At 40.0% G+C, this 57,671-nt stretch carries 52 protein-coding genes and 1 pseudogene (1 of these 53 running past the window's edge); 13 read left to right on the top strand and 40 right to left on the bottom strand.

Annotated elements, in window-relative coordinates; translation table 11 throughout:
- Nucleotides 1-145 precede the first annotated feature (145 nt).
- The 19 genes and pseudogenes from CVD27_RS12015 to CVD27_RS12110 all read right to left on the bottom strand — a co-directional run bounded on the left by CVD27_RS12015 (nt 146) and on the right by CVD27_RS12110 (nt 19,446).
- Complete coding sequence (locus CVD27_RS12015; protein WP_101648151.1) at nt 146-901, bottom strand: M50 family metallopeptidase; 756 nt, start codon at nt 899-901, stop codon at nt 146-148.
- 224 nt (nt 902-1,125) lie between these two features.
- Nucleotides 1,126-1,572, bottom strand: a complete 447-nt coding sequence (rpiB, locus tag CVD27_RS12020) for a ribose 5-phosphate isomerase B (RefSeq protein ID WP_101648152.1) — start codon at nt 1,570-1,572, stop codon at nt 1,126-1,128.
- The gene (locus CVD27_RS12025; protein WP_257984344.1) at nt 1,550-1,735 is read right to left on the bottom strand and encodes a GapA-binding peptide SR1P; all 186 of its coding nucleotides are present in this window, start codon (nt 1,733-1,735) and stop codon (nt 1,550-1,552) included. The genes rpiB and CVD27_RS12025 overlap by 23 nt, the downstream gene beginning before the upstream one ends.
- Before the next feature lie 72 nt (nt 1,736-1,807).
- Nucleotides 1,808-2,764: a 6-phosphofructokinase gene (gene pfkA / locus CVD27_RS12030; protein ID WP_101648153.1), complete on the bottom strand. Its 957-nt coding sequence runs from the start codon at nt 2,762-2,764 to the stop codon at nt 1,808-1,810.
- A 63-nt stretch (nt 2,765-2,827) separates the two neighbouring features.
- Nucleotides 2,828-4,159, bottom strand: a complete 1,332-nt coding sequence (locus CVD27_RS12035; protein ID WP_101648154.1) for an MFS transporter — start codon at nt 4,157-4,159, stop codon at nt 2,828-2,830.
- A gap of 298 nt (nt 4,160-4,457) precedes the next feature.
- Complete coding sequence (locus CVD27_RS12040) at nt 4,458-5,168, bottom strand: FadR/GntR family transcriptional regulator (protein ID WP_101648155.1); 711 nt, start codon at nt 5,166-5,168, stop codon at nt 4,458-4,460.
- A 72-nt stretch (nt 5,169-5,240) separates the two neighbouring features.
- The gene (locus CVD27_RS12045; protein WP_101648156.1) at nt 5,241-5,999 is read right to left on the bottom strand and encodes an SDR family NAD(P)-dependent oxidoreductase; all 759 of its coding nucleotides are present in this window, start codon (nt 5,997-5,999) and stop codon (nt 5,241-5,243) included.
- 24 nt (nt 6,000-6,023) lie between these two features.
- A complete protein-coding gene (locus CVD27_RS12050) occupies nt 6,024-6,977 on the bottom strand; it encodes a transketolase family protein (protein WP_101648157.1) in 954 nt (317 codons plus the stop codon).
- Nucleotides 6,977-7,825, bottom strand: a pseudogene (locus CVD27_RS12055) (transketolase); the annotation flags it as partial. The gene CVD27_RS12050 and the pseudogene CVD27_RS12055, both read right to left, overlap by 1 nt.
- A 241-nt stretch (nt 7,826-8,066) precedes the next feature.
- Entirely contained in the window at nt 8,067-9,398 is a 1,332-nt protein-coding gene (locus tag CVD27_RS12060; RefSeq protein WP_101648159.1) for an MFS transporter, read from the bottom strand.
- A gap of 105 nt (nt 9,399-9,503) precedes the next feature.
- Nucleotides 9,504-10,529, bottom strand: coding sequence for a zinc-dependent alcohol dehydrogenase (locus CVD27_RS12065; RefSeq protein ID WP_101648160.1), 1,026 nt, complete (start codon nt 10,527-10,529; stop codon nt 9,504-9,506).
- A 204-nt stretch (nt 10,530-10,733) separates the two neighbouring features.
- Entirely contained in the window at nt 10,734-11,423 is a 690-nt protein-coding gene (locus CVD27_RS12070; RefSeq protein ID WP_180960245.1) for a FadR/GntR family transcriptional regulator, read from the bottom strand.
- 745 nt (nt 11,424-12,168) lie between these two features.
- Entirely contained in the window at nt 12,169-12,840 is a 672-nt protein-coding gene (locus CVD27_RS12080; RefSeq protein ID WP_180960246.1) for a PspA/IM30 family protein, read from the bottom strand.
- Between the two features lies 1 nt (nt 12,841).
- Nucleotides 12,842-13,246: a hypothetical protein gene (locus tag CVD27_RS12085; protein ID WP_101648164.1), complete on the bottom strand. Its 405-nt coding sequence runs from the start codon at nt 13,244-13,246 to the stop codon at nt 12,842-12,844.
- Nucleotides 13,247-13,429: 183 nt separating this feature from the next.
- Nucleotides 13,430-14,194, bottom strand: a complete 765-nt coding sequence (locus CVD27_RS12090; RefSeq protein ID WP_101648165.1) for a sulfite exporter TauE/SafE family protein — start codon at nt 14,192-14,194, stop codon at nt 13,430-13,432.
- Nucleotides 14,195-14,341: 147 nt separating this feature from the next.
- A complete protein-coding gene (locus CVD27_RS12095; RefSeq protein WP_101648166.1) occupies nt 14,342-14,767 on the bottom strand; it encodes a CBS domain-containing protein in 426 nt (141 codons plus the stop codon).
- Nucleotides 14,768-14,962: 195 nt separating this feature from the next.
- The gene (locus tag CVD27_RS12100; RefSeq protein WP_101648167.1) at nt 14,963-15,925 is read right to left on the bottom strand and encodes a bile acid:sodium symporter family protein; all 963 of its coding nucleotides are present in this window, start codon (nt 15,923-15,925) and stop codon (nt 14,963-14,965) included.
- Between the two features lie 157 nt (nt 15,926-16,082).
- Nucleotides 16,083-18,071, bottom strand: coding sequence for a glycoside hydrolase family 127 protein (locus CVD27_RS12105; protein WP_101648168.1), 1,989 nt, complete (start codon nt 18,069-18,071; stop codon nt 16,083-16,085).
- Nucleotides 18,072-18,093: 22 nt separating this feature from the next.
- A complete protein-coding gene (locus CVD27_RS12110; protein ID WP_101648169.1) occupies nt 18,094-19,446 on the bottom strand; it encodes an MFS transporter in 1,353 nt (450 codons plus the stop codon).
- A gap of 284 nt (nt 19,447-19,730) precedes the next feature.
- On the opposite strand from CVD27_RS12110, the gene CVD27_RS12115 reads away from it, so the two are divergent.
- Nucleotides 19,731-20,681 (top strand): helix-turn-helix transcriptional regulator, encoded by a 951-nt coding sequence (locus CVD27_RS12115; RefSeq protein ID WP_180960247.1) that lies wholly within the window; start codon nt 19,731-19,733, stop codon nt 20,679-20,681.
- Nucleotides 20,682-20,769: 88 nt separating this feature from the next.
- Nucleotides 20,770-21,873: a 5-methyltetrahydropteroyltriglutamate--homocysteine S-methyltransferase gene (locus CVD27_RS12120; protein ID WP_101648171.1), complete on the top strand. Its 1,104-nt coding sequence runs from the start codon at nt 20,770-20,772 to the stop codon at nt 21,871-21,873.
- A 70-nt stretch (nt 21,874-21,943) separates the two neighbouring features.
- Here the strand turns inward: CVD27_RS12120 and CVD27_RS12125 are convergent, their stop codons facing one another.
- From CVD27_RS12125 to CVD27_RS12150, 6 genes are all read right to left on the bottom strand, one after another.
- Nucleotides 21,944-22,720 carry a TIM barrel protein gene (locus tag CVD27_RS12125; RefSeq protein WP_180960248.1) on the bottom strand — a complete coding sequence of 259 codons (777 nt, stop codon included), beginning with the start codon at nt 22,718-22,720 and terminating at the stop codon, nt 21,944-21,946.
- Nucleotides 22,721-23,075: 355 nt separating this feature from the next.
- Nucleotides 23,076-24,308 (bottom strand): endo-1,4-beta-xylanase, encoded by a 1,233-nt coding sequence (locus CVD27_RS12130; RefSeq protein ID WP_101648173.1) that lies wholly within the window; start codon nt 24,306-24,308, stop codon nt 23,076-23,078.
- A 200-nt stretch (nt 24,309-24,508) separates the two neighbouring features.
- Nucleotides 24,509-24,922, bottom strand: a complete 414-nt coding sequence (locus CVD27_RS12135) for a DUF1259 domain-containing protein (protein WP_101648174.1) — start codon at nt 24,920-24,922, stop codon at nt 24,509-24,511.
- 188 nt (nt 24,923-25,110) lie between these two features.
- Nucleotides 25,111-26,079 carry a LacI family DNA-binding transcriptional regulator gene (locus CVD27_RS12140; RefSeq protein ID WP_101648175.1) on the bottom strand — a complete coding sequence of 323 codons (969 nt, stop codon included), beginning with the start codon at nt 26,077-26,079 and terminating at the stop codon, nt 25,111-25,113.
- 97 nt (nt 26,080-26,176) lie between these two features.
- On the bottom strand, nt 26,177-29,491 hold the full coding sequence (locus CVD27_RS12145; protein WP_101648176.1) for a GH36-type glycosyl hydrolase domain-containing protein: 3,315 nt from the start codon (nt 29,489-29,491) through the stop codon (nt 26,177-26,179).
- 17 nt (nt 29,492-29,508) lie between these two features.
- Nucleotides 29,509-31,668 carry a glycoside hydrolase family 3 N-terminal domain-containing protein gene (locus CVD27_RS12150; RefSeq protein WP_101648177.1) on the bottom strand — a complete coding sequence of 720 codons (2,160 nt, stop codon included), beginning with the start codon at nt 31,666-31,668 and terminating at the stop codon, nt 29,509-29,511.
- Nucleotides 31,669-32,167: 499 nt separating this feature from the next.
- On the opposite strand from CVD27_RS12150, the gene CVD27_RS12155 reads away from it, so the two are divergent.
- The 3 genes from CVD27_RS12155 to CVD27_RS12165 all read left to right on the top strand — a co-directional run bounded on the left by CVD27_RS12155 (nt 32,168) and on the right by CVD27_RS12165 (nt 35,246).
- Complete coding sequence (locus CVD27_RS12155; RefSeq protein ID WP_101648178.1) at nt 32,168-33,430, top strand: sugar ABC transporter substrate-binding protein; 1,263 nt, start codon at nt 32,168-32,170, stop codon at nt 33,428-33,430.
- Nucleotides 33,431-33,532: 102 nt separating this feature from the next.
- Nucleotides 33,533-34,411, top strand: coding sequence for a carbohydrate ABC transporter permease (locus CVD27_RS12160; RefSeq protein ID WP_101648233.1), 879 nt, complete (start codon nt 33,533-33,535; stop codon nt 34,409-34,411).
- Between the two features lie 10 nt (nt 34,412-34,421).
- Complete coding sequence (locus tag CVD27_RS12165) at nt 34,422-35,246, top strand: carbohydrate ABC transporter permease (RefSeq protein ID WP_101648179.1); 825 nt, start codon at nt 34,422-34,424, stop codon at nt 35,244-35,246.
- A 136-nt stretch (nt 35,247-35,382) separates the two neighbouring features.
- On the opposite strand, the gene hprK is transcribed toward CVD27_RS12165, so the two are convergent.
- A complete protein-coding gene (gene hprK / locus CVD27_RS12170) occupies nt 35,383-36,309 on the bottom strand; it encodes an HPr(Ser) kinase/phosphatase (RefSeq protein WP_101648180.1) in 927 nt (308 codons plus the stop codon).
- A 205-nt stretch (nt 36,310-36,514) separates the two neighbouring features.
- Between hprK and CVD27_RS12175 the strand changes: the two genes are divergently transcribed.
- Nucleotides 36,515-37,633, top strand: coding sequence for an oxygenase MpaB family protein (locus CVD27_RS12175; RefSeq protein ID WP_101648181.1), 1,119 nt, complete (start codon nt 36,515-36,517; stop codon nt 37,631-37,633).
- Nucleotides 37,634-37,674: 41 nt separating this feature from the next.
- Here CVD27_RS12175 and CVD27_RS12180 read toward each other — a convergent pair whose 3' ends face one another.
- Nucleotides 37,675-38,019 (bottom strand): DUF2294 domain-containing protein, encoded by a 345-nt coding sequence (locus CVD27_RS12180; RefSeq protein ID WP_101648182.1) that lies wholly within the window; start codon nt 38,017-38,019, stop codon nt 37,675-37,677.
- Nucleotides 38,020-38,362: 343 nt separating this feature from the next.
- Here CVD27_RS12180 and CVD27_RS12185 point away from each other — a divergent pair, with 343 nt between their 5' ends.
- Nucleotides 38,363-38,974, top strand: coding sequence for a trimeric intracellular cation channel family protein (locus CVD27_RS12185; protein ID WP_101648183.1), 612 nt, complete (start codon nt 38,363-38,365; stop codon nt 38,972-38,974).
- Here CVD27_RS12185 and CVD27_RS28725 read toward each other — a convergent pair.
- Nucleotides 38,955-39,149, bottom strand: a complete 195-nt coding sequence (locus CVD27_RS28725; protein ID WP_257984345.1) for a hypothetical protein — start codon at nt 39,147-39,149, stop codon at nt 38,955-38,957. The two genes, CVD27_RS12185 and CVD27_RS28725, sit on opposite strands and share 20 nt — an antisense overlap.
- A 218-nt stretch (nt 39,150-39,367) precedes the next feature.
- Here CVD27_RS28725 and CVD27_RS12195 point away from each other — a divergent pair, with 218 nt between their 5' ends.
- Nucleotides 39,368-40,909 carry a vanadium-dependent haloperoxidase gene (locus CVD27_RS12195; RefSeq protein ID WP_101648184.1) on the top strand — a complete coding sequence of 514 codons (1,542 nt, stop codon included), beginning with the start codon at nt 39,368-39,370 and terminating at the stop codon, nt 40,907-40,909.
- A 117-nt stretch (nt 40,910-41,026) separates the two neighbouring features.
- Here CVD27_RS12195 and bglA read toward each other — a convergent pair whose 3' ends face one another.
- The gene (bglA, locus tag CVD27_RS12200) at nt 41,027-42,466 is read right to left on the bottom strand and encodes a 6-phospho-beta-glucosidase BglA (RefSeq protein ID WP_101648185.1); all 1,440 of its coding nucleotides are present in this window, start codon (nt 42,464-42,466) and stop codon (nt 41,027-41,029) included.
- A 174-nt stretch (nt 42,467-42,640) separates the two neighbouring features.
- Here bglA and CVD27_RS12205 point away from each other — a divergent pair, with 174 nt between their 5' ends.
- The 4 genes from CVD27_RS12205 (at nt 42,641) to CVD27_RS12220 (ending at nt 46,917) form a co-directional block, all read left to right on the top strand.
- On the top strand, nt 42,641-43,351 hold the full coding sequence (locus CVD27_RS12205; protein ID WP_101648186.1) for a GntR family transcriptional regulator: 711 nt from the start codon (nt 42,641-42,643) through the stop codon (nt 43,349-43,351).
- Nucleotides 43,352-43,746: 395 nt separating this feature from the next.
- The gene (locus CVD27_RS12210) at nt 43,747-44,412 is read left to right on the top strand and encodes a hypothetical protein (RefSeq protein WP_101648187.1); all 666 of its coding nucleotides are present in this window, start codon (nt 43,747-43,749) and stop codon (nt 44,410-44,412) included.
- Nucleotides 44,413-44,462: 50 nt separating this feature from the next.
- On the top strand, nt 44,463-45,986 hold the full coding sequence (locus CVD27_RS12215; RefSeq protein ID WP_101648188.1) for a glycine betaine uptake BCCT transporter: 1,524 nt from the start codon (nt 44,463-44,465) through the stop codon (nt 45,984-45,986).
- A gap of 247 nt (nt 45,987-46,233) precedes the next feature.
- The gene (locus tag CVD27_RS12220; protein WP_101648189.1) at nt 46,234-46,917 is read left to right on the top strand and encodes a 5' nucleotidase, NT5C type; all 684 of its coding nucleotides are present in this window, start codon (nt 46,234-46,236) and stop codon (nt 46,915-46,917) included.
- Nucleotides 46,918-46,984: 67 nt separating this feature from the next.
- On the opposite strand, the gene CVD27_RS29075 is transcribed toward CVD27_RS12220, so the two are convergent.
- The 4 genes from CVD27_RS29075 to CVD27_RS12240 form a co-directional block, all read right to left on the bottom strand.
- Nucleotides 46,985-47,524 carry a CBO0543 family protein gene (locus CVD27_RS29075; RefSeq protein ID WP_101648190.1) on the bottom strand — a complete coding sequence of 180 codons (540 nt, stop codon included), beginning with the start codon at nt 47,522-47,524 and terminating at the stop codon, nt 46,985-46,987.
- Nucleotides 47,525-47,657: 133 nt separating this feature from the next.
- Nucleotides 47,658-48,194, bottom strand: a complete 537-nt coding sequence (locus CVD27_RS12230; RefSeq protein WP_101648191.1) for a ferric reductase-like transmembrane domain-containing protein — start codon at nt 48,192-48,194, stop codon at nt 47,658-47,660.
- A gap of 1 nt (nt 48,195) precedes the next feature.
- On the bottom strand, nt 48,196-49,074 hold the full coding sequence (locus tag CVD27_RS12235; RefSeq protein ID WP_101648192.1) for an FAD:protein FMN transferase: 879 nt from the start codon (nt 49,072-49,074) through the stop codon (nt 48,196-48,198).
- A 57-nt stretch (nt 49,075-49,131) separates the two neighbouring features.
- Nucleotides 49,132-49,452 (bottom strand): hypothetical protein, encoded by a 321-nt coding sequence (locus CVD27_RS12240; RefSeq protein WP_101648193.1) that lies wholly within the window; start codon nt 49,450-49,452, stop codon nt 49,132-49,134.
- 220 nt (nt 49,453-49,672) lie between these two features.
- On the opposite strand from CVD27_RS12240, the gene CVD27_RS12245 reads away from it, so the two are divergent.
- A complete protein-coding gene (locus CVD27_RS12245; RefSeq protein WP_101648194.1) occupies nt 49,673-50,485 on the top strand; it encodes an alpha/beta fold hydrolase in 813 nt (270 codons plus the stop codon).
- A 45-nt stretch (nt 50,486-50,530) separates the two neighbouring features.
- On the opposite strand, the gene CVD27_RS12250 is transcribed toward CVD27_RS12245, so the two are convergent.
- The 7 genes from CVD27_RS12250 to CVD27_RS12280 form a co-directional block, all read right to left on the bottom strand.
- Nucleotides 50,531-51,175: a YesL family protein gene (locus CVD27_RS12250; RefSeq protein ID WP_101648195.1), complete on the bottom strand. Its 645-nt coding sequence runs from the start codon at nt 51,173-51,175 to the stop codon at nt 50,531-50,533.
- Nucleotides 51,176-51,190: 15 nt separating this feature from the next.
- On the bottom strand, nt 51,191-52,612 hold the full coding sequence (locus CVD27_RS12255) for a glycoside hydrolase family 32 protein (RefSeq protein WP_101648196.1): 1,422 nt from the start codon (nt 52,610-52,612) through the stop codon (nt 51,191-51,193).
- Entirely contained in the window at nt 52,605-53,594 is a 990-nt protein-coding gene (locus CVD27_RS12260) for a carbohydrate kinase family protein (protein ID WP_101648197.1), read from the bottom strand. The genes CVD27_RS12255 and CVD27_RS12260 overlap by 8 nt, the downstream gene beginning before the upstream one ends.
- Nucleotides 53,591-54,436, bottom strand: a complete 846-nt coding sequence (locus CVD27_RS12265; protein ID WP_101648198.1) for a carbohydrate ABC transporter permease — start codon at nt 54,434-54,436, stop codon at nt 53,591-53,593. Before CVD27_RS12265 ends, CVD27_RS12260 begins: the two co-directional genes overlap by 4 nt.
- Nucleotides 54,437-54,451: 15 nt before the next feature.
- Entirely contained in the window at nt 54,452-55,375 is a 924-nt protein-coding gene (locus tag CVD27_RS12270) for a carbohydrate ABC transporter permease (RefSeq protein WP_257984346.1), read from the bottom strand.
- Nucleotides 55,376-55,435: 60 nt separating this feature from the next.
- Nucleotides 55,436-56,707 carry an ABC transporter substrate-binding protein gene (locus tag CVD27_RS12275; protein ID WP_101648199.1) on the bottom strand — a complete coding sequence of 424 codons (1,272 nt, stop codon included), beginning with the start codon at nt 56,705-56,707 and terminating at the stop codon, nt 55,436-55,438.
- Between the two features lie 153 nt (nt 56,708-56,860).
- On the bottom strand, nt 56,861-57,671 hold the 3' portion of the coding sequence (locus tag CVD27_RS12280) for a response regulator transcription factor (RefSeq protein ID WP_101648200.1). Its footprint extends 326 nt past the window's final position; the window shows 811 of its 1,137 coding nt (coding positions 327-1,137); its start codon lies off the right edge, out of view; the stop codon is at nt 56,861-56,863.

Here is a 57,671-nt window from a genome sequence, read left to right on the forward strand (position 1 = left end):
TTACTCGGTCGTCTATCGCCTCGATTGACTACCTTGGTTCCCTCATCCTGATGGTATCTAAATTTAACAAAAAATAAAGCTGTTTTCTTTAAGAAAACAGCTTGTTCGATGCGAGATCATGACTTTGCCTATAACCATTTACTGCTTAAAACTTCCCACTGACCGTGGACCAGATTTGATTTTTCACATCCAGAAGTTGGTTTGTTAAATCCATATCTAAACTAAATGGAAGACTAATAAAATTCAGGGCAAAAAAGTAGCCTGCTAGTACTGTCTGACCAAACAAGATCAGACCCAAAACAGCTGCTGGAATCAATTTTGTTTGAACCAGGGCCGCTTTCCTTTTCGGATTACTTCTCTTCATAAAAGATTGCCGGCACACCTGAATTGCTCCAATAATTGATTGCACAAATAGAACCGATGCTAGGAAAATACTAAAATGAATGAGAACCGTTTCAAAGTTAACATTCACTGGTGAAACGACATTGTTGTAGCGGAAATAAATAGGCGCGGACAATACTACTACCACCGAAATCCCCCAGATCACGCCAAACGAATTGCGGATCCACAACAATAAGGCAAGCACAGCAAGTCCTAAATAAAGATAAATAACGTATTCATAGTATCCTCTAGTCACTAAATAGAACAAACCCATTGTAGCCATCGAAGCAGCCGAATAGCCGGCATATGCAATCAGGGCTTTTTTAAATGGGGACGTTTGGCTCCCCGTTGTCTGGCCTGAGCCATCTCGATAAAGATGGATTTTACCGCCCTCCAAGCAAGCACTAACCATCAAATTTACCAGATTATGAAAATGGGCAAAAAACACACTCAAAAAAGGAAGAAAACTCCCTGCCAATGCCACACCCAAATAAATAAAAATCAACGTAGACGTACTCAAAATAAAAACCCTCCTCCCTATGCTTCTTATAAAAAGAATATTAATAGAGAAAAGTGAAATCTTGGTGAAAGGACAGTGGAATCATGGGGACGGTTCTTGTGATTCCAAATTAGAGCTATAAAGGAACAAATAGCAGAACCCCTTCACACAATAAGTGAAAGGGGTTCTGCATTAAGTATGATCGAAAAACATTTGAGGAAGCAAGAGAACCGTCCCCTTGCTTCCTACGAATTTATTTCCTCATATTCTTTTATTTTATTGATGCGGTTGGCGTGCCTGCCACCTTCAAAGGGGGTTGTTAACCATATTTTTGCAATATCGCGAGCTAAGCCTGGGCCGATGATACGCTCCCCCATCGCTAATATATTGGAATTATTATGTTCTCTTGTTGCCTTTGCACTAAACGTATCGTGCGCCAGTGCGCAGCGTATTCCCTTTACTTTGTTTGCCGAAATACTCATTCCAATCCCCGTGCCACAAATTAAGATACCCCGTTCGACTTCACCACTTGCTACCTTTTCTGCTACAGGAATAGCATAATCTGGATAATCAACAGAGGTGCTACAATCACACCCTAAATCTATGTACTCCATTTTCATCTCTTCTAGCAGTGAGATGATCTCATTACGAATATTTATACCACCATGATCAGATGCAATGGCTACCTTCATCTATTTTACCTCCCAATGACTCTTCTTTCTTCTCTTGGAAACAATCCTGACACATTCCATACCACGTTTTAACGCCTTCTGTACTATCAACAATATCAATTACTTTATCACACACCTGACAGATAATCGTACCTTGTTTTTCCTCTAGCTTCGCACCCATCATTCGCTACCCCCGTAACTTTTGTTAAATTAAAATCCTTTTTGATACACATAACAATAAAGGGATATCATTTTACTAGCATAAAAGCTTTTCTAGTAAACTATAGTTATCTTGCTTATCAGCTATCTCAGAATTTACTTTTCCAAGTTGTTTATAAATAATTTTATTGTCCTTAATTCCAACAGCTAGACCCGACTCTCCATTCATCAGCAGTTCGACTGCCTTAACGCCCATCTTACATGCTAATACCCGATCAAATGCTGATGCATTTCCCCCTCTTTGTATAAATCCTAATGAGGTGGTTCTTACATTAATGTTTAACTTCTTTTCAATGTACTGCTGCAAGTCCTGTAAATCATACATTCTTTCTGTAACAATGACGAGGTTATCATTTTTTCCACTATTTATTCTTTGACTCAATTTTGAACAGATAGAATATAAATCTAATGGTTTTTCTGGAGTAGATACGATTTCTCCTCCACCTGCTAAAACAGAATATAAAGCTAAATCGCCGCAATATCTTCCCATTACTTCGACAATCGTTGTTTTATCATGAGAATAATCAGTATCTTTAATTTTACCAATACACTCCAATACCGTATTTAAAGTGGTATCAAATCCAATGGAATAATCTGTATAAGCTAAATCATTATCAATGGTTCCAGGTATTCCGACCACTTTCATCCCTAATTCATGTAATTTTTCGGCTCCTTTTAAAGATCCTTCCCCACCGATGACAATCAAGCAATCTATCTCCAAATTTTTTAATACATTTAAAGCCTTCTCTCGTCCTATTTCCTCCATGAATTCTAAGGATCTTGACGTTTTTAATATCGTCCCGCCTCTATCCGCAATATCTTCTACCTCTTGGGAAGTTAGTTTATGAATCTTTCCATCAATTAAACCCTGGAATCCATATTGTATCCCCATGATTTCCACTTGGTAGTGATTTGCTGCTTTTACTACTGCTCTTATAGCAGCATTCATTCCTGGGGCATCTCCACCACTAGTTAGGACTCCTAGTTTTTTCATGACCAATACACCTCATATGAATTCGGATTATTTAATGTTTAAACTCTGTAGTGATAGATTTTCTTAACTAGTTTTTTTCAATATATTTTCGTCACTCTTGCTTTGAACCTTTCCTGACTGTTTTACCAAGGAAACAACGATACAAGAACTTATGATCATGCTGACACCTAAGAAAATCATACTAGTATGAAAGGATCCTGTTGTATCCTTAATATAGCCCACAATGTAAGGGCCAAAGAATCCACCAAGATTTCCTATACTGTTGATGAGAGCTATAGCTCCTGCTGCTGCTGCTCCAGTTAAGAAGGAAGGCGGGATCGCCCAAAATGGAGCATAAGCCCCGAATGCTCCACATAGAGCAATGGTTAGAAATACAAATGATAAGATCACACTTGAATTAGATATATAGCTGCTAATAATCATGGCAGCAGCACTTACTGTTAAACATACCGCAACATGCCAACGTCTTTCATTTTTCTTGTCGGAAGAATTCCCAACTAGAATCATCGTGACCATGGCACAAACATACATAAGGCCTAAAATCCAGCCGATACTTTGATTGCTTAGTGCTGTTGCCTCAGACAAGCCTTTTGAGATGGATGGTAAAAACATGTTAATTCCGTAATAGCCAACCATCCAGCAAAAATATCCTGCAGATAAGATTAGAACATCACGGTCTTTTAAAGCCTGTAAGAACGTATAGTGTTTGATCTGCTGTTTTTCAAGTCTCTCTTTTGTTGTCACGTCAATTAACCATTTCTTCTCATCTTTGTTCAACCATTTTATATCTTCAATTCGATCATCAAGATAGAAAAAACATATAATCCCTAAGATAAGTGCCGGAATCGCTTCCAAAATAAACAGCCATTGCCAGCCAGCCAAACTTAACCAGTTAATACTCAACAAATAAGTAGAAAGTGGTGAACCTAATGCATTCGCACCGGGAATCGCCACCATGAATCCTGCAATCGCTTTTGCATGATGTTTCGTTTGATAAAAACTACTTAAATAAGCAACCATACATGGATAAAAACTAGCTTCAGCAACTCCCAAGAGAAAGCGTGCCATATAAAACTCCATCGGTGTTTTGACGAAAGCTACTAATATAGCAAGGATGGCCCATGTAACCATGATTCTACTAATCCATTTTCTTGCGCCTACCTTTGCCATCATTGCACTAGCTGGTACTTCTAAAAGGAAATAACCAAGGAAAAAGATCCCTGCTCCAAATCCAAATATAGCATTTGAAAAACCTAAATCTTTGTTCATTTGCAAAGCAGCAAATCCAATATTCACCCTATCAAGTATGGATATGGTAAAACAAAGAAACAGAAATGGAATTAATCTTAACGTAACTTTTTTAGTCGTTGAACTCTCAAGTGCAAACTGATCCAAAATAATTCCCCCTCATGTTGTTATCCCTTCCTTATTCCAAGCTTTATCTCAATTAAGGTTACAGGGAATTAAATTATCCTTGAAAAGTAGTTTCTCTAAGATGATAGAAGATTACTAAATTGAATTCATCGTAAACCTATACATCAAACGCTTTCAATAAAACTTTAAATATCCTTCGTTAACACCAATAGATAGGATGTTCATTTTGTCTACTTGTATACTAAGTTACCTTTTTGCATTAAGTATATCTTTGCATGTAAGGGTTGTCAATACGATTTGGAGTGAAACTTAATAAGGTTTAATCTTTCCAATAGCGATCATACAAGTTTTTCATATGTTTCTTCATAACTTCCACTGCCTCTTTTTCGTTGTGCTCCTCAATCGCTTTAATAAGTAATTGATGTTCCTTAAAATTAATGTCCCGATAATCCGGTCGAGTGACCGTTCGATCTCGAATGAATTTCCACATTTCTTGTTGTTTCATGGCATTACTGATAGCCGCCATAATGTTAATAAATAAGTCATTATGAGAGGCCTTTGCAATACTAAAATGTAATTTGTGGTCTGTTTCTGGTACATAAACTCCAGCCATTGTTTCTTTCTCCATCTCTTTGAGAGTCAAACGAAGTTCCTCTATGTCTTCATCCGTTGCTCTTTGGGCTGCAAATTTTATAATAAGAGGCTCAATAGTCATCCTTACTTCAACAATATCCTCTGGGGATATTGATTTAAAGAAAATGGCCGATTCAGAATGATCAAGTGTAATCTGATTACTTCTCACATAAACACCTTCACCTTGACGGGAATAGACGAACCCATTTAATTCCAATGCACTTAAGGCCTGTCGAATAGGAACACGGCTTACACCGAACAGTTCGCACAACTCTCTTTCGGCAGGCAGTTTATCGCCTTTTTTAAAGGAACCCAATTCGATTTCAGAAAGGATTTGATGATAAATTTGCATATATAATTTCTTACTGGCCACTGGATTAAAATTAATCACAACCACCCCTCTCCGTAAAGTGTTCATTGAAATTACACAGGCATTCCTGACTGGAATGCCTGTGCAGTAAGGATAAAATTAATCCATATGTGAACCACCATTAATATCAATTTCTTCCCCTGTAATGTAGGATGCTTCTTCTGAAACTAAGAAAGCAATCGTTGCCGCAATCTCTTCCGTCTCACCTGGTCTTCCCATTGGAATTCCATCGATCACTTTCTTTGCCTCATCTTCAGGAAGGGACTTCCAAATGTCTGTATTAACAAGACCTGGTGCCACACAGTTCACTGTGATTCCATTAAGGGCAACTTCACGAGCAAGATTCTTAGAGAATCCTAATACGGCAGCCTTTGATGCGGAATAGTGCGGCCCGCCAAATACCCCGCCGCCTCGTTTAGCGGAAACAGAGGAAAGACTAACGATTCGGCCATACTTTTGCTCTTTCATCGTTTTTAGTACGGCTTGGGTGCATAGGAACAGGCCAAACATGTTTACATTAAATACTCGGTTGATGTCCTCATAGGTCATATCTTCAACGGTTACCTTTTGTGAAATTCCAGCATTATTCACAAGGATATCAATTCTGCCAAAGGTTTCGAGAACCTTTTCTACCATGGCCTCATTCGATTCTTTACTGGTGACATTTAGTTCTACTCCTAAAGCCTTTCCGCCGGCTTCCTCAATCGCATGGACGGTATCCTGAATTCCTTCCATATTAAGGTCAGCGACAACCACTGCTGCTCCTTGTTTTGCAAGGGTTAATGCAATTGTGCGTCCAATCCCCTTTTTTGACCCACTGCCTGTAACGATTGCTACTCTATTCTTTAATTCAAACATGTTTCTTCTCTCCTCGATGATTTATTAGTTTTGGACTAAATTTTTTGCTGTAGTGACAATATTTTCAATCGTAATTCCATTAAGCTCTAACAATTTTTCATATGGGGCCGACTGTCCGAATTGATCTTGAACCCCAATTCTTCTCACAATCCCCTTGCCTTCCTCGGCCACTACTTCACATACGGCACTTCCGAGACCATTTAAAATATTATGGTCCTCAACAGTAATGATTTTGCCAATATTTAGGCAGTCAACGACAGCTTCCCGATCTAGCGGCTTTATTGTATGCATGTCTAACAGTTTTACAGATATTCCTTCTTCTTCTAATCGCTTTGCAGCTTCTAAGGCGAGATAGACGGTGTCACCATTTGCAATAATCGCGATATCTTTGCCGTCCTTGATCTGCTTCGCTTTCCCAATCGTAAATTCTTCATTTTCATCATATAACATCGGTACTGTATCTCTCGTAAAACGAAGGTAAACCGGTCCATACATTTCAGCCGCTTGTTCTACTAATTTTCTAGTAGAATAATAGTCAGCACCCATAATAACTGTCATATTAGGAATCGTTCTTAGTACGCCCATATCTTCAATACTTTGATGACTTGCCCCATCATTTGCTGGAGTAAGTCCGCCATGAGAACAAGCAATTTTTACATTTAGGTTCGGATAACAAATTTCTTGTCTGATCTGCTCCGCCATTCTTAATGAACCAAATACGGCGTAAGTGCTTACAAAAGGGATCTTACCAGTTGTCGCAAGTCCTGCCGCTAATCCTGCCCCATTTTGTTCAGCGATACCAACATTCACATGCTGATTTGGAAATTGTTTTGCAAATTCGGTGGTCTTACATGATTTACCGATATCAATATCCACCACATAAATATTTTTATTTTTTTCCCCTAAACGGACAATTTCATCACCGAATGCTTCTCTAGTAGCTTTTTTAAGTAAAATATCTTTTTCCATTAAGCTCATTATTTTAACCCTCCTACTACTTCTTCAATTGCATTCAGAAACTCGACATCATTTGGAGCGACCCCATGCCAGCCAACGGAATATTCCATAAAAGATACTCCCTTACCCTTTACCGTGTTCAGTACGATACATTTTGGCTTTCCATTTTTAGCTTCGCGAATCTCATCTAGTGTTTCAACAATCTCTTCCATCGAATGGCCATTGATTCTTTTCGTTTCGAAACCAAACGCCTCAAATTTCTTTTCTAAATCTTGGTTTGGCATAATCTCTTCGGTTGTACCATCAATTTGCAATCCATTATCATCAACGAATACAACTAAATTATCTAACTGATATTTAACAGCACTTTGTGCCGCTTCCCAAATCTGGCCTTCTTGACACTCGCCGTCTCCTAACATAGCGAAAACGCGGTATTTCTTTGAATCCCTTTTGCCTCCAAGTGCCATACCTACTGCACAAGAAAGTCCCTGTCCTAACGAGCCTGTAGAAATATCAATACCTGGGCACTTTTTCATATCTGGATGCCCTTGGAATGGAGAACCATACTTTCTTAAGGTGTAAATGGTGTCATATGGTACATATCCTCGTAAAGCTAATGCAGAATATTGGATCGGACAAACATGTCCTTTTGATAAAACGAACCGGTCACGATCTTCCCATTGGGGATTATTCGGATCAATGTTCATTTCTCTAAAATAAAGGGCCGTTACCACATCAGCTGCAGATAAGGAGCCTCCTGGATGCCCAGATTGCGCTTCGTGTATCATCGTGAGAGCTGTTTTCCTCATCTCAATCGCTTTTTGCTTTAATTCTTCAATACCAACAACTTTCATAGCAGTCACCTCATTTAATTTTGATAACCTTTTATATGGCTTGGTTGTGTTCTTGTCTACTTGTCTACTAAGTTAACTTATGAACTCAGTATAGCACCGTTTTCATATTTGTCAATAAAGTTTTTATATAAAATGGACCAATTGAAAAATGGATAAAACTCACCTGTCCTGATCTGGAAAGACAAAAAAACCCTCGGTCAACAAAGATTGTTATCCGAAGGTTGGAGACGGCTAAAGATATAGATTAATAAACTTTTTAACTAGTCTTTTCCAATTTTTTTTCGACATTCGACTTTAAAATCTTGCCTGACTGTTTTACTAAGAAAACAACAATACAAGAGCCCAGTATCAAACTTGCACCTAAGAAAACCATACTAGCATTAAATGATCCTGTTACATCTTTAATATAGCCAACAATGTAAGGTCCAAAGAAACCACCAAGATTCCCTATACTGTTAATAAGTGCAATGGCCCCTGCAGCTGCTGCTTCAGTTAAGAAGGATGGAGGAATGGACCAGAATGGAGAGTATGCACCAAATGCTCCACAAAGGGCGATGGTTAAAAAGACAAATGATAAAACAATACTGGTATTGGCCACCAAGCTGCTAATGATCATCGCAACCGCACTGGTTGTTAAACATGCCGCAACATGCCAGCGCCGCTCGTTCTTTTTGTCGGAATGGTTACCAACTAGATACATCGTAACCATGGCACAAACATACATGAATCCTAACACCCACCCCATTGATTGGGTACTAATGGAAGTTGCTTCTGTTAAACCTTTTGAAATGGTTGGTAAAAACATGACAATTCCGTAGTAGCCGATCATCCAGCAAAAATATCCAACCGATAAGATTAAAACATCACGATCCTTTAAAGCCTGCAAGAATGTATAGTGCTTTACTTCCTGTTTTTGAAGCTTCTCTTTTGTTGTGATGTCAATGAGCCATTTTTTTTCGTCTTTATTTAACCATTTTACATCTTCAATTTTATCATCAAGATAGAAATAGCAAATGATACCTAAAATCACGGCCGGAATCGCTTCCATAATAAACAACCATTGCCATCCCTCCAGTCCAAACCAGTTAACTCCCAGTAAGTAAGTGGAAAGTGGTGAACCTAATGCATTCGCACCTGGAATAGCAATCATAAATCCAGCAATCGCCTTTGCATGATGCTTCGTCTGATAAAAACCGCTTAAATAAAAGACCATACATGGATAAAAACTAGCTTCAGCAACACCTAAAAGAAATCGCGCTGTATAAAATTGCATCGGAGTTTTTACAAAAGCCATTAAAATAGCAATGATGGCCCATGTAACCATGATTCTACTAATCCATTTTCTTGGTCCAATTTTCGTCATGATGGCACTGCCCGGTACCTCTAAAAGGAAATAACCCAAGAAAAAGATCCCTGCTCCAAATCCAAAAACGGCATTAGAAAAACCTAAATCTTGGTTCATTTGTAGTGCGGCGAATCCAATATTCACCCGATCTAGTATCGATATGGTAAAACATAAAAATAAAAACGGAATTAATCTTAACGTCACCTTTTTAGTAGTTGTACGTTCCAATTGAAGTAGATCCAAAATAATTCCTCCTTTAATTCTCCCTTAGAATACTTGCAAACCCTTACATTATTCTCTATAAAAGATGGATGCACATAGCTTTAAAGCTGCAAAGATATGGAACATTTAATATTTCAATAAAACCTTTATAACATTCTCTAATTTTTGATCAACTATATTCATAGCATCCTTGATAGCTTCAATTGGTATCACCTTTGATATAAGCAAAGAGGTATCAAAAAAGTTTGCTGCGATTGCCTCTGCTGCAATCTCAAAATCCTCTCTCACATACATGTTAGACCCCATTAATTCGATCTCTTTATTTTGAAGGTACGAAATGTCGATTTCTGGTTTCTTGCCAAAAAGAGCTACTTCAGATACTTTTCCGCCTCTTTTGACGATCCTGAAGGAATCATTCAGTACGGATGGAATACCCACAGCAATAAATACGGTGTCTACCCCTTCACCATCTGTCTCTTCCAATATTCGTCCAACTGCATCCTCATCATTCGTATTAATTGGGGAAGTGGCACCCAGTCTTTTGGCAATCTCTAGATTATAATCTAATGCATCTGTTATGAAAATCTCGGTTGCGCCTGCGTTTTTTGCAGCTATCATTAAACCCAAACCTATAGGGCCTGCTCCGAGAATAGCTACTTTATCCTTCTGCCCTACACCAGCCTTTCTCACAGCATGAACGCCCACTGCAAGGGGTTCGATTAGGGCACCCTGTTCATACGATACATGATCTGGTAACTTTACAATGGTGTTTTCCGGAACAACAATATATTCACCAAAAGAACCGATCCATTCTTGTGTACCTAGCACCCTTTTTTCTATACAAATATGATAATTGCCAGCTTTACACGTTTTACATTCACCACATCCATAATGAGGCTCCACAGTAACTCGATCCCCCACTGAGGTACCCAAGACGTCTGAACCTGTTTCTACAACCACCCCTGCAAGCTCATGTCCAGATATAACGGGTGGGATTCGAAAAGGATGTGTTCCATGATAAGCATGAATTTCGGATCCGCATATTCCAGTTACGACCACTTGAATTTTAACCTCGTTCGCATGCTTTATGACCGGTGAACCAACCTCATGTAAAACAATCGAAAATGGTTTATCAATGACTGCTGCTCTCATATTCTCCCCCTTTGTTTTAAATACTTTCTCCCTTTTCCAATTTGTCTTCTTGTTCACTTGTCTACTAAGATGTTATGTAATTAATATACTTTTCTTGATTTTGTTTGTCAATAAGTCTTAAAAAAAATAAAAAAATTCCCCATCACTATTTTGGATGGGGAATTTAGCGTATTCGTACGATACTGTTTTGAAAGGTTGAGTCAACTAATCCTTCCAATACCGATCATATAAATTTTGCATATGATTGGTCATAATTTTCACTGCTTCTTTTTCGTTACGATCCTCGATTGCCTTAATAAGTAATTGGTGTTCTCTGAAATTAACGTCCCGGTAGTCTGGTCGTGTTACCGTCCGATCCCGAATAAATTTCCACATTTCCTGCTGTTTCATCGCATTGATAATATCAGCCATGATGTTGATAAATAAATCATTATGAGAGGCCTTGGCAATCCCACAATGTAATTTCTCGTCTGTTTCTGGTACATATACTCTAGACCTAGTTTCCTCTTCCATCTGGTTTATGGTTGAGCGAAGCTCCTTTATGTCTTCATCAGTTGCTCTTTGGACGGCAAATTTAACAATTAGCGGCTCGATGTTCATTCTTGCCTCAACAATATCTTCAGGTGATATGGATTTAAAAAAGGATTGGTCAGTTGCAAGCTGAGTGCTTTTCACATAAACACCTTCACCTTGACGGGAATATATTATGCCATTTAATTCTAAAGCGCTCAGGGCCTGCCGAATTGGAGCACGACTTACACCAAACATTTCGCATAGTTCCCTTTCAGCTGGCAGTTTATCACCTATTTTAAATGTACCTGCTTGGATTTCTGAAAGAATTTGATTATAAATTTGCATATATAATTTTTTGCTGGATACTGGATTAAAATTCATAATAATCACCTCTTTTTACATTATGTCTGTTGTATCCTAAGTAAGTAATTAGACATGTATAATTATAATGATATTTATTCAAAAGAGCAATGAACTAAATAGTTAACCAAACCATAATGTACCAATTTCTAATTAATGTTAACAAAGTATTCAAACATTTAAAGGAAATTATAGGGGTTATGAATGGTGTGGGGTGATTGGCTACCCTCGGGGCTTTTTTTCCTCTTGGTCGGTCGTCTATAATGGTCATTGGCTACCTTTGGCTCTCCTTTTGCTCTCCTTTGGCTCCTGTTCGGTCGTATATGGCGGTCATTGGCTACCTTCATCGCTCCTTTGGCTCCTGCTCGGTCGTCTATGGCGGTCATTGGCTACCTTCATCGCTCCTTTGGCTCCTGCTCGGTCGTCTATGGCGTCCATTGACTACCTTGGGCTCTCCTTTTGCTCCTGTTCAGTCGTCTATGGCGTCCATTGACTACCCTGAGGGTCCTTTTTGCTTCTGCTCGGTCGTCTATAATGGTCATTGGCTACCTTTGGCTCTCCTTTTGCTCCTGCTCGATCGTCTATAGCGGTCATCGGCTACTCTACCAAGCGTAAAAAATCAGCCTGTCTTCATTGCTAAAACAGCCCGACCAATACGAGATAATTGCCAAATTATCTTGATTACCCCTTACTGCTTAAAACCACCACTAACTGCCAGATAGAAAGAGAAGCACCACCCTAGACGGTGGTGCTTCTCTCCCTTGAATTATAAAACGGCTACTTTTTCGTTCTTTAACTTTTCAATTTCCTTGTTTAACTCTTCATCACTCATAAACGAATCGTATGCCGCATCAAACTTTGCTAATGGAGCCGCAAACTGGTTACCTGCTTGAGCTTCTGCTTCCATCATTAAAATCTTCTCTTCCGCTCGGGCTACCCCTCTAGCAATATCATCCGTATGGAAAGAAACTGTTACTTTTTGAATTTGTTTCATGGACTGAGCTACATTCGCACGTGACGCTAACAAGATTTTCTTTTGCTGCATTTGGTTATACGTATCTTTCAATTGGTCCAATTTTCCAACAAGGATTTGAGTTTGTCCCTTAATCGACTCTAATTGATCCACATAAAGTTGTAACTGGTTTTCTTTGCTTAGCTTTTCTTGTACAGCCAGTTTTGCCATGGCCTCGTCGCCTTGCTCAAGTGCTAGTTTCGCCTGACGCATACGCTTGTCCACCAATGCTTTGGTTTCTTTAATCAGTGCCTCTTGTTTTTTCTCTACAAAAATTTGTCGAGCTAAGGCTTGCTGCCCTTTTGTAATTTCCTGTTCCATTTCTCGAGAATACTCATTTAGCATGGCAATCGGATCTTCCATTCCGTCTAATAATCCGTTAATTTCCGCCATTGTAATGGTCTTTAATCGTTTAAAAATACCCATGTTATTCATTCTCCTTTTTAGTTAAAATATTTTTTTCCCATTGATCCAAAATGCTAGCATTTTGGTTGGTTACTGGTATATGCGAACCTACAAGAGAGGTGTCAATAAACTGTTGCATAGAAGAAGCTTTTGACTTCTTTTTAAGCCATCTTACTAGAAGCACTAGAACAGCTAGTCCAATAATAAGGAAAGCCCATGGGAATCCTCCTCCGTGGGGAGCGCCATTCATCATCTGCTGGTGGCCAAACCCGCCTTGCATCCCCATTCCACCAGGACCATGTCCGCCATGTGGACCTCTCGCAAAAGCGCTGCTTCCTCCTAGTAAAAAGTGGAGTACGTTAATCACCAAAACGGTAGAAGCGATGAGCACACCCCAGAAAATACCCTTTCTGACCTTTGTATTCATCTCTTTGTTTCCTCCTTTCGTTATCTGATGTAATGAATAGTAAAGGGGAATGGTGAAAAGTTGGTGAAAACAGACCGTTATTTTTTAAAAAAAGGAGGGATTTACAAAATTAAATTTGAATTCTATTGAAATTAACTTCGAAAATAAAAAAAGCCAGCATAAAATATGCTGACTTTCTCTTGATTATATTAACTTGATTCCACTCACAAAAATTAAGACAGCCACAACAGCCCTAAGTGGTCTTGTCGGAACCTTCGCAGAAATCGTACTTCCGATCAATACTCCTGGAATGGAGCCCATTAGTAGATTCCCTACAAGCGTATAGTTCACATTGCCAAAACCAACATGAAGTAATCCTGCTACCGTAACAAGTAGAAACGCATGCGTAATATCCGTACCAACCATCTCGGATGTCTTCATTTTATAAAGATAGATCATCGCGACAGCGAATAATGAACCGGAACCTAATGAAGTGAGTCCGACAATAAATCCAAAGAAGACACCAATTAAAACCGTTAAAAGCTTCTTCTCGCTCAGAGGCTTGGTCTGCCAGCGATTAGGGCGAAGCTTTTTTTCCATAAAGGTTTTGAAGATAATAGCAACGGAAACAAAGATGAGCACATAACCAAGGGCGTGTCTGATAATTTGTTCTTGATTATGGTAGGATGCTTCAAAGTAATGAAGACCTCCGATAGCAATGGCCGCACTTGGGATACTCCCCATCGCTAAATACTTAACCATCTGGAGATTCACTGTTTTTTGTTTCCAGTGTCCAAACACACCGAACAATTTGGTAATCGAGTTATAGACAAGGTCTGTACCCACGGCTATCGAAGGATTCACCCCTATTAAAATTAATACAGGTGTCAGAAGCGCAGCTCCGCCCACTCCAGTCAACCCTACCAAAAAACCGACCAATAAGCCCATCAATGCAATTCCTATACTCATCTTTGCACACGCCCTATCCTAATTCCAAGTATTTATATAGGATTATAAATAATTATATGCAACTTGTAAATAACAAAGTTTTTAATAGATTCAGAGAATTCCTGCCAAAAGGAAAATCCGGCCCCATTTAGAGCCGGATTACTAAAGTTATTTATTAGGTTCGGATGGAACCGAGATTTCCTTAAGTGCTTCTCCAGCCTCATCACTCGACTGATTATTAACAGCTAAATCACCCAGAGAGACCATTCCAACCAATTTTTCATTTTCCACGATCGGAAGGCGGCGAATTTGTTCATGGGACATGATTTTTGCAGCTTCCTCAATGGACATGTCCTTAGTCCCTTTCACTACCATATTTGTGGCTAATTCAGAAACAGTAGAATCATCCGAAAGACCATTGGCTAATCCCTTTATGACCAGATCGCGGTCAGTAATAATTCCCACTAATTTTTCATTTTCACAAATCGGAATCGCACCTACATCCAGTTCTTTCATTTTCATGGCTGCTTCCTTACAAGTACTTTCAGGAGTACAGCAATCCACATCCGTTGTCATTACATCAGCAACATTCATTTTTATGCCTCCTTTATGACTTCTTATTCGTTTCATACCCGCCCTATTTTATTGTTAAACATGGCTATTCTTTTTTACGGTTTATTTCTTTGGCTTATATTTTCGTTGCTCTTTCATTCATTCAGTCCGAATTCCACAAAAATCCTGATCTATTCTACAAAATAAAAAACCCCCCAGCTGTGGGAGGTTTCTAGATTAGGCTATATGCTTGCTGCTATTTGCGTTTTCATTCTTATCCTTCATCCGGCTGAATAGATTCGCGAGAACCGAGCCAGATAAGTTATGCCACACACTGAAAATGGCGCTTGGTACCGCCGCTAATGGCGAGAAATGAGCGGTAGCAATTGCCACTCCCAAACCAGAGTTTTGCATACCCACTTCCATTGCTACTGCCTTTTGTTTCGCAAGGTCCATTCCGCATAAACGGGCAAAGAAGAATCCAATCAAGAATCCTAACAGATTGTGAAGGATGACCACTCCAAAAATAAGTAGACCCGTTTCGGCAATCTTTGCTGCACTGCCTGCAACGACAGCAGATACAATTAATACAATCGCAATAACGGAAACAAGCGGCAAGGCCTTGGCACCAGCTTGGGCCTGTTTTCCAAAGAATTTTTTAATAATAAAACCTAACGCTAACGGAACAATAACCACTTGTACTATCGATAAGAATAACGATGCCACACTCACATCCACCCATTTACTAGCAAATAGAAGAATCAGTAATGGCGTTACAACTGGTGCTAGAATCGTAGAAACAGAGGCAATCGCTACAGCCAGTGCCACATTTCCTCTTGCTAGAAACACCATCACGTTAGAAGCGGTTCCGCTTGGGCAGCAGCCTACTAAAATAACCCCAACAGCGACTTCCTTCGGTAAATCTAATCCAACGGCCAATAAAAAGGCTAACAGCGGCATGATGACAAAGTGCCCAATGACTCCAAGCGCTACTTCTTTCGGCCTTCTAAGTACCTCTTTAAAATCCGATAATTCTAGTGTCAGGCCCATACCAAACATAACTATGCCTAATAGAGGAACAATATAGCCTCCTAACCACACAAAGTGACTTGGAAATTGGAACGCAATAACCGCAAAAACTAGTACCCATAATGTAAATGTCTTCCCGGCAAAGCTGCTGATTTTCTCGATGACCTGCATAACAGGACCCCCCCCCTGTAATTTTTTCGCTTTTCTAAATAATTAGTCTTTCACTATATTAGAATAAATTTTCAAAAAAATCAATATTTTCTTTAGGATAATATTTTCCACAAAAAAAGCCCTGAACAGGATCCATCCTGCCAAAGGCTTCACTAAACTACTCCTTTGCTACCCAAACCTGCATTTCTCCAGAAGCTCGGTTTGCCCAGCAATAATAAGGTATGAAAGTCACTTTCTTTTCTTCATATTCTTCGTCTAGATCTGTTGCATATAACTGATTTTCCCATTCCTCTTGGACCACCCTCTTTTTGGCCGTTACTTCAATCACACCCACTCCGCCAAAAAGGTTCTCCTCAAACCGATAGCTAAATGGCTCAGTTTTAGGAATCCGAATAAGATGCAGGTTATCTCCATTATCGACCTCTTCTAAACAATAAATTAATGGGCCGCGCTGGATCGCAATTTTATTTACATTTGCTTTTACATAGGGGTTCGCTGACCACACCTGAATATTCATATCAAGGGATACGAGCAATTCCTCATTGCCTTGCCATTCTCGGTCAATTATGACATAACCATTGTGCGGCTGTTCCTTTATTTCTTCTCCATTTAGATAGAGCTTATAGGTTTTGGACCAACTTGGGATTCGAACCGCCAATCCAAAGGCAGCAGGCGCATCTGGTTGGATAAGAAACTTGATATCTCCGTCCCATGGATAATTTGTTTCTTGCTGCAATTCAATTTTTGTACCATTGACCACCACGCTAGATTGATTAGTTAAATACAGGTTCGTATAAATCACGTCATCCTTAATGGAATAGATATATTTATTGAGCGAAGTCAACATACGCGCTAGGTTTGGCGGGCAGCAGGCACACCCAAACCATTCTGGGCGTGTTACCTTCACATGACTCTTTCCAGGGTCGTTGACACTATTTTTCGGATTCACCTCTAATGGATTCACATAGAAAAAATGCTTACCATCTAAGGCCATCCCGCTTATTACAGTATTATAGAGCGCCCTTTCTAATGTATCGGCATAAGTACCATCGGCTTCATTTTTCAGCATATTATAAGCAAAGAAGATCAAGCCAATCGATGCACAGGTTTCACAGTACATCGTATCATTGGGTAAATCGTAATCAGAGGTAAAGGCTTCCCCATCAACCGTTGAGCCAATCCCGCCCGTAATATACATTCTTTTTTGAACAATGCTCTTCCAAAGTTTGCGGCAGGCGTCTAACATTTCCTGATCATGACTTAAATACGCTACATCTGCCATTGCAGCACAAAGATAGACGAGTCGTACGGCATGTCCCTCTGCACTCTCCTGTTCCAAGATCGGCTTATGTGCCTGGTAATAGCTTAGCGGCCGATGGGTCATTCCCTCAATCACGTGTCTTTTACCGGTATCTTCTTTTCTTTGCCGCTCAAAAAAGGTCGTGTCTGTTCCGCGTTCATACAAGAAAAATCTACTTAACTCTAGGTATCTGCTTTCACCTGTAAGCTGATAAAGCTTGGCTAACGCTAGTTCAATTTCTTCGTGACCATCATAGCCTTTGATTTTTCCTGGCTCATCTCCAAAGCTCGCTTCAATACAATCCGCTAATTTACAGGCAATCTTTAAAGCCTTTTCATTTTTAGTTGTTTCATAGTAAGCCACTGCTGCTTCAATATAATGGCCGGCGCAGTATAATTCATGACTTTCCGCTAGCTTTTTGAATCTTCGCTCCGGCTCTTCAATTGAAAAATAGGTATTTAAATAGCCGTCTTTTTCTTGGGCAAGTTCCAATAAGTCGATCACTTCGTCTGCGAGATACTTTAGGGACTCATCATAAGTATGATGCAAGGAATACGCTACTGCTTCTAACCATTTATACACATCACTATCCTGAAAGACCCATCCATAGTGATTACCTTCTTTTAAACCGGCAGCAATTTTAAAATTTTCAATAGCATGGCTTTTTTCAGATGGAATCGTTTCGTCATTTCGCTCTTTCTCAATTGTGATATTAGCCCGATCATTTAGGACATCCCATTGATAGGGAATCATTTCCTTTCTAACAATCTCTAAATAACGAGACCAAAATGGATCATTAATTTTCACCTCATGCAGATGAAGAGGTGCACTATTTTTTACAGTCATCACAAACATCCTTTCAATCTATTTAACTAGCCTTTTTAGCTGTTAAGTCGTTGCGGATTTGAAGTTCATTTTTTTCATATTTTCGATAGAAAAGCATTGGGATAATCCCAAGCGCAAAAATAATGGTTGGCAGCCAGATAAACGAAAACTGAATTCCAAAAAGGGAAGCATGTGTTTGCGCGGCGTTCGGAACATAGCCAAAGGCAGCCATCACTTGAGTTGGAATAAAACCGCCAATCCCTGCTCCTGCTTTAATACAAAAGGCACTGCCGATGGCCGTTAAAAATCCGCTGGCGCGAATTCCCGTCTTCCATTCCCCATAATCCACCGTATCTGACAGCATCGCAAATGGCATCGAGCAAGCAATTCCAGAGCCAATGCAGCCAATTATCCAGCCAATGATAATAACGCTGAGTGCTGTTCCTGCAAAGGACATGATGACCTGCCCTATCGCTGCGAGGACAAAACCAATAATCATCGTCGAACGCTTCGAGGAAAACTTCACAATAAACGGAATCGCCGCCATCCCGATGACTTGGATAATCGAAATCCCATTAATCAGCGGAACTAAATTCTTGTTACCGATATTATATTGAAAATAATAAACAAGGGTAGAAGTTCGAACAGTTAGCGCAATCCAGAATAATAAATTGGCAGATACGATAATAAACCAAGGCCAGTTCCCTTTAATCGCTTTAACACTCGTTTTCACTGGAATTGCTTTAATTTTTTCGGTATTGATTTCTTTTAAGTCGACAAAGGCAATAAGAAACATAATGACCGCAATGATGGCAAATAAACCGACAGTCAGTGTGAATCCCTTTTGATCGTTACCGCCTCCAAAAAAAGCAACTAACGGAAGCGTAAATGTAACAGCAGCAAAGTTACCAACGTTTCCGCCAACCATTCGGAAGGAATTCAAAATGACGCGTTCGTTCGGATCCCTTGTTAAGTTTGGCAAGATTGAGGTAATCGGTATCGCAATCCCCGTATAGCAAATCCCCGCTAAAATATAAGTGGCCGTCGCATAAACTACTTTCCAAGTTCCATCAAGATGTGGCGTGGTGAAGGTTAATACTGTGAATAATGCAAACGGAATACACATCCAAAGGAAATAAGGGCGGCTTTGACCGTGTTTAGATTTGGTCCGGTCAATAATAAATCCCCAAATCGGTGCATCGACTGCATCTATTAATCTTGTTAGAAGTAATAAGGTCCCCGCTACCCCTACTGATAGACCGAAAACATCTGTATAAAAGTACAATAAATACCCGCCGATAATGCAGTATAAAAGGTTACCGCCGGTATCGGTTAATGCATAGCTGATCCGTCTATGAAACGGAACTTTGTCTGATAATAGATTAGTGTTAGCCATGTCTGTAGCCTCCAAAGTATTAATGTTTTTTTATAATGGCCATTATTTTAAAAAAGTAAGGTACCTTTATCTTTTCTCTATTGTAAGCGCTTAGTCACCGTGGAGAGAACTGATAAAAATACACTTTTGGTGTTCTTTTCCGACATATTAAAAGAATAAATAAACCGTTTTATTTACATTTTATATGTTATAATGACAGCTGATAACGTTTTCCTCTCTATTTTAGTGGCTAAAACCGATTTTTGGTATATGAAAATAATTCCTGCTTGGATAGGTGATAAATGATGGATTTAATATGGAAAATAAATATTGAAAGGCCGCTAGCCTATTTTAAATCCGGCCAATTTGTAAGTGCCGAGGATTGGAAGCATAAGGAAATGCTGTTGAGTAAAGATTTTGAGTTAATCATTGGATTACAACAATCAATTTATATACAAGTGGGAAACTTGCAATACGAAATACAGCCTGGTGATGTATTACTCATCCCTCCTGGTGTACGTTATTTTGGTTATTATCCATCTCAAAAGGGAGCAAGTTTCTTCTGGCTTCATTTTTTCCCAAGGGTAGAAGCGGTGACCTACTCAAAAGAAAAATTAATCAACCATTTAATGGCCTCTGAAATTAACACTCATAAGGCAGCAATTAATAATTCCATATTTCTGCCTGATTTCTTTCGTGTCACGTTTACAGATAAACCTTTTATATTGATGAAGCAAATTTTAGACATCGCGAATGCCTCCTACTACAGTACTTTTGCCGTGGATTATTTAGTGACGGAACTATTAATAGAATTGACGGAACAGTACCAAAAACAACTGCTGCAAAGCACTACCAACCCTTCGGAGAATTCGCAGAAGTTTGCCCAGATTGTCGAATGGATTCGTGTCAATATTTACGAGGACTTATGTGTTAAGGAGGTAGCCGATACCTTCTCATTTAATCCTGATCATTTAACCCGTCTTTTCAAAAAAAATATCGGGATGAGTACCATTAAATACATCAATACATTAAAGCTAAAGAAAGCAAAAGAGCTATTATGTACTACGAATAAATCGATTAAAGAAATTTCCTATGAGTTAAATTTTAAAGATGAAAAATATTTTATGAAGCTATTTAAAAACTATGAAGGGATTACGCCAAGTCAATTCCGTGATGCCTATACCCATACCTACATTAATACGATTTCGGTCGACCCAGATATCCCGATTCCATCACATTTATCTCATTCTTCCTAAATTGGAAAGATTAGTAGATATTTCATCTATGCATTTTTCGAAAATTTTATATATAATTAAAATTATATTTTTTAAAGGAGCAAACAAAATGACAAAAACACTTACAAAAGCACCTTTTAAAGCCGATCATGTCGGAAGCTTCCTTCGTCCGGAGCGATTGAAACAAGCACGTCTTCAAAAAGAAAACGGAGAAATTACAGCGGAACAGCTTCGTGCGATTGAAGACGAAGAAATCATTAGATTAGTAGAAAAACAAAAAGAGGTCGGCCTTTCCGCTGTAACGGATGGAGAATTGCGCCGTGCCTGGTGGCATTTTGACTTCCTAGCAGGACTTGAGGGCGTTGAGCTTTTCGAAGCAGAATCAGGGATTCAATTTAACGGTGTTCAAACGAGAGCTCACGGTATTAAGGTAACAGGAAAAGTAGACTTCGGTCAGCACCCATTCATTGAAGACTATAAATTCTTGGACAGCATCAAAGGGGATCACGTAGCAAAATTCACGATTCCTAGTCCAAATATGCTCTTTTTTAGAGGAGTAATCGAAGAATCTGTTTATCCAGATAAAGAGGTATTCTTTGATGATTTAATTAAAGCCTACCAAAAAGCGATTCAGGCATTTTACGATGCAGGCTGCCGCTATTTGCAATTAGATGATACGTCTTGGGCAGTCTTCTTCTCGGAGAAAGGCCACCAGCAAATTGCCGATAAAGGGTATACGCCAGAAGAGTTAATTAAAATCTTCACTCGTGCCATCAATGAATCGATTGCTAACAAACCAGAAGATATGGTCATCACGATGCACATCTGCCGTGGAAACTTCAAATCTACTTATACAGCAAGCGGCGGTTATGATAATGCATCACAATATATCTTTGGAGAGTTAAAGCTAGATGGCTTATTCTTAGAATTTGATGATGAGCGCTCTGGCGGCTTTGCACCGCTTCAACACGTCAATCGCAAGGATTTACAAATTGTCCTTGGACTCATCACTTCTAAATTCGGTGATTTAGAAGATCCAGAACAAATCAAAGCACGCATCGCAGAAGCAGCGAAATATGTGGACTTAGACCAGCTCTGCCTAAGCCCGCAGTGCGGATTCTCCTCTACCGAAGAAGGAAACCTGCTAACAGAAGAACAACAATGGGATAAAGTTAAACACGTCATCTCCATTGCGAATGAAGTTTGGAAATAAAAACGTAAACGTGGGGACGGTTCTTGTGCTTCCGGATGGATTCCGAAGCATGAGAACCGTCCCCTTGCTTCTATAATAATTGCTCTAAATAAAGATGACTATGATACATTTCGGCCGCATCCGTAATATCTTGAAGAGCTATTTCATAGATATAAGGCCTGCTCATTAAAAATGGCAGAAGGGGTTTCCAATGAATCCTGCCCGCTCCAAGTTGTAATCCATCATGTTTTTGACCTTCGCTATCCACCACGTGGAAATATTGAATATATGGATCTAATTTTTCTAATTGATCTAACAACAATTTGTTATTACCTTTGAAAGAGATAAAAGCGTGGCTCAAATCATATGCCAATAGCAAATTTAATGGCTTAACGATTTCCTCGAGCCAATTCGGATTTTCAGCAGTAAAAAGGCCATGAATCGAATTTTCCCATAGAAAAACGTCTTTACCATAAGACAAAATTTGATTTATCTCTTTCACCATTTTGTCCTTATTTTCTTTATTGATTGTAGAGGTGGGGGTCAGCAAATAGTGGGGGTGAATCACACATCTTATAGAGTGTGATAAACAAATGTCTGCAAGAATCCTTGTAGATAAATGATAGAAAAGATAATCCTCTTTCTGTTCGTGGATAATATCTAAATATCTTCCCTTGTATTTAGAAGGGTGATGTAAAAATACTTCACACCCATAGCTTGAAAGCAATGAGATCGTATTTTCTAATTGTTTTCTTTTGTCTCCAAACAGATCATCTTCATTTAAATGAAGTTCAATAATTTCAGGTTTATATCTTAATCGGTCATACAATTGTTCCGGATCGTACGAACATTTTAAACCTAACTTCAACAAATCCAATCACCACTTTCAAATAACTATAATAATAAGAGATGAATAGTTACTTCCATTATAACAAAATTGCAAATTTGATTATCTTAACTTATTGTAAATTCGCTAAAACAGATTTGTTTCGTTTTTGTAAAATTTGGGTGAAGTTTATTAGATTTCGTTGAAAGTCTATATCCCGACTATAGGATATTGGTATCTAAGTGAAATGAAAAAGAAACTATCATTATGTAAGAACTTAGGTTAAAGACCTAGGATAGTGTGAGGTCAGCATGGTTCGAGACAACTCGGTGAAACGTGGGGACGGTTCTTGTGCTTCCGGATGGATTCCGAAGCATGAGAACCGTCCCCTTGCTTCTTAGATTACTAACTGCACTATTTCCGCCTCTTTATCTAAATGGAAGCTTATTTTTTTATCTCCACAAACAAGTTCATAGTCACCGAGGAATCCTTCAAAGGAGATCTTTCCGTTGTCATCTGTCTTGCCTGTCACATTTGTATACCAGTCACCTTTGATTAGTTTCTTTAATACTTCATAAGATGGTTTGGGGCTATTATCCTTTCTAATAAATCCAGCAGGAGCACCGAGCCATGCCCCATCATCACTGAAGGACCAAGTTGTTATTGCTTCTACCTGAGGATGTTTAAACAGAATAGAATACATTTCTTCTACTTCTTTGGCCTGACGTTCTTCGAATTCTGGTGTAGATGGCCATTCCGGTATTTGATAATCATTCAGGTCTTCAATTTCAACTGGCATAAGGTGTCCAGATGTCAATGTGTTTTCTGTAAAGTGAATAGGAAGGCCATAGTGCGAGAAACGGTCTAATACTTCTTCTAATTTCTCACGCCCCCAATATCCCTGATGCTGATGTGACTGAATACCAATCGCATCAATTGGAATACCCGCATTTAAACACCCATCAATTAAGATTTCATAGTTAATAGATGTATTAAAGTCATTTAATAATAGGGTCGCACCAGGATTGAATTCTCGTGTTTTAGCAAACATTTCTTTAATAATTCCAACGCGGCCAAGGTCTTTAGAAATTCTGGTAATCCCATTGTCATACTTGTCAAAGATAGGCATGATCACAACTTCATTGATGACATCCCACGTATCGATTAGACCTTTAAAATCTGTTACGTCACGTTCAATTCTAGCAAACTGGGCTCTCAGGATTTCTTCATTGCTCATATCAAGAAGCCATGGAGCAGTTATGGTATGCCAGCAAAGAGGATGTCCTTTCACGGCTACGTTTCTTTCTTTTAGCCACTGGGCAGCCGCCTTTAATTCCTTTGTCCGTGGTTTCCCTTTTTCAGGCTCGAACATTCCCCAATAGAAAGGCAGTGTGGCAGCGTTAAATACCTCTAGGAACTTATCCAGTTTTTCTTCCTGAAAAGCAAGTCTTTCAGCTGGTACATTTTTGTTTGCTACGTCAATTACATCAAAAATGCCGCAGCCAAATAAGAACTTATGGTTTGTCTGTTTAATTGCTATTTCCTTACCTGTAACAGGATCTCCTAATGCATCTACCAGTTTGATTGTCTTGCCCGCCATACGGTGTGCCAATTCATTTTTCTGTCCCATGATATTCCCCCCATTTTCAAGATCATTTCACATATAGAAAACGCTTTCCTAATTTATATTTTATCAAACTTACTTTATCCGAACAACAAACTATGTATATTTTTTCAACTATTTAATTTCCTATCAAGTGGAGAGTAAAGAGAGAAGCCAGGCATAATATTCCCCTGTCTGGCTGTTAGCAAATCTCGTTTTCTATTTATTCAGTTCGTTTCATGTATAGGAAGGCTAGTTAATGTGGTAAATGCGGCTGCCACTCTTCTTGCAAAGGTTAGTGGTGGTTCAATCGATTGAATATGGATATACATTAGATTGGGCTGTGTAAAAATCCAGTGATTATGCAAGGCGCTTACAATAAGTCCTTGTTCCACAACTGATCTCATGAAATGGGGAATTTCCTGTTCAAGTAAGGTGATCTCTCCAAGATTTAATGCATTACCGTTCACATCCAACGACTCAAAAGAAATTCCTACTGGTAAAACCGAATCGCTGGGACGCCCTTGAATAAGTACATTAAAACTGCGCTTTAAGCTAACAGAGCAGCCATTTTGCTTTATCTCAGCTTTTCCATTTAAAATTCGGGCAAATTGTTCTCCCAGTTGCTTTATGTTATTCATGCATGACCCTCCATTTCACATTCTTAAATAACATCAACCATTTAAATTATTTTCATTACTGTACAAGCATACAAAAGAAGATTAGGGAATATCCTAATCTTCTTTTATATGTTTAGTCGTTAGTAAAAATGAGTCACCACACAATAAAAATACCCTCCTATTCTTCTTAACAGGAGGGTAAATTACTCTTATTGAACTTTTTTCACAGAATCTCCTTCAATCAGTGACACATAGATTCTTTCATTTTCAACAGATTCATCGGCCAGTAATTTTAGCAGATGTTCAGCTGCCACGGCTCCCCATTTCTGTTCAGAGTAATCGATACTTGCCAGCCTAGGCCGTATATATTGAGACACCTCAATATTATCAAACCCGAAAATATGAATATGTTCACCCACACGAAGATTTGTTTTGTCCAAATAGTTATACATGCCAATCGCCATTTCATCATTTAGGCAAAAGACAGCAGCAGGTTCGGTATATTCGTTCACTATTTGTTCAGCGGCATGTTCACCTGCCGGTTTATTAAAATTGCCGCCAATTTCGGTATATTGAATATGTCCATATCGTTTAACAGCCTGTCTTGCAGCGTGAAGGCGTTGATTCGCGTCATAAGAGCAATCGGGTCCTGTCACAACATAAAGCTTTTGATGCCCCTTTTCTACTAGGTAATCAATGGCTAACGTAGCTCCCGCTTTATTATCGAGGAGTACTTGATTAATATTAGGATGATCCAATTCCCGGTCCATCACCACTAATTTATGTCCCCGATTGGCATAGTTAATCAATTCCTCACTAGAAAAAGTGACATCTAAAATAATAGCCCCGTCAATCATACGTTCCGGAAGAAACCGATGGGATTCTCTGCCACTGCAAACGATAAGTTCATAACCTTTCATGCTTAAAGCTTCCTGCATCCCTTGTAACAGTTGTCCGTAAAAAGCTCCTCCATAATTGGTCAAAAAAACACCAATGATTTTGGTTTCCTGCTTCTTTAATGAACGAGCCGCTGCATTGGGAATATAATTTAATTCATTGGCAATAGCTAATATTTTGGATGCTGTTTCTTCCGTCACCTTCGGGTTGCCATTTAAGGCATAGGAAACAGTGGAAATCGAAACGCCAGCCTTTTTAGCAATATCTTTTATACTAACCACAACGTTCTCTCCCATCAAACCTTCATACAATCATTATACATCGTCCAGTTCTATAATAAAAAGGCCGCGGTCAACTTCTGACCGCTGGCCGTCTTCATTACATATAAATTTCAATGGTATTTTCAGTTTCTGCTAACAGATTTTCAAGCTCTTCACCCGTAATTCTTACTCCCGTCTGACGGTATCGGTTAGCAACTGTTTCAACTGAAGCCTCCTGACCATTTACAACCACACGTTTCACAGCCATACCTTCTACATGATACACAAATTTCACCGGCTGATTTTTTACATTGAATCGGAATTCAAGCCCATTAAGGTCTGGCGGGAGGACTGGGTCAATAATTAAATCGTTTCCTTCCGAACGGATACCAAGACCGTTTGAAATCAACTGGTTCATGTAAATTCCAGGACCACTTGAGTAAATGCGCCAGCCTCCTTTTACCTGTACAGCGCCTTGACGAAGCTGTTCAAACTGCTCCTGGGCATCATAGCGGGTATTGAACTTCCCATCAGAGCTGCTGAAGTAGGCGTTGCTTTGTCTGCGCTCTGCATTCGGCACGACTTCCTGAATACCGATTGGATTAATAACCTCTAATCCCTTCCAGACTTCCTCTATCTTACCCAGCTTAGCCATCGCTTCAACAAAACGGATATGTGCATGAACATATTGAAGTCCGACTTCCCGGCCGAAATTCGATGCCTGTTCAGCCCGTTTAAAGTGGGTGCTGACCCCGCCCGCATAGTTGGCAGGACGGTCCATTAAGCGGACACCATCTGGATGATAGAGCTTTTCTTTAATAATTTGATAATGTGATTCCGCACTCTCCGGTGTTAAAAGTTCAGAGATAATCCCGCGATTCATTGGAAGAAGACGATAATGAACACCTGTCTTCTCATCAGACGGGTGAAGCATCAATTCGGCTTCACCTGGCTTTTCCATATAAACAAAGCCAGGAAGGACGTCCGTTTGCAGCATATATTTATTAAAATCGGCTTCAATTCCTTTTGCTAAACCTTGAAGCGCCTCTGCTTCCGTTTTATCCACTTCCGCCAATTGATGAGAAAGCTGGTTCAAAACCTGATAGGTCAAGGCAACGGTCCAGCCGCTCACCATATATTTCTTTAAATTCGCATTGGCCGGCTGCAGGGTATCGTCCCAATCGCCATCCCCATATGAGGATAAATAGGTATCATGAATGAAATGACTAGTAATATAAGAAATTTCCTTTTTAGCATGTTCATAAATGGTGAATGGTTCTTCGGTAAACTCAAAGCTTCCCTTTTGCGTATAAGGGACCTTTTCATTTAAAATCGCAAAATCCTTTGTAATTGCCAGATAATCACTTAATACTTTTAATGGCCAGACAATGATGTCGCCATGGCTGTCCTCTTGCTGGATCCGGTAATATTGATCGAACATAAACCATTGAGGCCAGTTTCCGTCATCTTCATATTGATGGGAATATACGGTCTTAATGATTTCACGAACAGATTCATATTTTTGTGTGGCAAAGAAATATTCAGTCGGCCCCTGGCAGACATCACGCGTACCCCAGGCTGCGCCGCCGTATTGCTCCAGTCCATGAGGAACAGAGTAATGCACGAGCATATTATGGGTATACCACCAGGCTAAGTCATTGAATTTCTCCATTTTTTCATTCAGACTTAATTTGAACCCATTCATTACGGAACGGAAAAATTCACGGTACTTCTCAATTTCTTCTTCCATTACAATCGTGGGAAATGGCAGTTTTTCACCGTGGAGAAGACCCTGAATGGTCATCGTCCATTCGGAAGTTTTGCCTAGTTCAACAACAAGCAAAGAAGCTTCTGCGAAACGTTGTTCGTCTTTAATGGCCGCCTCTGCACCCGTCACTTGCATGCGATACTGAAGATGAGGGTAAACTTTAGCACTATCAGAATGATCTTCGGCAAAAACAGAAATAACCGGGCCTGCTGCTTCAAATTTGAATCCTGTCACATATTCGTTATTATTCATCGAAACCTGATTCGTTATCAGGTAACGATAACACTGGCCGCTTGTTGAACGCACCGTTAATTGCAATTCAGGTGTATCTACTGTCGTCAAGTTGGTAATGACGAACATTTCATCAGCCGTTTTATAATACCAGCGGGCATAGTTAAAGCCAAGCTCAAACAACGACGGCATAGTCAAAAGGTGAAAAACACCGTCGATTTCTACATAAATCCGCTGACCGGATGTTTTCATTACGTTCAAGGCGTTTCTTGCATTGGTCAACATTTTATTATTAGAAGTATTTCCGACAACGACCTGGGAGTTAAAAATCCCGTACATATAAGAGGTAGTAGTTAACACATCTTCCCGCATTTGTGCATTTTGTCCGGTCATGAGAATGTGACCATGCGGACGCTCTACCACCAGTTCTTTTTCTTTTAAAACTACATGTTCATGGGTATCAGTGAAGAATGATAACAATGTTTCACCTTCCCGTTCCTCCTGGTGGCGATTCGGGAATAAACCATCGATTTCTTCTGCCTTCATCGAAATCGTTTGTAACGGGCTGCCGAAAGATAACGCCATCTCAACCGGTTCAACACTCACAGCAGTCAGTTGATCCTGTGATTCCACCTGCTCCCATGCATCCATTACCTCTGTTTGAAACTCTAAATCGGTAATCGCTTCAGTATGATTTTCTTTAAAAAGGCTATAGAAAACAAACCGGGCTTCTCCTGCTAATTGGATCCTCTCTGACTGAAGGGCAGTATAAGCAAATTCGTATTGATACACTTCATTCGCAAGCTGCTCCTTTGATAAAATCTCAGGCTCATTGGTTTCTTTATAGGAAAGACCGAAAAATTGAAAGCCGTCCGTAGAATAACCGGCTGCTTTTGTTAAAACACCCTGCTGCATATACGGGAACATTCCGCCCTGCGGCTGGTTTTGCCTTGAGCAGACGACGTAGCCTTTTTGAGCATCATCAAAAACCTTATGGTCGATATACTGAGATAAAAAGGCTTCATTGGTACGAACGGCCCCTTTTTCGGCGATTCCTAAATCTTGTCCGTAAATAACATCCACTTCAACGTCCTGGCCTTTTACCGTCACATCCCAGAACCAGATTCCTTGTTCCGTTAAGCAAAAGACAACCTTATACTCGATCCCTTGTACATTCCCCTCTGAAATGACACTTGTTCCGTTATAGCTGACCTTGCTGTTTGAACGGACCCCTAGCATTGGGAAAGCTTTAATCTTTCCTCCTTCATGGATGCGCAAATAAAGATTATTTAATGAACCATCAATCGGATTGGCCATCCATTGATTAAGCATGATATTTTTATGTGTCGCATCAAAAAGATCCCCGGTATTTAAAAAGGTAAATTGATATTCCCCTGATTTAATTTGAAATTTCGAATCTGTCATAGTTGTCATTATTTTCTCCTCACTTACTATTTCAATAATTTGAAAGAAAAAGTGGTTACATTTTGACTGTCAGGACCAATATAAGCTTCAAAGCTTCCCTGGTCACTTGTGAATTGTAGATCTGAATGATAGTACCTTAATTGTTCTTCCCTGATCGTAAAGGTGATTTCCTTTGATTCCCCTGGCTGCAAGGTAATTTTTTCATAATCCTTTAACTCTTTAACAGGGCGGACCACTTCTCCGGAAAGGTCCCGGATGTATAGTTGAACAACCTCTTCCCCGGCAACTTCTCCGGTATTCGTAACAACTCCTGTTAAGGTTAAAGAATGGTCAGAGGTTAATGTATCTGATGATAATTTAAAATCTGTACAGGTAAAGGTTGTGTAGCTTAGGCCAAAACCAAATGGAAGCAACGGTTCATTTGGAATATCCAAATACTGAGATAAATAGCGCTCCTTCACATCCGGATTCAATTTTGGCCGTCCAGTGTTATAGCCATTATAATAAACAGGTACCTGCCCAACCGAATAAGGGAAAGACATCGTCAATTTTCCTGAAGGATTGGCGTCACCAAACAGAATATCGGCAACAGCCGCACCGCCTTCCGTACCCGGATACCAGGCTTCCAGCACCGCATCGGTCTGGTCGATGACTCCGTGTAAATCTAATGGGCGTCCGTTAAACAAGACGGCTACCATTGGTTTGCCCAGCTGTTTCAGTCTGGATACGAGAACAAGCTGACTTTCCGGTAAGCGGATATCGGCACGGCATCCTGCCTCCCCGCTCATTTCTGAATCTTCCCCTAATGCTAAAACAATCACATCTGCATCCAGGGCTGATTTCACAGCTGCCTCCAGCTGTTCCTCTGTCACCGTTTCGATATCACAGCCCTTTGCAATCGTGAGAGCTCTTGTTTTTGGTAAAAGCCCCTCGGCAAGTTGGATGGCCTCTTCCTTAGAACCCCTCCATGACCATGGGCCTAAAATATCCCCGCTTTCTCCAAACGGACCAATCAAAGCAATTTTCTGCTCCCTTTTTAACGGAAGGACATTTTCATTTTTTAATAGTACAACTGACTTCGTTGCCAGCTCTCTTGAAATCTGGCGATGTTCCTTACTCATAATTACTTCTTGTTCAAGGTTTACGTCTGCTCCGCGATAAGGATTTTCAAAAAGCCCTAATTTTTGTTTAAGCTGTAAGATACGGAGGACCGCTTCATCAATCACCGCTTCGTCCACTTCATTCGTTTCGACGAGCTGCTTTAAATTCTTCACATAGCAGGCAGTCATCATTTCAATATCAACACCGGCATGGATCGCTTTGACAGCCGCCTCTTTTTCATCCTCCGCCACACCGTGCGGGATCAACTCTTTTACAGCGCCCCAGTCAGAAATCACGACGCCGTCGAAGTTCCATTCCCCTCTTAGTAAATCGCGCATTAACCATTTATTCCCACTTGGCGGTATGCCGTCAACGGTATTAAACGACGTCATAACCATTTCACAGCCTTCATCTAATGCCGCTTTATAGGCCGGTAAATAAGATTCGCGTAATTGCCGCTCTGACATATTAACAGTATTATAATCTCGTCCGCCTTCCGGTGCGCCATATGCCGCAAAGTGTTTGACACAAGCTGCCACCCGGCTGGCGTCTTCTTCTAAATTATCACCCTGAAAACCTCTTACAAACGCCCGAGCAAATTCACTATTTAAATATGGATCTTCACCGGTAGACTCCATGACCCTGCCCCAGCGCGGGTCGCGAACTAAATCTACCATTGGTGCAAAGGTTACATGTACACCGGACACGGCTGCTTCCTTCGCCGCAATTTCAGCGCTTTTCTCAGCCAGCTCTAAATCCCATGAGCAGCCAATCGCCAACGGCACTGGAAAAATCGTTTTATACCCATGGACAACATCCGCCATAAATAATAGTGGAATACCGAGGCGATTCGTTTTCAAATACTCCTCTTGAATCCGGATCACATCCTCCGCTCCGGAAACCCCGAGTACGGATCCGCTGTTTTCAATGTCTGCAGGCGTAATCCCCATCTCAGCCATTGGCCCGGTAATTTCGCCATTATCTTTTGATCCTTTATAAAAAGGACCGGCCAACTGAAGAAGCTGAGCAATTTTTTCATCTAATGTCATCTGTTCTAGAAGAGACGTTAATTGTGGTTCAACCATTATGAATCCTCCATTTATATCATTCTATTATATAGAAACGTTTCGATTGCTGATACATTGGATTATAAGCGCTTCCTTAAATATAGTCAATGTAATTTCGAAACGTTTCTATAAATAAATCTTTTTTCCAAATCTATATAATGAAGATTTATAAAACTAGTAAAAAAAATTAAAAAAGTAGTTGAAACCGATTACACCATCCCTTATAATTGCCTTATCGAAACGTTTCACAATCAAAATTCTTAAAATCCTTAAGTTTTTATCGAAACGTTTCTCTATTAGAAGTTTCATTATTTTTTTAAGTAAAATCGAAACGTTTCTCTAAAAGGAGGTATCCTACTAAACCAGGATCATATCAATATATTTATATACCAATAGTAAGTTTTTGCTGGCAGTCCTTGTTCTATTAATAATTTATTAATACAATAAGCAAGTACTGTTATTTACAAAAAATATCCAAACTATTACAAAAGCCAATAAATTATTGGAGGATACTAAAATGAAATTTTTAAGTAAAAAAGTTGCAACTGTAGCTTTATTAGGATCACTAGTGGTTTCTGGTGCTCTGGCAGGATGTTCATCATCAAGCTCTTCATCTTCAAGTAAAGATGGCCAAACAACCATCACTGTTTGGGGTATGGGGGAAGAAGCAAAATCATTACCAAAAATCGCAAAAGAATTTGAAAAAGAAAATCCAAAGATTCATGTCCAAGTTCAAGCACTTCCATGGGATAAAGCTCATGACAAGCTTTTAACCGCAGTAGCTTCTAAACAAGGCCCGGATGTTGTGCAGATGGGTACTACATGGATTCCGGAGTTTGCTTCAGCAGGCTCATTAATGGACTTATCATCCGCGGCAGATAAATATCCTGAACTTGCTGCTGATAACTTCTTTGACGGTTCCGTTCAAACAACAAAAGTTGATAATAAAGTAGTCGGGGTGCCTTGGTATATCGATACTCGCGTTCTTTATTACCGTACTGACTTATTGAAAAAAGTCGGTTATGACCAGGCACCAAAAACGTGGGAAGAGTTAAGTGATGCGGCTAAAAAACTTAAGGCACGCGGAGGTAATAACTACGGAATCAGCATTGATGCGAATGAGCAAAGCTTGTCCTTCATGCTTGCCCGTCAAAATGGTTCACAATTACTTGATGGAAACAAACCTCTATTTAATCAGAAAGAATTTGTTGATGCAGTTAAATACATGGATAGTTTCTTCAAAAACGGTTCGGCTCCTAAAAATGATATCGGTTTAGATGCGGTCGCAGCATTTAAAGGGGATGGGATTGTTCCAATGTTCATCAGCGGACCATGGATGGTTAAAATCATTAATGATCAAGCCCCTGAATTAAAAGGGAAATGGGCAACAGCCGTTCTTCCTGCCAAAGAAAATAACATTTCAGCACTTGGCGGATCTGACCTGTCTGTTTTCCAATATACAAAGCATAAAGATGCAGCACTTAAATTTGTCGCTTATATGAGTAAACCAGAAACCCAACTTGAATGGTTAAAATTAGTAAACGCAATGCCTGCAAATAAGAAGGCATGGGAAGATCCAGCATTACAAAATGATCCAAACCTAAAAGTGTTCGGTGAACAAATGAAAAATTCCCAGCCTGTACCAGTAATTCAACAATGGGAACAAATTGCTCAAGCATTCTTAAAGAGCAATGAACAAATTTTCCGCGGCGGTGCAGATGTTCAAAAAACAATGGATGACTTTAACCAAAAGGCTGAGGAAATTTTAAGTAAGAAATAAGAAACCTGCAGAAAAACGTTAGCATTCACCTATTAAAATAGGTGAATGCTAAGTTTTATCAGGAGTTGTCCTATATTGGGGTTTGTGAAGGAAGGGACTGTTATGAAGAAAAGTAAAACACCATATTTTTTTATTGCTCCAACCCTTATTTTATTAACGTTGTTTTCCATTTTGCCTATTTTTATTGCACTTATCATCAGTTTCACAGATATCAATATCGTCGGACTAGCCGATTATTCGAAGATTAACTTTATTGGTTTTGACAATTATAAAGAGGTTGTAAAAGATCCGATTTTTTTAAAGTCCATATTTAATACGTTGTTTTATGTAGTATTCGGAGTTCCATTGGTTATCATCCTGTCATTGGGAGTGGCCCTTCTGATCAACTTTGGAAAGGCACGAATCTTTAAGGCATTCCGCGTTATTTTTTATATGCCTTCCATTACTAACGTGGTAGCGGTTGCGGTAGTCTGGAGCTATCTTTATAATCCTCAATTAGGTCTGTTCAACTATTTATTAAAACTCGTTCACTTGCCGCCTGTTCCTTGGCTGCAGGACCCTATTATGGCGAAAATATCACTAATTGCTTTAGCATTGTGGAGAGCAATCGGTGTGAATATGATTATCTTTTTAGCTGCAATCCAAGGTATACCAAAAACGTACTATGAAGCGGCACAGCTTGATGGTGCAAATTCATGGAAACAACTGACAAAAATCACTGTCCCATTATTGCGGCATGCCATTTTCTTCGTATCGATCACAACCATGATTGGCTGGCTGCAATTTTTCGAAGAACCATTTGTCATGACAAACGGCGGGCCGCTTGATAGTACGACGTCAGTAGCACTCTTTATTTATCATAACGGTTTCCAACTTAGTAATTTTGGCTACGCTGCAGCTGGTTCGTTCATTTTGTTTATTACCATTATCATTATTACATTGGTTCAATTTAAATTTCAAAATAAGAATGTAGATTATTGAGGTGAAGCCAATGAAAACTTCAACAGAACGGTCTCAACAATGGATTTCAGCGATTATTTTAACCATTGCCGGCATCCTAGTCGTACTCCCTTTTATTTGGATGGTTCTTTCGTCTTTTAAAACAGAGGGGGAAGTAAGTTCTTTAATACCGACACTGTTTCCCAAAAAATTCACATTAGAGAATTTCCAAAACCTATTTGAAAATATGAGTTTCGGACTTTATTTAAAAAATACGATTGTCATTGTACTTTGTTCCTTTGTCGGATTATTTTTAAACGCAATGGCCGGCTATGCATTTGCAAAATATCAATTTAAAGGGAGAGACAAACTCTTTTACCTGGTACTTGCCACGATGATGATTCCTGGACAAGTAACCATGATCCCGGTGTATCTCATCCTAAATAAGATGCACCTTACCAATACGATGGCTGGTATTGTGCTGCCAGGACTTGTCGGTGCATTCAGTATCTTCTTATTCAGACAGTTCATGTCCACCATTCCAGATGAATTACTAGAGGCGGCACGTCTGGATGGCGCAAGCGAATTAAGAGTATTTATGCAGGTGGTACTGCCGATCTCAAGGTCAATCTTGGCAGTACAAGGAATCTTAACCTTTATCGCCGGCTGGAACAGCTTCCTATGGCCATTGATTATCGCAAATGATGAGAATTTATATACGCTATCCGTTGGATTGTCCTTATTAAAGGGCCAATACGGCGGCAATTATGCTTTACAAATGGCCGGTTCAACATTTATGGTTGTACCAATTGTTGTGATTTTCATTATATTCCAGAAGCATATCATTGATGGATATACTATTTCGGGAATGAAATAGTAATAAGAAAAGCGCAGGCGCCTTGGTCAGCCCCGATAGCCCGTTTCAATTACATGTTGAAACGGGCTTTGTTTGTTGAAAGTCTGGTACATGAGAACCATCCCCGTGTTTGGAAGCAGAAGAACCGTCCCCGTGTTTACGAATTTGTTATGTCCGCTTCGATCCTGCTCATGAATTCTTCTGCGGCGCTGTAGCCTTGCTGTTTTAGGTACCAGTTATTGGCTGCTGCTTCGATTAATCCCGCGACATCACGGCCGGGCTGGAGCTGGATTTCAAGGGAAGGGATTTTAACTCCCATATAGTCGGTATAGTGGAATTCCTGTTCTAATTCATTATACAAGGCGTCCTTTTCCCATTTCGTCAAATGAATATCAAGGGTAATGCGTGTTTCATCTTGAAAAGCCTTGCGCCCGTATAGACGTACCACATTCAACAAACCGATACTGCGTAGAGCCAAAAATTCCTTACTTTTGCCATCATGTGTCCCTAAAATCGTTTGCGGACTTAGCTTCTTTAGGACCACAATATCATCCGACACAAGCCGGTGTCCTCGACGTATTAGGGTGTGCGCCGTCTCGCTCTTCCCTACCCCCGAGCCTCCACGAAGTAAGATTCCAATCCCGGACACATTCATACATACTCCATGCACCGCCATTTCTGGTGCCAGTTCCTTTACCAAATAAGCATCCAATTTGGGGATAAACTCTGAAGTGGTTTCAGGCTTATTCGTAATTAACAAAGGGATCCCCTGCTCGGTACAATGGTGTATTAAATAGGTAAGTCCCTCCTCACCCGCTGTTACAATAAAACAAGGCGGATGATAGTGGACAATATTTCCGATGCGAATTTTGCGTTCCTCTTTACTTAATTTATGTAAATAGGTAATTTCCTTTTTTCCTAAAATTTGAACTCGCTCTGTGGGAAAAAAGTCAAAATGACCAACAAACTCCAAGCCGGGACGATGCACCCGTGATTGTGTGATCGTTTTCTGCAGCTGGTTTTCACCTGCCAGCACTTTCAATGAAAACCTTTGAGCCAAGTTTTCAACGGTAATTTTTTTCACCTTATACTCACGTCCTATTAGCCTTTTACAATAAATTATACTGAAGATTATTGGAATCGTCATCCAATTACGAATAGTACCAGGCAAGGATATAACGACTGCGTTCACCTCAAACACATTTTCATATTAGTGTCCTAAAAGGAATATATATGTAAAATGTTGTAAGTCTTTTGATCTACCAAGGGATAGTAAGAGGGGGAAAGGGATGTTATATACAGACGAGTTTTTGGAGAAGTTACGGATGGAAGGCGATCCCATTCCTGATCGAATCATTGAAGAATTGTTCGAGAACAGCCAGGTTGGCGCCGTAAATGATTTGTTGAAAAAATTAATGCACAATAACCAGAAGTACCCAGAAGAGCTGCCTGATCATATTGAATGTTGGCTTGAGGATACCGCTAATTGCCCAGAAGGCGTAGATTGGGAACGAATAAGAAAGGCAACTGATTTATTTAAAGAACATGGTATTGCTATCACCTTCTTATTATCCACCTGCTCACTTGTGTATTGCTACGCGGCACGTAAAGGTGTGAAGGTCCTTACATTCAGCTATCGCTTAGGCCAAAACGCATACCGCCGGATAGCAGAAACGGGTCAATTTGTCCTCCATGTCATGGCACCAGGCGGATTGGAATCCGGAGGACAAGGAATCAAAGCCATCCAAAAAGTCCGTTTAATGCATTCAGCCATTCGACATATGGTTCGAATGACCGGTCGATGGGACGAAAAAGAAAATGGCCTCCCCATTTGTCAGGAAGATTTGCTCGGAACTCTATTAACCTTTTCCGGCGTGATTATTAAGGGGCTTCGCCATTTAGGTATGAAGGTAACCGAAAAGCAGGCGGAGGATTATCTGTACTTTTGGAAAATCGTCGGAATCATGCTGGGAGTTCGAGAGGATATTATCCCTAAAACCATGAAAGAGTCCAACCAATTGGAGGAAATGATTAAAAAAAGGCATCATGGGCCGTCTCCGGAAGGAATCCAGATGACCCGAGCTCTGCTTGAATTTCATGCCGGCCTGATTCCCGGTCAAATGTTTGACAACATGATCCCTGCTCTGATTCGAGAAACTGTAGGGGATCAAATAGCAGACTGGATGGAGGTTCCGCACTCCAATTGGCAAAAGCTGATGAAATATAAAGAGCTAACGGGCTTTTTGCTAGACTCAGATTATACTGGCTTGTTTGGAAGTATGGTCAATCGGCTTGGGCTTGCCTTAATCAAGCGCCAGTCACTTGCCATGACCGATTATGAATATACCCCGTTTCTTATACCAACTGAATTGCGAAAGGTTTGGGGGATTGAGGTAAAGGGGAGGTAAAACAAGCAGGACCCTTATTGTCCTGCTTGTTTTTTCTAATCCTACACGATTGGTTTTTCAAAAATAAATACGGATACAGCCATATCCTCTTCAATCTTTGCATCCGAAAATAAATGAAGCAGCTTCGAACCGACGAGTTCCTCCATTCCTTCAGGCACTTCCTGCTTATATACATCCCGAATCATATCGGTGCGGGCACTATGAATGACTTTTTTGCCTTCTTGGGATTGTGCGATAAATTTTTCCGTGGGCGTCAGAATACCATACATGGTCGTGACAGCCATATTCTCCACGAAATGAGTAAAAATTCGCTCTGGTCCCTTTCCAAAAATATCTTTTCGCATTTTCCGTACAAAATCATTAAATGCTGTTTCCTTTTTCCCCATGGTCTTTCCTCCTAACCATTCGCTACTATACAGCAAAATCCTTGAAAAATTCAACCAGTATAATTTTGGCTTGTTTTTTTTGATGAGAGGAGTATAATCATGTCTGTGCTAGACATAATTCAGACACATTTTCTTGATGGAATTCTAATAAAACTTTTTGTTAGAACTCTATTTATTATACCCATGGAATGATTCGTTAGTAGGAATTGCTAATTGATTACTCCACGATAAGAAACATCTCATGAGATGTTACCTTGTCGTGGAGTTTTTTTGTGTGAAAATTATTCCACGGTCGCATTTTTCACTTAAATATTGTCTTATTATATCAGGGGGTTTTGGAGGAATGTCTTGGGTCGTCTTACATTTTATCGGAATTATTTCTTATGCAGCAAGCGGAGCATTTGTTGCACTTGAAGCAGAATATTCCTTTATTGGGGTGTATGCATTAGGATTAACCACTGCCTTTGGGGGCGCGTTGGTTCGAAATTTGATTATCGGTGTCCCTGTCTCTGAACTGTGGGACCATACCATTATTTTAACGGTTTTAGTAACGCTGACATTCATTGTCTTATTACCGCTAAAGTGGATTAATCATTGGAAACGGTGGAGTTTATTTTTTGATTCGATTGGACTTGCCTCCTTCGCTCTTCAAGGAGCCATGTCGGCAAAAGAGGTTTTTTCCGATGATTTGGGGGTAATGATATTGGCCTCGATGTTTACCGGCGTGGGCGGAGGAATGATTCGTGACATCATAGCTGCCCGAAAACCGCTTGCTTTAAAAGAAGAAATTCATGCCATTTTAACGATTCTATGTGCTTTTTGTATATGGCTGGGTTGGAGCACCCCGATTCAGTTGACTCTTATAATCCTTGTTGTGATAGCTTTACGCATGTCTGCTATTCGCTATCAGTGGCGGCTGCACCTGCCCTGCCATCTTAAGAAGGGGGATCAGTAATAAAAACGTGGGGACGGTTCTTTTGCTTCCGGATGGATTCTCCGGAGCAGAAGAAATGTTTAATTAGAATAGAATACATTTCTTCTACTTCTTTGGCCTGACGTTCTTCGAATTCCGGTGTAGATGGCCACTCTGGGATTTGATAATCAATAAGATCTTCAATTTCGTATGGCATAAGGTGTCCAGATATCAATGTGTTTTCTGTAAAGTGAATTAATGTAATAATTTTTTCAAAAAACTATATGTTATAGTTTTATCTTATCCTATGATTCAGACCAAGTAATTGAGTAAAGTACACTATAAAATATTTGTTTATACTATAGTATGTTTATCCTTCCCTATGGTTCTTTTCTACATAGACTATATAGAATACATAGTGAAAGGAGTGAGACTATGTTTTTTAAGAATGATTGTTTAATAGAGCTTCTATCACCTTATTTAAGAAGCCTAAAGGCTTTTAAGATTCGTAAGCTCGCAGCATTATTTTATAAAAAACTGCCATTATTACATCATCCCTGTAATAAAGATGAAGAACGTTATTTAAATAAAGTCGCTAGTTATTCAAAAGCGCTGCCACACAATAACCTTGGCGAAGTAAATCTGGATGCTTATAACAAATATTTAAAGGCATTAAAGACAGGTATACCCCATGATTTTGAAAAAATTCCGCTTAGTGGTCTTAGAAAGCTCGTTAATCCCCAAGCCGCTTATGCTTTTGAATTAGTCGGACCTGATAGTCACCAATTGATCATCCCGCCGCCTCCGTCCTTTGACAGTGCTGAAATGGCAAGTGAAATGGTGGAGCTATTCTGGCAGGCACTTACACGTGATGTTCCTTTCAATGAATATGATACCAACGATCTTACAATAACTGCAGCAAAGGAACTTTCTGCCTTAATTGATTTCCGAGGGCCAAAAATTGGCGGAAAAGTTACCCCCGAGACACTTTTCCGAGAAAATCTCCCTGGAGCCTTGGCAGGGCCCTATATTTCACAATTCCTTTGGAAGGACATCCCTTATGTAGGGACAAAGATTACCCAACGCTATCAGACAACCTTACCCAAAGATGACCATTTAACCTCTTACGAAGCTTGGCTGGCTGTTCAGAATGGCTTAATGCCAACCACACCTTGCCCCAATAAATTAGATCCAATACCTCGATATATTCGAAATGGTCGAGACCTATGCCGGTATGTTTACAATGATTGGTCTGTTGAAGATGGGTTAACCCCTTGTTTAATTCTGCTAAGTTTTGGCAGTGAAGCATGGGATTCGAATAATCCTTATCTCCGCTCTAATACACAGGTTGGCTTTAGCACCTTTGGAGCACCTCATGTTTTGGATTTCGTCACAAGAGCAGCACGTTCAGCATTAGAAGCAGCCTGGTTTCAAAAGTGGCTTGTCCACCGGCGTATTCGTCCGGAAGAGTTTGGCGGGCAAATTGAGAATGTATTGGCTAATAACGCTAATTATCCCATTCATCCACAAGTTTTAAAATCAGATGCACTTGCTTTAACTTACGATATATACAAATCCTACCTCTTGCCACAGGCCTATGCAGAAGGCTGTCCCGCACATCCTTCCTATCCAGCCGGCCATGCGGCTTTTATCGGGGCAATAGTGACAATACTGAAGGCATTCTTTAACGAATCCTTTAAAATTCCAAATCCTGTTGTAGCAAGCAGCGATGGGTTGTCCTTGGAATGTTATACGGGGCCTGATCTAACTGTTGGCGGGGAATTGAATAAACTTGCTTATAATATTGCCCTAGGACGGGACGCTGCTGGTGTTCACTTCCGAAGTGACGGTATTACTGGTTTACACCTCGGAGAAGCTGTGGCTATTGGTATCTTGCGAGATTACAACGCCACTTATAATGAGCAATTCAAGGGTTTCTGCTTTACAAAATTTGATGGTACACCGATAACAATCTGATGTTTAATATATAAAAAGCCGATATTTTTTCTGTAAAATATCGGCTTTTGTATTTAAATCCCACTTACCTTTATATTTCTTTTATTCAGATTTTCGTCCACCACTTAAGGTAGTCAATTATAACTCTTCGCCATTCGTTTGAATGACGTTTTGATACCAATAGAAGGAATCTTTCTTGTATCGCTTCATGGATCCGTTTCCTTCATTATCACGATCCACATAAATCATGCCGTAGCGTTTTTTCATTTCACCTGTAGTGAATGAAACGATATCGATGATTCCCCAAGGCGTATAGCCAATTAAATCCACACCATCGTAATTCACTGCTTTTTCTAGTGCTTCAATATGAGATTTTAAATAGTTGATTCTTTGCGGATCATGGATGGAGCCATCCTCTTCCACCGTATCGATCGCACCAAATCCATTTTCGACGATAAATAATGGGATTTGATATCGGTCATAAAAGCGATTTAAGGTATATCTCAATCCTGTTGGATCGATCGCCCATCCCCAATCACTTGCTTTAATGTACGGATTTTCTACACCATTAGGTAAGCCGCCATTGACGATATCCCCAAGATTATCCTTCACTACATCACTTTTCACCGTTGTGGACATATAATAGCTGAAGCCTAGATAATCAACTGTACCATTTCTTAAGACTTCTTCGTCGCCATCTTCAAACTTCAGATGATATCCTTCTCGTTCAAATTCTTTCAATGCGTAGCTTGGGTAAAACCCTCTAACTTGTACATCAGGGAAGAAGTAGCGCTGTCTCATTTCTTCTTCCGCTAGCATGACATCTTCTGGATTACATGAATAAGGATAAATCGGTACATGGGAAACCATTGCCCCAATTTGGAACTCTGGGTTTATTTCTTTTCCTTTTGCTACCGCTAATGCGCTTGCCACGAGTTCATTATGCGCCGTTTGATACAAGACTTCCTTAGGGTTTTCGTTTTCTCCCAACGTTACACCCGAGTTTGTCCACAAGAATAACGGATTGTTTGTATCCATTTGGTTATTGATTTCGTTAAATGTCATCCAGTATTTCACTTTATTTTTATATCGATTGAAGCACGCTTCGGCGAATTTTACAAAATAGTCTACTACTTTTCTATTTCTAAATCCGCCATATTCTCTTGCTAGATAGAGCGGCATTTCAAAGTGTGATAAGGTAATCACCGGTTCAATCCCGTATTTCAGTAATTCATCAAATACATCATCATAGAATTGTAAGCCTGCTTCGTTTGGTTCAGCTTCATCCCCTTTTGGAAAAATTCTGCTCCAACCGATCGATGTCCTTAAGCATTTTAATCCCATTTCAGCAAATAGAGCGATATCTTCTTTATATTGATGATAAAAATCAATCGCCTCATGGTTTGGGTAGAATTCATTCTCTTCGATGGTTTCAGTAATTTTTCTTGGTACGCCATGGGCACCTGCTGTCATGACATCTACGACACTTGGTCCCTTGCCGCCTTGATTCCATCCACCTTCGAATTGATGAGCAGCTAAAGCTCCTCCCCATAGGAAATCTTTTGGAAGTTTTTTCATGTTTATTTCCTCCTTAGTTGTTATACGCTACTCAATGTTTATGTGTACATTATAATTGTACCGGTATAATTTATCAAGAACCTAATAAAACAACTTTGAGTAGATAATATTTTTAGTAGGTTTATGCTATAATGCTACTATTGAATAAAGTAAATAAACTAATGAGGAATGACTATGCTAAAGTACCAGCAAATCGCCCTAGAAATAGAAAAACACATTGAGGAGAATGAGCTTCAACAAGGAGATAAACTGCCTGTATTGGAAACATTAATGGCTCAATTTAATGTGAGTAAAAGTACAATTACGAAATCTTTAGATCTGTTAGAGAAAAAAGGAGTAGTGTTTCAAGTCAGAGGCAGTGGAATTTTTGTTAGAAGGCATAAAAGAAGAGGATATGTCAGCCTGCTTTCTAATCAAGGATTTAAAAAGGATCTTAAGGATTTTCATGTAACTTCAAAAGTAATTGAAATGGACGTAAGAAAGCCGACACAAGAAGCGGCGGATAATTTAAACATTGGACTTCATGACGATGTTTATTTTATAAAAAGAGTTCGGTATGTTAACGGACAAACTTTATGCTTAGAAGAATCCTTTTATAATAAATCGATCATTACCTATTTAAATAACGAAATTGTGTCTGAATCCATATTTCATTACATTAAGGAAGCCCTTGGCTTAAAGGTCGGTTTTTCCGATATGTACCTTCATGTAGATAAGTTAAATCAGGAAGAAGCGGCGTATTTAGGATTAAAAGAAGGGGCACCTAAGCTCACGGTCGAAACCATTTTCCATTTAACCAATGGACAACCCTTTGACTTTTCAAAAGTCACCTATAATTATGAACAATCGCAATTCTTCATACAGGCGAATAATGAGTTATTATAAGCTTTAACATAGCCATTTTTGTTGTCAGTTCCTGCCGTAAACGTTAGTATTTAACATCCATTGTCTCCTATGTGGCTCTGCCGGAACAACTAAAAGGACAGAGAAGGAACATATTATTTTCTTCTCTCCAATCCGGCGGGCTTCCTGCATTAATATTGGGAGCACTTCCCCTGTTCCTTATGTTGCAAGGTTCTCCTCGATTTATTTTAGAATTACTTTCTTCAGATAAAGATCATCCTATTATTTATCATCCTCTATCCTCCATACACGAAACATAGCTTTAATTCAAACTTCATGTTTTTCTAGAAAAAAGGCATCCTAAAGAAGAAAGCGATGCATCCAAATCCCAGTTGTTATGAATTTGACTCCATCTATGATTGAAGGGAGATTTAGTTGTGAAACTGTATCAAGTAAGAAAAGGACAGTTGGTTTACTATAACAATGAGTTACACAAGATATATGGAGTAAAACCAATGTATAAGCTATCCGTTCATCTTATAAGGCTGAGGGATTTAACACAGCATATAACAAATGCAGCGAGTGTGGAAAAATACATACCAAGGGAAAATGACAGCTTTATTTATAATCATAAGGTTTATACGCTTAGGAATAATCAAAAACCTGTAGCGGGAGATTTGATTTTCATTAACAATCCGGCCCCCGATACCCTGGACCACTATTCCTTAAATGAAATTGAAGTGGTTGAAAAGGTTGATAACAAAGGGGTCATTACAAGCGATTTGGATGGGATCAAACATTCCGAATATTTACTGATGGTACCTGGCCGTGCTCCTGACAGTCATCCTATCGATTATAAAGACATGGTAAATATGGAAGAAAACTTTGATGACGCTGGCTCGCAAATTATTCATCCATACGGCGAGATATCCACGCAGTTGGGGGACATTTATAAAAAGAAGGATAATGATGTGTTAATCGAAGCTATGGTGGTTGCGATCAAGGGGCAAACTATTTATCTTGGAGGCGGTATAGAGGTGCCGCATGAAGAGTTGATGGATACGGATAAATGGGAATTTCAATACAATCCCTTTAATAACTGACAGCGCTAAATCTATATTGTTATGTACTCTTCAAGTGCCAGGAGGTTTCCATGGATAAGTTTAAAGAAAATAGTGTTTTTATTATCTCTCTATTGCTGACCCTTATTTTTATTATCTGGGGAGTTTTTTTTACAAGTAATCTTACCAAAGTCACCAACGCCGTTTATAATGGCTCCATTGATTACCTTGGTTGGGTTTATCTTGGTACGACTCTATTCTTCGTCATCTTTTCTGTCTACTTGTTGTTCTCAAAGTACGGAAATATCCGACTCGGCAGAAGTACGGACAGGCCAGATTTCTCTACCGCGTCCTGGCTGGCAATGCTGTTTGGTGCTGGTATGGGTGTCGGGATTGTGTACTGGAGTGTCGCCGAACCAGTAACCCATTATACAGCCCCTCCGTACGGAAAAGCTTATACCATTGATGCAGCCAACACCGCAATGAAATATACATTTTTCCATTGGGGCCTGCACCCATGGGCAATCTACACTGTCATAGGGTTAGCCCTTGCTTTTTTTCAATATAATAAACGGCTTCCTGCAGCGATCAGTTCAGCGTTCCATCCCATTTTGGGCGACAGGATTTACGGACCGATTGGCAAAACGATCGATATCCTGTCCATCTTTGCAACAGTCTTTGGTATTGCAACCTCTTTGGGGCTTGGGGCCATGCAGGTTACTGCAGGTATGCATGATATATTCGGCATCCCAAATACGTTATTTATCCAGCTAATTGTTATTTTAGTTGCAACAGTCCTTTTTATTATTTCCCTTAATACGGGCTTAGAAAGAGGAATAAAGTACTTATCCAACGCTGCAATCATCTTTTCGGTGGCACTCATCGTACTGATTCTGATTGTCGGTCCAGCGTTAACAGTTATTAAAGTGTTTTTCAATACAACGGGACTTTATCTAAGTGACTTTTTACAAATGAGTTTACGGTTAAGCCCTTTTGGAAAGGGTGAGAAATGGATTGCTTCCTGGACCTTGTTTTACTGGGCTTGGTGGATTGCCTGGGCGCCATTCGTCGGCATGTTCATTGCCCGGGTTTCAAGAGGGAGGACCATAAAGGAGTTTGTGGTTGGTGTATTGATTGTTCCCACACTTGGAACCTGTCTTTGGATGTCCGTGTTTGGCGGTTCAGCACTTGACCTTGTTCAAAATCCTGGAAACCGTGATTTGGCAAAACATATCGCCGAAAATATAAACTTGTCTATATTTATATTCTTCGATCACCTTCCATTTAGCACCTTGTTAAGCATTTTAGGTTTTGCCGTGGTAGCTATTTATTATATAACTGTTGCCGATACTGCGACCTTTGTATTAGGAATGCTAAGTGAAGGCGGAACGTTTAATCCCTCTAACAAAATAAAAATGACATGGGGAATCATCCAATCTGCTTTATCTGCGGTTTTGTTGATAGCCGGCGGTTTGGACGTATTGCAGACTGCTTCCATCGCAGCCGCACTTCCATTTGCCATAATCATGCTAGCCATGTGCTACTCATTATTAACAGGTTTAAAAAAGGAAGCTGTAATACAAAGAGGCAATAAAAGAAGCACTCAACATTATTAGAGTTTATTAAAAAACCTTCCTGATAGGGTCATTGATCTGGAAGGTTTTTGTGTAACAATTTTAGCCTGAAGAACAAAAATTCATGTCTAGCATTTTAACTAAACTTACCCATTCCAAATATATGATAAGTATTCATACCCAAGCGAATTGAAGCATGAGAACCGTCCCCATGATTCCAACATTCCATTGCCTGGCCAGATATCGGAAGGTATAATTGATATTTAGTGAGAATTAAGGAGTATTGCGGATGATGTTTTCGAATCAAAAGTTTTTACAGCAGCAGAATGAAATTTTTCATACGGATTATGTTGCAACGATTGCGTTCGACCTGGATGATGTTTGCAATCAATTTAATCAGCGCTATGCGGAAGTTTTGAATGATACCTTTGGATTATCATTGACCATAGAAGATATTACCGAGTGGGATTTAACAAAAGTCGTTCCGCCTTATATTGGGCCAAAGGTCTATGACTTATTTAAAAAACCGGGTCTATTTCGATACATAGAACCCGCCCCATATGTAGTGGAAGTAATGCAAAGACTAACCGATCGAGGCTTTGATATTATTATCATCAGTGACCCGCCATCGGGGCATGCCTACAGCGATGTAATATTTGGGGATGAGCCTTATTTTGTTCCGGATGATAATAACCACTCTAATCCCTGTGATGACAAAAGGGCTTGGGTGGCAGAACACCTCCCCATGATTCCCAAAAGCAACCTCTTCTTTGGACAACAAAAGTACCGCGTTCGTTTTGATCTACTGATCGATGACAAACCCGACACCTTTGAGTTATTCCAAAAATTCGGTCTCCCGATCCTATTGATGGACAAACCCTATAACCGTCATATCCAAACAGACAACCGCATTACAAACCTACTAGAAGCAGAAGAAAAAATCTATGAGCTTTTACTTTATGCACCCGTCTGAAGCAAGGGGACGGTTCTCTTGCTTCCATTCATGGGCGCGTAAGCACGAGAACCGTCCCCATGCTTCACTATCTAAATGTTGTAACCGGAATGTGAAAATATAGTATTAAAAAAGCAGTACAAACAAAGCAGAGTACCCATGCCCAAAGGGGTCTCGTTTGATGGAGACGTAAACCAATAAACAGAAAGATCCATACGATACAGGACCATCCAAAACCCCACCCGTGATGATAGGATATAAGTTTTGCAAACATGAAAAGAGATTCCAGCATCACCTCAATAATCACCCAGACAGCTATATAAACGAACTGCTTAAACCAATGCAATTTGTATGGAAACATTGATAGGTAAAGTAAGGTTAGATTAGGGAAGGTTATAAATGCAATTATAAAATCAGCGATCGTATGGTTGGGTACCATCAATGATCCTCGAAAAGTCCATAATGGGTATTCGTACATAAGCACAGAAATGAAAAAGTCCACACTTACGATGAAGAGAATGCTTGGATAATATTTCTTCCAATTTCTCCAATCAGCGAACTTCCATGTGGCAGTAATGTAGATCAAGGGAAGCGCCATCCTAAAGTAGGAAATAACTGTGTGTAGCATATGTCTCCCCCCCTTTCAAACTTGTTTTCTCCAATTATTAGTATTTATTATTATGAAGGGTTTAAACAAATTGTTTGGTGCCACCATCAAAAAAGGCATAAAAAAATGGCTTGGAGAAAACTCCAAACCATTTTTAAACTGCAGCATTTCCTTCTCTAAGTTTCTTCTTATCAGAAGGCCACATTCCAAACATAAGAATAACTGGTACGACATTAACAACAGCCAAAATGGTCCCTTGGAAATCCGTACCGCTCATCAACCCGTGTACAGTCACTAAGATATACAAAATAGGGTTTAGAGCATGCAATTTCCGCCATCTTTGGTAACCAATTTTTTTCCGGAATTTTGATGTGACAATTGTTAAAATTAAGAAATAAGTAGCAATCGATCCTAATCCCATCGAAATCGTCTCATAGCTGCCGCTAAATGGGATGACTATATCAGACCAACTAAATTTCATATAGACATCAATTAATAAAATTCCTAAGTGACCGGCAGTCATAATTAATGACCAGTCTGATAATACTTCATGAAAATGAAGGAGATGATTAACTTTCTTTTTCCTTTTCTTCTGTACTGCAGAGTACAGTCCAGTTAGAACTGCCATATATAATAAAAGATATGCGACCACCCCGGTTGCCCGGATGGCGTACCATTCAAGAGATTCCATACTATTCACCGCCTCTCCAAATTTCTTTTGTCTTGTTAATGATAACTGCTTTATTGTCCTTACTTAATATCAAGGATTTTCCAGCCTCTTCTCCCAATAAAAGAGTGACCTTTGCTAATACATCCGCTTCTAACGCAGTGGGTGCCGTAACCGTTGCAGATACAATCGTGCTCGCAGATGGTTCACCAGATCTGGCATCAATCAGGTGATGCTTATTTTTTCCTTCCACTGTCCACCTTCTCTTCATCGAAGTGGAAGTGGCTACTGCTCCATCAGAAACCTGGATGGAAGAAAGCATATTGGTCGGCTCGAATGGATCTTCAATGCCAATATTTAAAGGCCTCGGCAATTTCCCCAAAACTCGAATATCTCCACCGACGTTGATAAAACCAAATCCATAGGATGATAATAGCTCAGCTGTACGGTCAATCACCCAGCCCTTAGCGACCCCGCCTAAATCAATACGAGTGTGTAAGATAACCGTCTGTTTCTCCTCATTTAATTGATAAGGCAGAATCGTTGTAACCTCTGGGGCTAAAAGGGAAGTGGCTGCCACTTCCCGCCCTTTTATAAACTCAATAGATCTGGTATAGCCGCTGTTTTCAATCGCAGATAAAATCCCAGGATTAAAAACTCCATTGGTTTCTTCATAAAATCTCAGTGCGTCCTTTAGAATACTAAACAGTTGGTCGGAAACTTCAACTTCTTTTCCAACTTGTTGATTTAATCGAGATAACTCACTGTCATCTTTAAACCGGCTGCAGGTGTCTTCTACTGATGCAAATAATTTATATACTGGCATAAGATCATTTGCAAACAGTTCTTTATTTATTGATAGTTGCACGATTGTGCTCATTGAATTGAAATTATACTTATACATGAACCGATTCCTCCTGTAGTGATTTAAGTTTCCATGTTAGCTGATTCACAGAACGAATCAGGTTCCCCCAGTAGTTGTGTCAAAACCTCCATGTTGACTCGGAAACGAACTGTCTTCTGAAACAGATTGATCACTAGATTGTTGAGATTGGTTAGTGTCAGTAGATTGGCTCGGAACCTCATAGGTTACGGATGAATCCTGGTTACTATTGCTCTCTGATTGCTGTGTTGAACTCTGAGGTGTAACCTGTGATTGAGCAACGGTCGTTGTATTGCTTGTTGGATCTTTTTTTGTAAATCCCATGTATGACATCATTCCTGCAAAAAGAGCAAGACTGGCAAAGCTAACTCCCCAAGAGGTAAATTTCTTCTTTTCCATCGGAAGGACTCCTTTCAAATTTTAAATATGTTCTTCAAGTCCATGTCTGCATTATGCACCCCCAACCTTAATTAAAACTTAAGAAGCATGGGGACGGTTCTCGTGCTTCTATCATGGGCATGAGAACCGTCCCCATGCTTCCCCATGCTTCAATTTTTGTTCATTAACTTCATATTTAGGAATATAGTTCTAAGGAATACTCAAATGATGGGGGGTTATTATGGGATACTATGTTCAAGTGGATGCAGGCGTGTCCATTTATGTAGAAGACGTGAATCCAGGAAGCGACAAGACCATCTTGTTTCTTCATGGGTGGCCCGCCAACCATCAGATGTTTGAATACCAGTTCAATCATCTTCCGCAGATGGGGTATCGTTGTATTGGATGGGATCAGAGAGGATTTGGGAAATCGGATAAACCTTGGGGTGGATATGACTATGACCGGTTGGCAGATGATCTTCGGGCTGTCATCGAGGCACTGCACTTACAAAATATCACTTTGGCAGGTCACTCAACCGGAGGAGCCATTGCCATCAGATATATGGCCCGCCACGGGGGCTATGGTGTTTCCAAGCTTGCTCTGATTGCCGCTGCCGCTCCAAGTTTAATCGAGCGTTCCTATTTCCCTTACGGTCTTAAAAAGGAAGAAGTACTAACCATTATTAAAGGAACCTACAATGACCGGCCAAACATGCTGCGTGGATTTGGAGACATGTTTCTCTTCCAACATGTCACGCAAGCCTTCTCCGATTGGTTTTTCCAACTGGGACTACAGGCAGCAAGCTGGTCAACCGCAGCTATTGCAAACACCTGGTTGAACGAGGAAAAACTTTTTTATGATTTAGGAAAAATTAACGTCCCAACACTCATTCTTCATGGTGTTCATGATCAAGTTTGCCGGTTTCCTTTAGCCGAAGCACAAAGACAAGGAATCAAAAACTCGAAGCTTGTACCATTTCAAAACAGCGGTCACGGACTCTTCTGGGAAGAACGCTATAAAGTAAATACAGAATTAGCCCATTTTATTGGATAAAATGAGCTAATGAAATGACCGATTTCAGAAACAAAGGGACGGTTCTCATGCTTCCGAAGCATGAGAACCGTCCCTGTGCTTTTGCAATTGTATTTTCGGCAGTCTTCCCACCCTATCAAAGGCGATCATCGAAAACCGGAACGTTACCATCGAAACAGGAACCACAACGACGAAAATCGTTAACGGGGCATAAAAGAGAATCATCCCCGCTCCAATCCACATCAGGATAATCGCCAAGGCATTCTTCCCATCAATAACAGCGAACGTAAACGCCTGTTTAATCAATTTCAGCCCCTTTGTTTGATCATGCACCATAATGGGAAACAACAAAGCACTAATCAGCAGATACACAATAAGAGCGACCCCAGTGACACCTATGAGCACCACTTTCACGATACTTGGAACTTGCAAGAAAAAGTAAACATCCAACAAAAGCAGCAGCCCAAAGAAAATCCATAAAGTTCCCACCATAAACCCTTGTTTAAAAAATAACCGATATTCATGGATAAAACTCCGAATGACGCTTTCATCCTTATACACATGCCACTTTCTAATGACGCCATACATTGCGGCAGTTGAAGGCCCAATCGTCAATACAGGCATCGAACAGATCACCCATAAGAAATTGAGAATGACGATGTTCGTCACAGTTTTCAAGAATACAGAGGTCTTTCCTTCCCAAGGATTCATGGTAAACACCCTTTCTTATTTCCAAGTAGATTCAAGATGACGTAACTCGACATTTTCTAAAACCAATTCCCCATCCAAAGCTCTGAACTCTAAAGTGAATTCGGACGCCAGTGGAAAGAATAACTCTGTCATTACATTACTGCCCTGATTGACAAACAGCTCAATGGAGGTTTTATCGAGAATCAATGTAAAATCACTGAACTCTGCCAACGGCATCCGGTCCATGCTAGCAAAATGCTCAGAAAATGATACCTGACCACTCTCCTTGCGGTCAATCCGAACTTCTTTTCTCTTTCGATCAAAAACAATCTCCAGCCGTTCCTGCTCTCCTCTAAAACTAATCAAAAACTCGGAAGCCGTACTATCCATGACATTTGCTTGGGCAAATAATTGGCGGTGATCCAATTTCACTCGATAAGTTTCACTAGACTTTAGAGCGATCGTTTCATTAGATACAACCACTTCCTTATATAACGAAGAAAGATCAATAGGAGTCTGTAACAAGGTAAACTCCCCATTAATCCTGCTCAGCCCTAACTTCCTCGGTATCGACATCGCACTTCTAAATGGCTCGGAAGGAACCTGATTGGCATATTGCCAATTACTCATCCACCCAATCCAGGTAGGTTCAGGAAGATTACTCCAAGTAACAGCTGCATAAAAATCACGGCCAAAATCTGCCCACTTCACGACATCCGCTGAATCATCACAAACAAACTCCAAACCATCGAATTCTCCAACAAAATATTGGACGACAGAACCACCATTCGGCCCGCCTGGATTAATACTGACAATCAGAACCCATTTCTTTTGGTCCTCCCCTTCAACCGACAACTGAATCAAGTCCGGGCACTCCCATACTCCCCCATGGGCACCGTATTCACTTCCAAATGCCGATAGAAGCTCCCAATCAATCAGATTGGGTGACCCATAAAATCGAATGCAATCACCGCTAGCAAGCGACATCACCCATTTTCCTGACTCCTCATGCCAGAAGACCTTCGGATCGCGGAAATCCTTTTGCCCCGGGTTTGGAATAACCGGATTCCCTTCATATTTAACCCATGTTCTGCCGCAATCATTGGAATAGGCAATACTTTGCTTTTCATTGTCCTCCCCGTGGTGCGTAAAAATGGCCACCATCACATCTTCATCCGACGTCTTTAAGCCGCTTGTGTTCTGCGCGTCAACGACAGCACTTCCTGAAAAAATCTGCCCTAACTCATCTGGATAGAGGGCAATCGGCAGTTCCTCCCAATGCAATAGATCTTTACTTACGGCATGGCCCCAATGCATGGGCCCCCATACCATACTGTAAGGATGATATTGATAAAAGAGATGGTACTCACCCTTGTAATACACCAAGCCATTCGGGTCATTCATCCAGTTTTCTTTTGGACTAAAGTGAAGCTGAGGACGATATTGCTCATTATACATGTTGAACACCTCTAATTATTTTATCTAATTCATCCAAAGTAGGTACGACACTAAAACCGCCCTTTATGGTTGTAGAATGGGAAGCTACTCGGTTGGCAAACTGCAAGGTATCCCTTAAGTCCTGTTTCGTTAATTCACGGATGGGCTTATTCTTAACTAAAAACTGATGCAGCACCGAGGCCATAAAACAATCCCCAGCCCCTGTCGTATCCACAGGCTTTATTGTAAGTCCCTCTTCTTCAAGGACGTGTCCATTACAAACAGCCAACGCTCCTTCTTTTCCCTTTGTCATGAATAACAAAGGAATATGGTGGGTTTCGGCAAGCACTTGAGAAGCCATCAAGGTATCTTCTTCATTGGTAATGAATTGTACTTCTTCATCCGAAATCTTGACGATATCTGCCCACTTTAACCCTTCCACCATCCACCTTTTTGCCTCAGCTTGGTTTTCCCATAATAATGGACGATAATTCGGATCATAGCTGATGATTTTTTGGTTTTCTTTTGCTACTCTCAGCGCTTCTAAGGTAGCTTCTCTCGACGGATTATGAGTCAATGAAAGCGAACCGAAGTGAAACACCTTAGCCTCACGAATCAAGCTCCCATTCACTTCATCCTTGGTTAACAGCTGGTCTGCTCCTGGATTTCGAATAAAATCGAAGGTTCGGTTCTTATTTTCATCCAAAGATACAATCGCAACGGTGGTAGGGGCCACAGCTTCAGTCAACACAGAATCGATATGGATATTTGCACCTTTGACTTGTTTCTTCAGATAAGCTCCAAAAGCATCGTTTCCTACCTTTGAGATATACGCTGTACTGTGGCCCCACTTAGCTAAGCCGGACAATACATTCACCGGGGCTCCCCCTACCTTCGCTTCATAGGAAGGGGCTTCGGATGTATAGTCGTTATGGGGGATCAAATCAATTAATAATTCTCCTAAAGATACAATTTCGCACATTCCGTTTTCCACCGTCATCATCCTTTCACCCCACTAGAAGTGATTCCCTGAACATAATAACGTTGGAAAAATAAGAAAATCAAAATGACAGGAATGGTTGTTAATGTAAGGGCAGCCATGATTTGTCCATATTGGATGTTATTATCCGTAAACAGATACTGAATTCCAATTTGGACCGTTTGAATCGATTGGTCAGTTGCCACAATAAGCGGCCACATGAAGTCACTCCAATGGGTTACAAAGGTTAAAATAGCGGCTGTGGCAAACACAGGTTTCGAATTCGGAACAACAATTTTGATAAAGGTTTGCCAAGGTGTCGCCCCATCGATTTGGGCCGCTTCCTCCAATTCCTTAGGAAAGCCCATGAAAAACTGTCTAAATAGGAAGATATTAAAGGCGCTCGCGATAAACGGAACAATCAGTGCCGGATATTGATTAATCCACCCTAATTTATTGACAACAATATAAAGAGGAATCAATACACTCTCAAATGGCACCACATATAAAGCAATGATAATAAGTAAAACATAATCACTGCCTGGGAACTTTAATTTTACAAGTGCATAAGCGCAGATGGAGTTAACAATGGTACCAAATAGGACAATCATGCCAACCGTAAATAAACTATTTCCCATATAGTGAAAGAAATTAATATTGTCCGAGAATAAGATTTTTGAATAGTTATCAAAAGTCGTTTGTTTAGGGAGAAATGCTTCAAATCCCATATCTTTAAAAATTAATGTTTCAGGCTTAATCGATGCAATAATCATCCAAAGGAGCGGGGAGATAAACAACAACCCAAGCACGATAATACTGATCGTAATCCCCATTTTTCCCAATCGTTTTTTTGTACGGTTTGTCATCACATATCCACCCCTTTATTGTTTTAGTATTTTTTTTAGAATCATAGATGCAACAAGCACCACTAGGAAAAACACGACCGCAATCGCAGACGAATATCCAACATCGCGGAACTGAAAGCCATTTTCATAAAGCATGAAAACTAACGTTTTAGTCGAATCACTAGGACCACCGTTGGTCATCACATACGGCTGGATGAATAAACGAAACGCTTGGATGGTGGTAATAATCAGCACGAATCCAGTCACATGCTGAATCGATGGCAAGGTGACATTTCTAAATTTCTGCCATACATTGGCCCCATCGATTTCTGCCGCTTCGTATAATTCCTCTGGCACATCTTTTAATCCCGCAAGGAAAATCATCATTTGGAATCCGGCAGCCTGCCAGATCGACATAAAGATAATGGAGTTCATTGCTTGGTTCGGGCTTAACAAAAACGGCTGGTTTTTGATCCCGAAAAAATTCAAGGTATGATTGATGAGTCCGTTATCCACGTTGTATAAGAAGGTCCATAAAATCGCAACAACCACCATGGAAGTGACGACTGGGCTAAAGAAAAATACCCGTCCGAGAGAAGCCACCTTCACCTTCTTATTAACCAGAATGGCTAAGAAAAGAGCAACCCCACATTGCAGTGGAACAACAAGAACCGTAAAGTATAACGTATTTTTTAATGCGGTGAAAAAGATTTTATCTTGAAAAAGTCTTATATAATTGTCTAAGCCCGTAAACACTTTTTCATCGGGATTTAACATATTGTAGTTCATAAAGCTATACACAAATGCCAAGATTACTGGCAAGATCAAAAATGTAAACAATAAGGCTAAGGCTGGAAGAGAAAACAACACCCCCAGCACTTTTTGCTGGCGCTTGTAAGTCATATGGCTTTCACGTTTGTACTTGACCGGATTTTCCCCTTTTCTAACGATTGTTTCCATTTTTCACACCACCTTGTATTAGGAAAAAAGGCAATCAAGTGATTGCCTTTTATCTAGTTTTTATTTTTTTCGTGCAATTTCCTTGTCCACTTCTGTCGCTACCTTATCTAGCTCATCCTTTACATTTCCGCCCAAGAAGATGTTTTGGACAGCCTGACCGTATTTAGTTGATAATACAGGGTAGGCAGTCGTTACAGGTCTTGGATGAGCTGTATTTAAGACTTGATCTTTTAAGATGTTAAGCGGCGCTTCGTTCCATTCTGTCATTTCTTCAAAGGAAGACATACGTGCCGCAGGCTTATTATCTGCCTTAGCCAATTTTATCACATTGTCCTTATTCAACATGAAGTTTAGAAGAGTGGCAGCTTCTTTCTTATGCTTGGTATCCTTTGAAATACCCCAGTTCCAGTCACCGGATGGTGATACTTGTTCGCCATTATTGCTCTTTGGATAATAAGTGATGCCCCATTCGGTTTTCGGATAATCTTGTAGCTTTCTCCATTCCCAAGAGCCCATTAACATCATTGCCGCCTTGCCTTCTTCAAATTCAGTTGGTTTAGGCTGTAAGTTGACTAGACCTTCTTTCGTAAACTTTTGGAGATATTTCAATGCTTCCACTGTTTTTGGTCCATTCACATAACCTTCCGCTTTTGAACCGTCTTTTGCGATAAAGCTTCCGCCATTACTCCAAACCGCTGGGCCTGAGAAGTAGATGATCCATTCACCATAATCAAGTGTCCAGTTTACACCATAAATACCCTTCTTTTTATCTGTTAACTTTTTAGCAGCATCATAGAATTGATCCCATGTCCATGCATCTTCCAGCTTGGCAGGAGGCTGGATGCCCGCATCCGCTAACATTTTTTTGTTATAAAATAAGGCAACAGTTGACTCGGTTGCACCAACCGTATATAGCTTTCCATTATAAGTACCTTGAGTAATAATCGACTTGACGAAATCATCTTGATTTTCAACTAAACCGTCAATTGGCTGAATAATGCCAGAGTCTGCATAGTTGGCAACATTCGGGCCATCCATCGCCACTAAATCTGGAAGTGTGTTACTTGTTGCGGCAGCCGAAACCTTATCTTCGTAGGCGTATTTATTACCCCTTGGGATAAAAGTAATGTCCGCTTGGATTTTCCCTTTATACTTCTGATTGAATTCTTTAATAATTTCTTTATAGGCGTCGGATGTGTCTCCCTTTGGATGCCATAGGGTTAATTTGACCACCCCACCGTCACCGCTTGAAGAACTTTCCTTACTGCCGCAAGCGCTTAGAATTCCTAGTAATAAAACAACAGCCATACTAAGTGCTAAAAACTTTTTCACCTAATTTTCCCCCTCTGTCTTGTTTTCACTATAAAGCGTTTCCATGTATTTAGATTAAATCAAATGAACCGCTTTCAAAATGCGGTAATCATCTTATGAATGTTTAAATTTTTACTATTCCAACAAAAAAAGGCCTCTCAAACGTTTGAGAGGTTATTTGAACATTTTTCGATATTCACTTGGTGTTTGATTCATTTTCTTTTTAAAAACCTGACTGAAATACCGTTGATCGGTATAGCCCACCTTCTCCGCGATCTCATACGTCTTTAATTCCAGGTTCTCCAATAACAGGCATGCATAATCCACCCGTACATTGGTCAGATACTCAAGAAAAGTCACTCCTGTTCTTTGCTTAAAAAGGTTGCTAAAATAACTGACACTTAAGCCCACTCGTTCGGCGACTTGCTCAATCCCTAAATCCTGTTCAAAATGACTTTTAATATAGGCGATCGCATCATCCATTAAGTCTGCGGCCGTTTGCTTCGGTTTATACTCCTGTTTAATCAGTTCGTCAGTAATAATCGCATGTTTGGTAAAAGCATCAAACTTAAGCAGCTCCCTCGCATGGTTAACAGACTTTTTAACGTCCAATAGACAATTGACTGGTTCTCCAATAGAAACAATACATTTTTGGGACATCTTGTGGAGGATTTGCTGAGCTAAGTCAACAGCATATTCTTTTAACGAAACATCAGGCCGTGTGACCACAATAATGACCTCTTCCTCTGACATCCTATACACATAGGGCTTCTTCTGTATTTGTTGAACGATCGTCTCCAGGTTTTTTTCAAAGGATTTCAAAGCGATTGCGATATAGGACTGCTCTTTTTCGGGCACTTCAGGGTCTGTTTTTTCCGTTGTTATCAATTCATAGATTAGGAACTTTTCATATTCATATTCATTTTGTTTTTGCTGATTCAGTTTGGCGATGGCACGTTCGATGCATTCTTGTAATTCATCATAA

Origin of the sequence: Neobacillus cucumis (assembly GCF_002860255.1) — a bacterium.
GTDB classification, from domain to species: Bacteria; Bacillota; Bacilli; order Bacillales; family Cytobacillaceae; genus Neobacillus; species Neobacillus cucumis_A.

What these genes read in the sequence shown, in the direction of transcription:
- rpiB (WP_101648152.1), bottom strand. Translation starts at nt 1,572, where the DNA reads ATGAAGGTAGCCATTGCATCTGATCATGGTGGTATAAATATTCGTAAT.
- CVD27_RS12025 (WP_257984344.1), bottom strand. Translation starts at nt 1,735, where the DNA reads ATGATGGGTGCGAAGCTAGAGGAAAAACAAGGTACGATTATCTGTCAG.
- pfkA (WP_101648153.1), bottom strand. Translation starts at nt 2,764, where the DNA reads ATGAAAAAACTAGGAGTCCTAACTAGTGGTGGAGATGCCCCAGGAATG.
- CVD27_RS12045 (WP_101648156.1), bottom strand. Translation starts at nt 5,999, where the DNA reads ATGTTTGAATTAAAGAATAGAGTAGCAATCGTTACAGGCAGTGGGTCA.
- CVD27_RS12050 (WP_101648157.1), bottom strand. Translation starts at nt 6,977, where the DNA reads ATGAGCTTAATGGAAAAAGATATTTTACTTAAAAAAGCTACTAGAGAA.
- CVD27_RS12065 (WP_101648160.1), bottom strand. Translation starts at nt 10,529, where the DNA reads ATGAGAGCAGCAGTCATTGATAAACCATTTTCGATTGTTTTACATGAG.
- CVD27_RS12070 (WP_180960245.1), bottom strand. Translation starts at nt 11,423, where the DNA reads ATGAATTTTAATCCAGTATCCAGCAAAAAATTATATATGCAAATTTAT.
- CVD27_RS12080 (WP_180960246.1), bottom strand. Translation starts at nt 12,840, where the DNA reads ATGGGTATTTTTAAACGATTAAAGACCATTACAATGGCGGAAATTAAC.
- CVD27_RS12085 (WP_101648164.1), bottom strand. Translation starts at nt 13,246, where the DNA reads ATGAATACAAAGGTCAGAAAGGGTATTTTCTGGGGTGTGCTCATCGCT.
- CVD27_RS12090 (WP_101648165.1), bottom strand. Translation starts at nt 14,194, where the DNA reads ATGAGTATAGGAATTGCATTGATGGGCTTATTGGTCGGTTTTTTGGTA.
- CVD27_RS12095 (WP_101648166.1), bottom strand. Translation starts at nt 14,767, where the DNA reads ATGAATGTTGCTGATGTAATGACAACGGATGTGGATTGCTGTACTCCT.
- CVD27_RS12100 (WP_101648167.1), bottom strand. Translation starts at nt 15,925, where the DNA reads ATGCAGGTCATCGAGAAAATCAGCAGCTTTGCCGGGAAGACATTTACA.
- CVD27_RS12105 (WP_101648168.1), bottom strand. Translation starts at nt 18,071, where the DNA reads ATGACTGTAAAAAATAGTGCACCTCTTCATCTGCATGAGGTGAAAATT.
- CVD27_RS12110 (WP_101648169.1), bottom strand. Translation starts at nt 19,446, where the DNA reads ATGGCTAACACTAATCTATTATCAGACAAAGTTCCGTTTCATAGACGG.
- CVD27_RS12115 (WP_180960247.1), top strand. Translation starts at nt 19,731, where the DNA reads ATGGATTTAATATGGAAAATAAATATTGAAAGGCCGCTAGCCTATTTT.
- CVD27_RS12120 (WP_101648171.1), top strand. Translation starts at nt 20,770, where the DNA reads ATGACAAAAACACTTACAAAAGCACCTTTTAAAGCCGATCATGTCGGA.
- CVD27_RS12130 (WP_101648173.1), bottom strand. Translation starts at nt 24,308, where the DNA reads ATGGGACAGAAAAATGAATTGGCACACCGTATGGCGGGCAAGACAATC.
- CVD27_RS12135 (WP_101648174.1), bottom strand. Translation starts at nt 24,922, where the DNA reads ATGAATAACATAAAGCAACTGGGAGAACAATTTGCCCGAATTTTAAAT.
- CVD27_RS12145 (WP_101648176.1), bottom strand. Translation starts at nt 29,491, where the DNA reads ATGACAACTATGACAGATTCGAAATTTCAAATTAAATCAGGGGAATAT.
- CVD27_RS12150 (WP_101648177.1), bottom strand. Translation starts at nt 31,668, where the DNA reads ATGGTTGAACCACAATTAACGTCTCTTCTAGAACAGATGACATTAGAT.
- CVD27_RS12155 (WP_101648178.1), top strand. Translation starts at nt 32,168, where the DNA reads ATGAAATTTTTAAGTAAAAAAGTTGCAACTGTAGCTTTATTAGGATCA.
- CVD27_RS12160 (WP_101648233.1), top strand. Translation starts at nt 33,533, where the DNA reads ATGAAGAAAAGTAAAACACCATATTTTTTTATTGCTCCAACCCTTATT.
- CVD27_RS12165 (WP_101648179.1), top strand. Translation starts at nt 34,422, where the DNA reads ATGAAAACTTCAACAGAACGGTCTCAACAATGGATTTCAGCGATTATT.
- CVD27_RS12175 (WP_101648181.1), top strand. Translation starts at nt 36,515, where the DNA reads ATGTTATATACAGACGAGTTTTTGGAGAAGTTACGGATGGAAGGCGAT.
- CVD27_RS12180 (WP_101648182.1), bottom strand. Translation starts at nt 38,019, where the DNA reads ATGGGGAAAAAGGAAACAGCATTTAATGATTTTGTACGGAAAATGCGA.
- CVD27_RS12185 (WP_101648183.1), top strand. Translation starts at nt 38,363, where the DNA reads ATGTCTTGGGTCGTCTTACATTTTATCGGAATTATTTCTTATGCAGCA.
- CVD27_RS28725 (WP_257984345.1), bottom strand. Translation starts at nt 39,149, where the DNA reads ATGCCATACGAAATTGAAGATCTTATTGATTATCAAATCCCAGAGTGG.
- CVD27_RS12195 (WP_101648184.1), top strand. Translation starts at nt 39,368, where the DNA reads ATGTTTTTTAAGAATGATTGTTTAATAGAGCTTCTATCACCTTATTTA.
- bglA (WP_101648185.1), bottom strand. Translation starts at nt 42,466, where the DNA reads ATGAAAAAACTTCCAAAAGATTTCCTATGGGGAGGAGCTTTAGCTGCT.
- CVD27_RS12205 (WP_101648186.1), top strand. Translation starts at nt 42,641, where the DNA reads ATGCTAAAGTACCAGCAAATCGCCCTAGAAATAGAAAAACACATTGAG.
- CVD27_RS12215 (WP_101648188.1), top strand. Translation starts at nt 44,463, where the DNA reads ATGGATAAGTTTAAAGAAAATAGTGTTTTTATTATCTCTCTATTGCTG.
- CVD27_RS12220 (WP_101648189.1), top strand. Translation starts at nt 46,234, where the DNA reads ATGATGTTTTCGAATCAAAAGTTTTTACAGCAGCAGAATGAAATTTTT.
- CVD27_RS29075 (WP_101648190.1), bottom strand. Translation starts at nt 47,524, where the DNA reads ATGCTACACACAGTTATTTCCTACTTTAGGATGGCGCTTCCCTTGATC.
- CVD27_RS12230 (WP_101648191.1), bottom strand. Translation starts at nt 48,194, where the DNA reads ATGGAATCTCTTGAATGGTACGCCATCCGGGCAACCGGGGTGGTCGCA.
- CVD27_RS12235 (WP_101648192.1), bottom strand. Translation starts at nt 49,074, where the DNA reads ATGTATAAGTATAATTTCAATTCAATGAGCACAATCGTGCAACTATCA.
- CVD27_RS12240 (WP_101648193.1), bottom strand. Translation starts at nt 49,452, where the DNA reads ATGGAAAAGAAGAAATTTACCTCTTGGGGAGTTAGCTTTGCCAGTCTT.
- CVD27_RS12245 (WP_101648194.1), top strand. Translation starts at nt 49,673, where the DNA reads ATGGGATACTATGTTCAAGTGGATGCAGGCGTGTCCATTTATGTAGAA.
- CVD27_RS12250 (WP_101648195.1), bottom strand. Translation starts at nt 51,175, where the DNA reads ATGAATCCTTGGGAAGGAAAGACCTCTGTATTCTTGAAAACTGTGACG.
- CVD27_RS12255 (WP_101648196.1), bottom strand. Translation starts at nt 52,612, where the DNA reads ATGTATAATGAGCAATATCGTCCTCAGCTTCACTTTAGTCCAAAAGAA.
- CVD27_RS12260 (WP_101648197.1), bottom strand. Translation starts at nt 53,594, where the DNA reads ATGATGACGGTGGAAAACGGAATGTGCGAAATTGTATCTTTAGGAGAA.
- CVD27_RS12265 (WP_101648198.1), bottom strand. Translation starts at nt 54,436, where the DNA reads ATGACAAACCGTACAAAAAAACGATTGGGAAAAATGGGGATTACGATC.
- CVD27_RS12270 (WP_257984346.1), bottom strand. Translation starts at nt 55,375, where the DNA reads ATGGAAACAATCGTTAGAAAAGGGGAAAATCCGGTCAAGTACAAACGT.